This is a genomic window from Thioalkalivibrio versutus (assembly GCF_001999325.1).
Classification (GTDB): domain Bacteria; phylum Pseudomonadota; class Gammaproteobacteria; order Ectothiorhodospirales; family Ectothiorhodospiraceae; genus Thioalkalivibrio; species Thioalkalivibrio versutus.
This window is the reverse complement of sequence record NZ_MVAR01000035.1, coordinates 1-43015: the sequence shown is the minus strand read 5'-3', so window position 1 is coordinate 43015 and position 43015 is coordinate 1. Positions and strand designations below refer to the sequence as shown.

General features: G+C 67.1%; 43 protein-coding genes and 1 tRNA gene. 36 read left to right on the top strand and 8 right to left on the bottom strand.

What is annotated here, in order from left to right:
- Window positions 1-297 precede the first annotated feature (297 nt).
- The 6 genes from lipA to B0684_RS12015 form a co-directional block, all read right to left on the bottom strand.
- Window positions 298-1254 carry a lipoyl synthase gene (gene lipA / locus B0684_RS12040; RefSeq protein ID WP_018168129.1) on the bottom strand — a complete coding sequence of 319 codons (957 nt, stop codon included), beginning with the start codon at window positions 1252-1254 and terminating at the stop codon, window positions 298-300.
- A gap of 62 nt (window positions 1255-1316) precedes the next feature.
- Window positions 1317-2522 (bottom strand): HDOD domain-containing protein, encoded by a 1206-nt coding sequence (locus B0684_RS12035; protein ID WP_018176123.1) that lies wholly within the window; start codon window positions 2520-2522, stop codon window positions 1317-1319.
- 6 nt (window positions 2523-2528) lie between these two features.
- Window positions 2529-3740, bottom strand: coding sequence for an HDOD domain-containing protein (locus tag B0684_RS12030; protein ID WP_018649726.1), 1212 nt, complete (start codon window positions 3738-3740; stop codon window positions 2529-2531).
- A gap of 86 nt (window positions 3741-3826) precedes the next feature.
- Window positions 3827-4381, bottom strand: coding sequence for a hypothetical protein (locus B0684_RS12025; RefSeq protein WP_018168132.1), 555 nt, complete (start codon window positions 4379-4381; stop codon window positions 3827-3829).
- Window positions 4378-4782, bottom strand: coding sequence for a hypothetical protein (locus tag B0684_RS12020; RefSeq protein ID WP_018168133.1), 405 nt, complete (start codon window positions 4780-4782; stop codon window positions 4378-4380). Before B0684_RS12020 ends, B0684_RS12025 begins: the two co-directional genes overlap by 4 nt.
- A gap of 20 nt (window positions 4783-4802) precedes the next feature.
- Window positions 4803-5042: a BolA family protein gene (locus B0684_RS12015; protein WP_018168134.1), complete on the bottom strand. Its 240-nt coding sequence runs from the start codon at window positions 5040-5042 to the stop codon at window positions 4803-4805.
- Between the two features lie 216 nt (window positions 5043-5258).
- Here B0684_RS12015 and B0684_RS12010 point away from each other — a divergent pair, with 216 nt between their 5' ends.
- The 3 genes from B0684_RS12010 to B0684_RS12000 are packed head-to-tail and all read left to right on the top strand — an operon-like array spanning window position 5259 to window position 7694.
- Window positions 5259-6011 (top strand): MBL fold metallo-hydrolase, encoded by a 753-nt coding sequence (locus B0684_RS12010; protein WP_018649727.1) that lies wholly within the window; start codon window positions 5259-5261, stop codon window positions 6009-6011.
- Window positions 6012-6054: 43 nt separating this feature from the next.
- A complete protein-coding gene (mazG, locus tag B0684_RS12005) occupies window positions 6055-6969 on the top strand; it encodes a nucleoside triphosphate pyrophosphohydrolase (RefSeq protein WP_018168136.1) in 915 nt (304 codons plus the stop codon).
- Window positions 6966-7694 (top strand): ferredoxin--NADP reductase, encoded by a 729-nt coding sequence (locus B0684_RS12000; protein WP_018144072.1) that lies wholly within the window; start codon window positions 6966-6968, stop codon window positions 7692-7694. The genes mazG and B0684_RS12000 overlap by 4 nt, the downstream gene beginning before the upstream one ends.
- A gap of 235 nt (window positions 7695-7929) precedes the next feature.
- Here B0684_RS12000 and nadB read toward each other — a convergent pair whose 3' ends face one another.
- Window positions 7930-9570: an L-aspartate oxidase gene (gene nadB / locus B0684_RS11995; RefSeq protein WP_018168137.1), complete on the bottom strand. Its 1641-nt coding sequence runs from the start codon at window positions 9568-9570 to the stop codon at window positions 7930-7932.
- Window positions 9571-9714: 144 nt separating this feature from the next.
- On the opposite strand from nadB, the gene rpoE reads away from it, so the two are divergent.
- The 18 genes from rpoE to B0684_RS11905 all read left to right on the top strand — a co-directional run bounded on the left by rpoE (window position 9715) and on the right by B0684_RS11905 (window position 25639).
- Window positions 9715-10296, top strand: a complete 582-nt coding sequence (rpoE, locus tag B0684_RS11990; protein ID WP_018168138.1) for an RNA polymerase sigma factor RpoE — start codon at window positions 9715-9717, stop codon at window positions 10294-10296.
- A 12-nt stretch (window positions 10297-10308) separates the two neighbouring features.
- Complete coding sequence (locus B0684_RS11985) at window positions 10309-10875, top strand: sigma-E factor negative regulatory protein (RefSeq protein ID WP_018144069.1); 567 nt, start codon at window positions 10309-10311, stop codon at window positions 10873-10875.
- A 6-nt stretch (window positions 10876-10881) separates the two neighbouring features.
- Window positions 10882-11868 (top strand): MucB/RseB C-terminal domain-containing protein, encoded by a 987-nt coding sequence (locus tag B0684_RS11980; RefSeq protein WP_026305876.1) that lies wholly within the window; start codon window positions 10882-10884, stop codon window positions 11866-11868.
- 22 nt (window positions 11869-11890) lie between these two features.
- The gene (locus B0684_RS11975) at window positions 11891-12379 is read left to right on the top strand and encodes a SoxR reducing system RseC family protein (protein ID WP_018144067.1); all 489 of its coding nucleotides are present in this window, start codon (window positions 11891-11893) and stop codon (window positions 12377-12379) included.
- Window positions 12380-12460: 81 nt separating this feature from the next.
- Complete coding sequence (locus tag B0684_RS11970) at window positions 12461-13885, top strand: DegQ family serine endoprotease (RefSeq protein ID WP_018144066.1); 1425 nt, start codon at window positions 12461-12463, stop codon at window positions 13883-13885.
- A gap of 110 nt (window positions 13886-13995) precedes the next feature.
- A complete protein-coding gene (locus B0684_RS11965; RefSeq protein WP_018168141.1) occupies window positions 13996-14235 on the top strand; it encodes a glutaredoxin family protein in 240 nt (79 codons plus the stop codon).
- Window positions 14232-16040, top strand: coding sequence for a translation elongation factor 4 (lepA, locus tag B0684_RS11960; protein ID WP_018144064.1), 1809 nt, complete (start codon window positions 14232-14234; stop codon window positions 16038-16040). Before B0684_RS11965 ends, lepA begins: the two co-directional genes overlap by 4 nt.
- Before the next feature lie 67 nt (window positions 16041-16107).
- Window positions 16108-16878, top strand: coding sequence for a signal peptidase I (gene lepB, locus B0684_RS11955; protein ID WP_018168142.1), 771 nt, complete (start codon window positions 16108-16110; stop codon window positions 16876-16878).
- A 59-nt stretch (window positions 16879-16937) separates the two neighbouring features.
- Window positions 16938-17294 carry a DUF4845 domain-containing protein gene (locus B0684_RS11950; RefSeq protein ID WP_018144062.1) on the top strand — a complete coding sequence of 119 codons (357 nt, stop codon included), beginning with the start codon at window positions 16938-16940 and terminating at the stop codon, window positions 17292-17294.
- A 43-nt stretch (window positions 17295-17337) separates the two neighbouring features.
- Window positions 17338-18015, top strand: coding sequence for a ribonuclease III (rnc, locus tag B0684_RS11945; RefSeq protein ID WP_026289529.1), 678 nt, complete (start codon window positions 17338-17340; stop codon window positions 18013-18015).
- A complete protein-coding gene (gene era / locus B0684_RS11940) occupies window positions 18012-18932 on the top strand; it encodes a GTPase Era (RefSeq protein WP_018144060.1) in 921 nt (306 codons plus the stop codon). Before rnc ends, era begins: the two co-directional genes overlap by 4 nt.
- On the top strand, window positions 18929-19585 hold the full coding sequence (gene recO, locus B0684_RS11935) for a DNA repair protein RecO (RefSeq protein ID WP_018649729.1): 657 nt from the start codon (window positions 18929-18931) through the stop codon (window positions 19583-19585). Before era ends, recO begins: the two co-directional genes overlap by 4 nt.
- A 35-nt stretch (window positions 19586-19620) precedes the next feature.
- Window positions 19621-20388: a pyridoxine 5'-phosphate synthase gene (locus B0684_RS11930; protein ID WP_018168145.1), complete on the top strand. Its 768-nt coding sequence runs from the start codon at window positions 19621-19623 to the stop codon at window positions 20386-20388.
- A gap of 7 nt (window positions 20389-20395) precedes the next feature.
- Window positions 20396-20794: a holo-ACP synthase gene (gene acpS / locus B0684_RS11925; protein ID WP_018168146.1), complete on the top strand. Its 399-nt coding sequence runs from the start codon at window positions 20396-20398 to the stop codon at window positions 20792-20794.
- Between the two features lie 127 nt (window positions 20795-20921).
- Entirely contained in the window at window positions 20922-22136 is a 1215-nt protein-coding gene (gene hflK, locus B0684_RS11920) for an FtsH protease activity modulator HflK (RefSeq protein WP_018649730.1), read from the top strand.
- Window positions 22136-23020 (top strand): protease modulator HflC, encoded by an 885-nt coding sequence (gene hflC / locus B0684_RS11915; protein WP_018649731.1) that lies wholly within the window; start codon window positions 22136-22138, stop codon window positions 23018-23020. The genes hflK and hflC overlap by 1 nt, the downstream gene beginning before the upstream one ends.
- Window positions 23021-23153: 133 nt before the next feature.
- A complete protein-coding gene (locus tag B0684_RS11910) occupies window positions 23154-24338 on the top strand; it encodes an ATP phosphoribosyltransferase regulatory subunit (RefSeq protein WP_018649732.1) in 1185 nt (394 codons plus the stop codon).
- Window positions 24338-25639: an adenylosuccinate synthase gene (locus B0684_RS11905; RefSeq protein WP_018168149.1), complete on the top strand. Its 1302-nt coding sequence runs from the start codon at window positions 24338-24340 to the stop codon at window positions 25637-25639. Before B0684_RS11910 ends, B0684_RS11905 begins: the two co-directional genes overlap by 1 nt.
- Window positions 25640-25791: 152 nt before the next feature.
- Here the strand turns inward: B0684_RS11905 and B0684_RS11900 are convergent.
- A tRNA-Leu gene (locus B0684_RS11900) sits at window positions 25792-25878 on the bottom strand.
- Window positions 25879-26123: 245 nt separating this feature from the next.
- Between B0684_RS11900 and rnr the strand changes: the two genes are divergently transcribed.
- The 15 genes from rnr to B0684_RS11835 all read left to right on the top strand — a co-directional run.
- The gene (rnr, locus tag B0684_RS11895; protein ID WP_018649733.1) at window positions 26124-28958 is read left to right on the top strand and encodes a ribonuclease R; all 2835 of its coding nucleotides are present in this window, start codon (window positions 26124-26126) and stop codon (window positions 28956-28958) included.
- Between the two features lie 106 nt (window positions 28959-29064).
- Complete coding sequence (gene rlmB / locus B0684_RS11890; RefSeq protein WP_018649734.1) at window positions 29065-29841, top strand: 23S rRNA (guanosine(2251)-2'-O)-methyltransferase RlmB; 777 nt, start codon at window positions 29065-29067, stop codon at window positions 29839-29841.
- A 171-nt stretch (window positions 29842-30012) separates the two neighbouring features.
- Window positions 30013-30417 (top strand): 30S ribosomal protein S6, encoded by a 405-nt coding sequence (rpsF, locus tag B0684_RS11885; RefSeq protein WP_018168152.1) that lies wholly within the window; start codon window positions 30013-30015, stop codon window positions 30415-30417.
- Window positions 30418-30459: 42 nt separating this feature from the next.
- Complete coding sequence (gene rpsR / locus B0684_RS11880; RefSeq protein WP_018144049.1) at window positions 30460-30684, top strand: 30S ribosomal protein S18; 225 nt, start codon at window positions 30460-30462, stop codon at window positions 30682-30684.
- A gap of 30 nt (window positions 30685-30714) precedes the next feature.
- Window positions 30715-31650, top strand: coding sequence for a YybS family protein (locus B0684_RS11875; protein ID WP_018649735.1), 936 nt, complete (start codon window positions 30715-30717; stop codon window positions 31648-31650).
- Window positions 31651-31718: 68 nt separating this feature from the next.
- A complete protein-coding gene (gene rplI / locus B0684_RS11870) occupies window positions 31719-32168 on the top strand; it encodes a 50S ribosomal protein L9 (RefSeq protein ID WP_018144047.1) in 450 nt (149 codons plus the stop codon).
- Between the two features lie 79 nt (window positions 32169-32247).
- The gene (dnaB, locus tag B0684_RS11865) at window positions 32248-33606 is read left to right on the top strand and encodes a replicative DNA helicase (protein WP_018144046.1); all 1359 of its coding nucleotides are present in this window, start codon (window positions 32248-32250) and stop codon (window positions 33604-33606) included.
- A 7-nt stretch (window positions 33607-33613) separates the two neighbouring features.
- Window positions 33614-34723 carry an alanine racemase gene (gene alr, locus B0684_RS11860; protein ID WP_026313014.1) on the top strand — a complete coding sequence of 370 codons (1110 nt, stop codon included), beginning with the start codon at window positions 33614-33616 and terminating at the stop codon, window positions 34721-34723.
- 53 nt (window positions 34724-34776) lie between these two features.
- Window positions 34777-35970 (top strand): O-succinylhomoserine sulfhydrylase, encoded by a 1194-nt coding sequence (locus tag B0684_RS11855; protein WP_018168155.1) that lies wholly within the window; start codon window positions 34777-34779, stop codon window positions 35968-35970.
- A gap of 7 nt (window positions 35971-35977) precedes the next feature.
- The gene (gene cls, locus B0684_RS11850) at window positions 35978-37450 is read left to right on the top strand and encodes a cardiolipin synthase (RefSeq protein ID WP_018168156.1); all 1473 of its coding nucleotides are present in this window, start codon (window positions 35978-35980) and stop codon (window positions 37448-37450) included.
- 91 nt (window positions 37451-37541) lie between these two features.
- Window positions 37542-37898 (top strand): hypothetical protein, encoded by a 357-nt coding sequence (locus tag B0684_RS13955; RefSeq protein ID WP_196793817.1) that lies wholly within the window; start codon window positions 37542-37544, stop codon window positions 37896-37898.
- A 108-nt stretch (window positions 37899-38006) separates the two neighbouring features.
- Entirely contained in the window at window positions 38007-38138 is a 132-nt protein-coding gene (locus B0684_RS14010; RefSeq protein WP_017925682.1) for a hypothetical protein, read from the top strand.
- Between the two features lie 11 nt (window positions 38139-38149).
- On the top strand, window positions 38150-40669 hold the full coding sequence (locus B0684_RS11845; RefSeq protein ID WP_018649737.1) for a heavy metal translocating P-type ATPase: 2520 nt from the start codon (window positions 38150-38152) through the stop codon (window positions 40667-40669).
- Entirely contained in the window at window positions 40666-42249 is a 1584-nt protein-coding gene (locus B0684_RS11840) for a multicopper oxidase family protein (protein ID WP_018649738.1), read from the top strand. Before B0684_RS11845 ends, B0684_RS11840 begins: the two co-directional genes overlap by 4 nt.
- A gap of 25 nt (window positions 42250-42274) precedes the next feature.
- On the top strand, window positions 42275-43015 hold a 741-nt coding region (locus B0684_RS11835), incomplete at its 3' end, for a ferritin-like domain-containing protein (RefSeq protein ID WP_077277037.1).

The following is a 43015-nucleotide window of genomic DNA, read 5'->3' as shown; positions in this document are numbered from 1 at the left end:
CCGAGGGCCCTGGAGCAAGGTTCCTGGGCGGAATCCGGGTGCCCTGCTTTGGGCAAGCAAGAAAGTGCCTCGGGGCGCGCTGGCGGGTCAGCGCCGGGCAGTATGCGGACCGGAGCCACCGTAAACACCAGAGGATGAACCGGGGCCAGCCACGACCAGGCAGGCGGTGGCGCGAGGCCCTGTAAACAATCGGTTTTCAAGCCGCTCTAGCTACGGGCTGCGCTGGTACGACACGTGAACGTTCGGAGCAGCCAGGCCGCACCGGACGCGTTGCCGCGGCAAGGCACTCGGGACGGGTCAGGCGGTTTCGAGGCCCTGGGCCTGGAGGTCGGCGTGGTAGGACGAGCGGACCATCGGGCCGCTGGCCACCTGCTTGAAGCCCATCTCGCGGGCGCGGTCGCCGAGCTCGTCGAACTCCTCGGGGGAGAGGAAGCGCGTCACCGGCAGGTGATGGCGCGACGGCTGCAGGTACTGGCCCAGGGTCAGCATGTCGCAGCCGTGGTCGCGCAGATCCTGCAGGACCTCCAGCAGTTCTTCACGGGTCTCGCCGAGCCCCAGCATCAGGCCCGACTTTGTCGGCACGCCAGGGTGCTGTTCCCGGAACTGCCGGAGCAGCTCCAGCGACCAGGCGTAGTCGGCGCCCGGGCGGGCTTCGCGGTACAGGCGCGGGACCGTCTCCAGGTTGTGGTTGAACACGTCCGGCGGGGCCTGCTGCATGATTTCGAGCGCGCGATCCATGCGACCGCGAAAATCCGGTACGAGGATTTCGATTTTCATGCCCGGATTCAGGGAGCGCACCTCGCGGATGCAGTCGACAAAGTGCCCGGCACCCCCGTCGCGCAGGTCGTCGCGGTCCACCGAGGTGATCACGACGTACTTGAGGCCAAGCGCCTGGATGGTCTCGGCCAGGTGACGGGGCTCGTCCGCGTCCAGGGCCTCGGGGCGGCCGTGGGCGACGTCGCAGAACGGGCAGCGGCGGGTGCAGATGTCGCCCATGATCATGAAGGTGGCGGTGCCGTGGGCGAAGCATTCGCCGAGGTTCGGGCAGCTGGCCTCCTCGCAGACGGTGTGCAGTTTCTGCTCGCGCAGGATGCCCTTGATGCGCTGTACCTCGGGCCGTGCCTGGCTTTGCGCGCGGATCCACTTGGGCTTGCGCTGGGGCTTCTCGGTGGGATGGATCTTGACCGGGATGCGCGCGACCTTGTCGGCGGCGCGCTGTTTTTCACCGGGCTGGGGGCGGATTCGAGTGTCCATGGACCTTCCCTGAATTTCGTGGCGGCCGGGTTGTGCGGCCGGCGTGGGGCGATCGGGCGTGCTCAGGCAACCTCGCGGATCAGCGCCTCGACTTCCTGCCTAGCCGTCTCGATGGCGGGCAGGTTGCCGTCCTCGTCCAGGATAAAGCCGAGGCGTTCCACTGCCCGCAGGTCGGTGAGCGGGATGCGGTCGGCGAGCAGGTCGTCTTCGGCATCCCGCGGGCATGCGGCGCGGGCGATTCGCACGATGTCGGTCAGGGCGTGAGCCTCCGGGTTTTCCGGGCCGCCGGAATCGCGAATGGCCTCTATGATATCGGATGCCAGGTCCCATTGCTGGGCAACCAGTTCGCCGATCAGGCCTTCCAGTCGGAACAGTACGCGTTCCACTTCCCCGGGTGTTCGATCCGGATGGGTGCGGGCGACCTCGGCGATGACCGGCAAGGCCCCGACGCGGTGCAGGAGTCCGGCGAGCAACGCACTCTGTGGATCGGCGGCCTCGCACTGGTCGGCCAGCACGCAACTGACCGCGGCAATGCGTGCGGAGCGCCGCCACAGGCGTTCCAGCAGTTCGTGGTAGGGGTTGTCGCGATGGATGAAGACCTGGTGCATCGCCAGGGCCATCACCAACTGGCGGGTGCGTTCCAGTCCAAGCCGGGCGACGGCATCCTGAAGGCGCGAGACGACACGGCGGCTGCCCATGGCCGGGCTGTTGGCCACACTCAGCAGGCGGCCGGCTACACTCGGATCTTCCTCGATGATCCGGGTGGCCTCGGCGATGGAGACATCCGGATCCTTCAGGGCCCGCTGCAGGTGCAGGGCAACCTCGGGGAGCTGGGGCAGGGCCAGTTCCCCGGAGTAGGCATGGGTGTAGATGCTGCTGAACAGTTCGCCCTCGAGATCGGATAGCTCGATCTCGCTGACCTCGACGCTGTCCTGGCCGCCGCCGTCGATCAGGGTTTCATAGACCTTGCGATCAAGCATGGCGAGGGTCGAGCGAGTCGCGGCGATGGCATGGCTGTGGTAGTCGTGCGCATCGAACAGGGGGTTCAGCGCTTCGCTGCTGTCGCCTTTCAACATGACCGAATTGCGCCCGCTGGCCAGGATCATGCGGCCTTCCAGCAGGAAGATCATGCTGCGGAATTCGTCGCGTGCATGCAGCTTGAAGCCCGGATCCACCGTCATGGTCCGGGCGTGTTGCAGTAGCTTGTCGCGGGCCCGGTCGCTCAGCTCGGAAAACGGGCGCAGCTGGGGGAGGCGTTGCTCGATCACCGCGGTTCAGACGTTGAACATGGCGCGGAGTTCTGCCAGATCCTCGGCGCGCTCTTCCAGGAACGCGATCGGCTCGCCGGGTGGGGGCGGGGTGATCCCGAGGACCTCGAAGGCCGCGACATCGGTGGCATCGGGCACGGCCTCGCCTTCGGCGCGGCGGGTGGCCCATTCCGCGACCAGGGCGATGCTGGCGTAGTCCGGTTCGCTGGCGCGATAGCCCCAGTCTCCGGCGTGTTCAGCGACCGTTACCAGGTCGCCGCCCAGATCCCAGTAGTTGATTACCAGGACGCCGGCGAGATTGCTCAGGCGCCGCACCAGCGATTGCACGCGCTCGCGGTCGGGATGGTCCTCGCGCAGTTCCACGAACTGGATGATCGGGACCGCGCCGATCCCGGCGACCAGCCCGGCCAGCAGTGCCCGCTCGCGGTCCAGCTGCTTCAGCGAGTCCGCGATCAGGTAGCTGTAGGCCGATTGCAGGGCGCCGTGTTTCCAGCTGGACTCCATCGCGTCGCGGGTCGAGGCGTGCTTGGCCTTGAAGGCCTGACGCAGGGCCATGTTCATCGCCAGCATGCGGGTGTTGCGAAAGCCCAGGCGGTTGACTGCGTCGCGCACGGACTGGATCTGCTTGGCGGCGCGAAACAGCGGGCTGTTGGTGGCGTGCAGCAGCGCACCGGCGATCGTCCCGTCGCGCTGGATGACCTCGGTGAGCTTGTCCAGGTCGGCATCCGGATCGTTAGTCAGTTCCTGAATGCGCAGCGCGATCTCCGGCATGGTCGGCAATTCCAGCCGATTGCTGGTGATCAGGTCGTAGAGCTCGCCGAAGAAGGCACCCTCGGTGTCGTCCAGGTCGGTGTCGTGCACTACGAGCGAGGCACTGTGGGCCTTCTTCAGCGCCGCTGTGGGGATCTCCAGCAACTGACAGGTCTTCTCGGTAATGAGGAAGTCCTGCTGCCCGATGTTCTGGTCGAACATCTGCAGGGGGCTGTCCGGATCGGTCGACTCCAGGGTGATGCGGGCCGGACTGCCGCCGCTGACGCGGACCAGCTGGCCGCGTACCAGGAACAGGTAGCGATCCTCGACCTCCTGCGGGCGCAGGCGCCGCCCGGCGTCCAGCTCCCGGGCCAGGCAGGCCGCGGCCAGTTCGCCGCGGGCTTGCTCCGACAGGCTGGAGGTCAGGTCCAAGTCCTGAAGCAGGGCATCAATGCTGGTGCTATCCATGGGGCGGTTCCCGATCCGTGCTGTGCCAATCCGTTCCCGCGCTGCAGCGCCGCGTGGCGGGCCGCGGGGCGTACCCGCCACGCGGGTTACTCGACTGGCGCCAGTGTAGCATCCGATCTGGTGGCGGGAAGCGCTGACGCCGCCCCACGGCAGGCGAAGCGCGGTCGGTCGGCGGCGTCGATCAGGTCATGGGCTTGCAGAAAGCCCCGCGCGTCGGCGGCATCCTCGCGGAACCAGGCGGCGGTATTTCCCAGGCGGAAGCTGTAGCCCCAGGCGTCCATGTCCCGCATCAGCCGGTCGCGGCCGACGCCGGGGATCTCGTCGGCCAGCAGGATCTGCAGATAACATACGCCGCACTCCTCCAGGTCGTCGCCGCCCGCATTGGTATGCAGGGCGGCGCGCCGTCCTGCGTCCATGCAGATGACATGTCCGGCCTCATGCAGGGCCGAGTGGATGGGGGTGTCGGGACGCACATGCACGTCATGGCCGACGATCCCGGCCTCGGGTTCGCCCCACCAGCTGCCGGGCAGCGGCGCCTGGGCCGGGTGCGCGACCAGGCGCAGGCCGTAGCGGGCGAACAGGGTCACGAGCGCGTCCTGCAGGGCCGGGTCGCCACAGGTCTGGATCGCGGGGTTGTTCATGTGTCGGAGTCGTCGGGCAGGGCCGTGGTGCGCTTGCGGCTGCGCCGTGGGCATTCCTCGGGGTGCTCGCGGCACCAGGTGTCGACCCGCTCGGTGAGGTCGTCCTGAAAGCACAGCAAATAGAACCGCGCCTGCTCGCGGTTGGCGATGGCGGGCCGCCCCAGGGTGTCCACCACGCCGGTGCGCAACGCCGCGATGATCGCGTTGGCGGCCTTCTTCTGCGGCCAGGCGGTAATCTGCTCCCAGGCCTCGGGAGTGAAATACAGGCGCAGGAGGTCGGGGCGGGTGGTCAGCAGCATGCGCGTGACGTTGCGCAGGGTGGTCTCGGCCTCGCCCCAGTCGTGTACCAGGCCGCCCTCCAGCAGGCGTTCGATCTCCTCGCGACCCTTGGGCGACAGCATCGGCACGCGCGCTGAACGCCTCAGGCGCTCGGGGCATCCTCGGGGGTGAAGGCGCGGATGGACAGGGCGTGGAGTTCGCCGGAGTCGATCTGCTCGCGTACGGTGGCGTAGACGGTCTGATGTTTCTTGACCGCGTTCATGCCAGCAAACTGTGGGCTGACGACCAGGGCCTCGAACTTGCCCTCGCCTCCGGTAACCTCGACCTTCTCGGCCGACGGCAGGCCGGCGCGAATGAGTTCGGCCACTTGATTGGCATCCATGATGAGTCCCTTGATTGGTGCGTATTGGTCAGCCGCGGATGATAGCCGGGCGATGGGCCCGACAGAAGTTCCCCCACGCGGGGAACTCGTTCCCGCGGCACGGGTTCGTAGGAAAACACCTGCATGGATTGTCGGGCTGGTTTGGGTTGTTCCGGGTTGGCTGCGCTAGCATCAGGTCACTAACGTTCGGCCCGCCGGGCCATGGAGGCAATCGCAATGATCTTCAAGCAACTGTTCGAGGACGAGTCGTCCACCTATACCTATCTTCTGAGCTGCCCGGATACCGGTAAGACCGCATTGATCGACCCGGTCATCGAAACCGTCGACCGCGACATGCGCGTGTTGCAGGAGATGGGCCTGAGCCTCGATTACGTCATCGAGACCCATATCCACGCCGACCACATCACCGGCGCCCGGATGCTGCGCGAAAAAACCGGCTGCAAGCTGGGCGGGCCGGCGATGGACGAACTGCCGTGTCGCGATTTCGGCCTGCGCGAGGGCGAGCCCTTCCAGGTGGGCAACCTGGTGGTCAACCCGCTCTATACCCCGGGACACACGGATGCGCACCACGCCTACCTGATGGATCACGTGGGCCTGAAAATGCTGTTCTCCGGCGACGCCCTGCTGATCGAGGCCTGTGGCCGCACCGACTTCCAGTCGGGGGATGCCAAGACGCTCTATCACTCGATTCACGAAAAGTTCTTCACCCTGCCGGACGAGACCCTGGTGTATCCCGCGCACGATTACGAAGAGCGCCAGATCACCACCATCGGCCAGGAGAAGATGCGCAACCCGCGCCTGGGCAAAGGCAAGCCGGAGGCGGAGTTCGTGAAAATCATGGACGAGATGGACCTGCCGTACCCGAAGAAGATCGACTGGGCCCTGCCGGGCAACGAGGGTTGCGGGATCTGCCCCGACAACCTGCCGGACGAGAAGAGGCGCCTCTGCGAGACCGATCAGCAGGGTTAGTTCGACCCCTTCCGGTGGCCCCGCCAGGAGCTACCGGTTCCGAATGTTCATCCGGTGGGCGGTTTTTACCGCCTGCCGGACCCCGTACACTCCCGCGATGACCGAACACACACCCGTTGACGTGCCGGGTCCGCTGGACCGCCTGCGGGCGATCATGGCGCGGCTGCGTGATCCCGAATCCGGCTGTGCCTGGGACCGGGCGCAGACGGCCGGGACTATCGTCCCGTTCACCCTGGAAGAGGCCTATGAACTGGCCGACGTGATCGCGCGCGATCAGGGCGAGGCCGCGGATACCCGCGAGTTGCGCGATGAGCTGGGCGACCTGCTGTTCCAGGTCGTGTTCCAGGCGCGCATCGCCGAGGAGGCCGGGCGCTTCGATCTGGATGATGTAGCGCGCGCGATCGGCGACAAGCTGGTGCGCCGGCATCCGCACGTGTTTGCCGATGTCGAGCATGCCTCGGATGCGGAGCGCGAGGCGGCCTGGGAGGAGGACAAGGCCCGGGAGCGTGCCGATCGTGCCCAGACCAGCGCCATGGACGACATCCCGCTGGCTCTGCCGGCCCTGTCGCGGGCGGTGAAGAGCCAGCGCCGCGCCGCCCGGCTCGGTTTTGACTGGGACGATCCGGCGCCGGTGGTCGCCAAGATCCACGAGGAGCTGGCCGAGGTGCAGGAGGCCGTGGATCAGGGCGAGGCCGAGGCGCGCATCGCCGAGGAGGTCGGCGACGTGCTGTTTGCCGTCAGTAACTGGGCGCGCCACCTGGGTGTGGATCCGGAGGGGGCGCTACGCGGAAGTACGCGCAAGTTCGAGGCCCGCTTCCGGCATATGGAGGCCCTGGCCGCCGCGTGCGGCGAGACCCTGGGGGCGCTGGATTTCGCGGCCCAGGAGACCCTTTATCAGGAGGCGCGGCGCCGCGAGCGCCAGCCTTACGACGAATCCGAGACCAAGGACCCGAGATGAGCGACGCCGTCGAACTGCCCGACCATTTCCTGCCGGCCCGGATCGAGTCGATCGAGCAGGTTACCCCGTTGATCAAGGTGTTCACCCTGGCCGCGGACCCGCAGCGCTTTACCAGCAAGGCCGGCCAGTGGCTGGATCTGGTGATCCCGCAACCCGAGGGCAAGCCCTTCGTCGGTGGTTATTCGGTCGTGTCCGCGCCGCGCGCGGATGGCCGCTTGCAACTGGCCATCAAGTACGCTGACCACCACCACGCGACGCATCACCTGCACGCGGTCGCGCAGGAAGGCGACACCGTGTACATCACGCCGGGACAGGGCAGTTTCTTCTTCGAGCCCGGCATGGCAAGGAATGTCGTGCTGCTGGGGGCCGGCATCGGCGTGACGCCGCTGTTCGGCATCCTGCGCGCGATTCATGCCGACATGCCCGAGGTCTATGCGCATCTGGTGTACAGCGTGGCGCACCAGGACGAGGTGCTGTTCCCGCAGGAGCTGGAGGCGATGGCCAAGGCGCCGAATATCGACGTCAGCCTGACCGTGACCCGCGAGGCCGAGGACTGGCTGGGCCACACCGGACGTATCAGCCATCGGCTGCTGGAGTCGCTCGATCTGCCGCGCGATGCGCTGTTTTACTTCTGTGGCTCGCGCGAGTTCATCGAGGACATGGCCACCCTGCTGGCGGAATGGGGCATCCCCGAGGCGCAGCTGAAATACGAGAAGTGGTGGTAACGCGCCGCGTGTCTAGCTGAACCCGTCATTGCGAGTCGCCGCAGGCGACGTGGCAATCGATGTGCTCGGCCACCTGATCCCAGCGCTTTGCCAGCGTGGGGTGGGTTACTCGCTCCGCTCGCCCTTCGGGCCGGCCTGCGGCCGTTCAACGCAGCTTCGCTGCTTTTGTGCTTCGTCGCTGCGCTCCTCGCAATGACGGGAGGGAAGGCAGGCGCGGTGCTCGAACCCAGAAGGATTACGGCCGGCGGGTGTCGCCCGGGCGCAGGGCGTTTTCGGGGGCGAGGATGGTCGGCTGGCCGTCCAGGGCCGGGTCGGTGTCCGGGTAGTCGCGGATGAAGTGCAGCCCGCGGCTTTCCTTGCGCGACAGGGCACTCTTCACGATGATCTCGGCGACCATGGCCAAGTTGCGCAGTTCCAGCAGGTCCGGGGAGATGCGGAAGTGGCTGTAATACTCGTGAATCTCTTCCTGCAGGATGCGGATGCGCCGCTCGGCGCGGTGCAGGCGTTCGCGTGCGCGCACGATCCCGACGTAGTCCCACATCAGCCGGCGCAGCTCGTCCCAGTCGTGGGCGACCACCACCTCCTCCTGTGACTCGGTCACTCGGGACTCGTCCCAGGCCGGCGGCACGGGGAGATTCTCGGGGGCGGGCAAATCGGTCTGCGACAGGATGTGGTCGGCCGCGGCACGGGCATACACCAGGCACTCCAGGAGCGAGTTGCTGGCCATACGGTTCGCGCCGTGAAGACCTGTGTAGGAGGCCTCGCCGGCGGCGTACAGCCCCGGCAGGTCGGTCTGGCCGAAGTGGTTCACCATCACGCCGCCGCAGGTGTAGTGCGCGGCCGGCACCACCGGCAGCGGCTCGCGGGTCATGTCGAAGCCGAATTCCAGGCAGCGCTCGTGAATGGTGGGGAAGTGTTCGCGGATGAACTCGGCCGGTTTGTGGCTGATGTCGAGGTTCACGTGGTCGATGCCGAGGCGCTTCATCTCGTGGTCGACGGCGCGGGCGACGATGTCGCGCGGGGCCAGTTCGGCGCGCTCGTCGAAGCGCGGCATGAAGCGTTCGCCGTTTGGCAGGAGCAGGACACCACCCTCGCCGCGGACCGCCTCGGAGATCAGGAACGACTTGGCCCGCGGATGGAACAGGCAGGTCGGGTGGAACTGCATGAACTCCATGTTGGCGATGCGGCACCCGGCGCGCCAGGCCATCGCGATGCCGTCGCCGGTGGAGCCGTCCGGATTGGAGCTATAGAGGTAGACCTTGCTGGCGCCGCCGGTTGCAAGGATCACGGTCGGGGCGAGGATGGTCTCCACCTCACGGGTCTTGGCGTCCTGCACGTAGGCGCCAACCACGCGGCGGGTGCCGTCCACTGGTTGGGTGATCAGGTCCACGGCCACGTGGCGTTCGAACACCTCGATGCTGCCCTGGCCCGAGGCGCTGCGCACCAGGGCCTCTTCGATGGCTCGCCCGGTGGCATCGGCGGCGTGCGCGACGCGCCGGGCGCTGTGCCCGCCCTCGCGGGTCAGGTGCAGCCGGCTGCGGCCCTCGAGCGGCTCGCGGGTGAACGGCACGCCGAGGTTGAGTAGCCAGTGGATCGCCTCGGGGCCCGCCGCCACGGTGCGGCGCACGGCGTCCGGGTCACACAGGCCCGCGCCCGCGTCCAGGGTGTCCTGAATGTGGGCATCGAAGGAGTCGGTGCGGTCGAGGACTGCCGAGATTCCGCCTTGGGCATAGCGGGTAGAACCCTCGTCCACCGGGCCCTTGCTGATCACGGTGACGCGACGGTGCGGGGCCAGATGCAGGGCTGCGGAGAGCCCCGCCGCGCCGCTTCCAATCACGAGGACGTCCGCCAGGCGCGGTTGTTGTACTGTCCCCATGGGTCAGGTAACGTGCTGCGCTTGTTGCCAGAGCGAATTGTGGCCCTTGCGCAACAGTGTTGTGCGCAAAGCGAACTTAATGCGAGTCAGGCGGTCCATGCAACATAGAATACCGGAGACTGGCGTGTTGGCGGGAGTCCCCGCATGAGCGAGAAGGCTTCCGACGAGGCCCTGGTCAAGCGAGTTCAGAAGGGCGACAAGGCGGCCTTCGACGTCTTGGTGCTGAAGTACCAGCACAAGATCGTCAACCTGGTTGGGCGTTATGTCCATGACCATGCAGCGGCCCTGGACGTGTCTCAGGAGGCCTTTATTAAGGCCTACAAGGGGCTGGCGAACTTTCGCGGCGAGAGTGCGTTCTATACGTGGCTCTACCGCATCGCCATCAATACGGCCAAGAATCACCTTGTCTCCCAGGGACGGCGGCGGCCCGAGGCCGAAATCGATGCGCAGGACGCGGAACAGATGGGCGGTGACTCCGCCCTGAAGGACAGTGCAACCCCGGAGGGGGAGCTGTTGTCCGAAGAGATTGAAGGGGCGGTGCGTCGCACCATCGAGGAACTGCCCGACGACCTTCGGATGGCCATCACACTGCGCGAGATCGAGGGACTGAGTTACGAGGAAATCGCGCAGACGATGGGATGCCCGATCGGCACGGTCCGGTCGCGTATCTTTCGGGCCCGCGAGGCCATCGACCGGACCTTGCGTCCTTTGTTAGACAACAACTGAACGAGTAGCGACATGACAGAGCAAGTCTCAAAGAATGAACGTCTTTCGGCCCTGGTGGACGGAGAAACGGATGACTTCGAGACGCGTCGCCTGATGGATGAACTGGTCAAGTCCGAAGAGGACCGCGGTCAGTGGGAACGCTATCACCTGATCGGCGATAGTCTGCGCGGCGGGATGCGCCGCACGGCCCCCGCGAACTTCATGGACGGTGTCCATGCGGCCCTGGCCGACGAGGCGCCGCTGTCGGCTGCCCACAAGCCGGCGCAGCCGCGCTGGCTGAAGCCGGTTGCGGGCACTGGTGTGGCCGCCGCGGTCGCGATGGTGACCCTTGTCGGGATGCAGATGCTGGGGCCCGACACGGGCACGCAGGAGGCCGCTCCGGTCGCCAGCGAGACCCGTACCCCGGCACAGGTCGCCGATGGCGTGCAGCGGGCCAGTACCTCCGACGTCGAGGCCCCGGCCGCCGGACGCGAGTCGCTGGACCCACGCTTTGCCCGCTACCTCGAAAATCACGCGGAACTGACCGGGCCGGGTTCTACCGCCCTGGGCCGGGTTCGTTACTCGGTGAGTGACGAGTAACGCGTGATGCGCCGCGGCCTACCGTTCGTCCTGGTTGCCGCCACTGCACTTTGCTGTGTTCCGTTGCCGGTTCTGGCCGGGGATCAATCCCCGGCAGACTGGCTGCAGCGGATGACCAGTAGCCTGCATTCGGAGAGTTACCAGGGAACTTTCGTGCTCCAGCGGGATGACCGACTGGACGCCATTCGTGTGGTGCACGCCGCCGAGAACGGTGGCTACCGCGAGCGCCTGGAAACCCTGACCGGAAGCCACCGCGAGATCCTGCGGTCGGTCGACCGTCTGAGCGCGTTGAAGGGAGCCCGGGCCGCAGCCGGCGAAGGTGGTGGAGGGGCCCCGCACTGGCCGGCCGGAGCGCCAGTCTTCCTGCTCGAACATCACGATCACTACGCCCTGGAAGACATGGGCGTGGACCGTGTCGCCGGACTCGAGTGCCGCATGATCCTAGCGCGTGCCCGCGATATGCTGCGTTACAGCCATCGCTACTGCCTGCACACCGCGACCGCGCTCCCCTTGCTCAGCGAACTGTACGACGGTCACGGGGCGCTGCTTGAGCGCCTGGCCTTTACCGATCTTGAGCATCTTGACGAGGTCGCGGAAACCGCCCTCGAGGCGACCCGCGAGGACGCCGAGCATGTCGAGGTGCGAGCCGACCATGGGCACAAGAAGCCCGACTGGGACGAGCAGACCGGCATGGACGGCTGGAGCTTTGCCAAACTGCCGGATGGCTTTTCCGCGATTGCCGCGTCCGAACGCCGTGTCGGAGACGACCAGGCTAGCCTGCGTCATTTCGTGTTGAGCGACGGTCTGGCCTCGGTCTCGGTCTATATCGAGAAGGCCAGCGGCGAGCAGATGTTCGAGGGCACGACACGTGCCGGGGCCACGCACGGGGCCGCGCGTTCGATCGCGGGGCACCAGGTCACTGCGGTGGGCGATGTCCCGCAGGCGACGGTGCGGGGCGTGCTGGACGCCGTGGTGCATCACCCCGGCAATTGAATCGCCACATGGGCTCGCAAGCATGAGTGAATGGATCCGCGAACAGGGAACCGTGCTCTCGGTGGAGGGCTACGCGGCGCGTGTGCGTATCGAGCGCCGTTCGACCTGCGGCAGTTGTTCGGCCCGGACGGGCTGCGGCAGCGGCGTCCTGTCCGAGGTGCTGGGCCGCAAGGCAGTGGAGGTGTCCATCGGCCATCCCGGCTCGCTGCAGCCGGGAGATACCGTGACCCTGGGTATTCGCGATCAGGCGCTGGTTTCGGGGGCCCTGGCGATGTACCTGTTGCCGCTCGCCGGCCTGGTGGCGGCGCCGGCACTGCTGATGCTGGTCGTGCCCGGACTCGGAGAGGGCTTTCACTTGCTGGCCGGGGCCCTGGGGTTCGCGGGCGGGCTGCTCGGCGTGCGCGCCTGGCTGCGCCGGCGCGCCCCGGATCTGGCGCCGGTGCTGCTGGAGCGCCATCCGGCCACGGGAACCCACCGCGCTGCGGCACCCATGGCTGCGCCCCGGCCCTGAATCTTCGCGCCGGTCGCCGGGAACTTGTGGCCGGGCCGGCTTTCTAGAGCCATGAACCTACGACTTCCCAATGCGGGCTGGATGATGATGAAACCGATGCAATGGGCACTGGTGGCCCTGACCTTTCTCGCCCTGTCGCTGCCGGCCTCGGCGCGCATGCTGCCGGACTTCGTGCCGCTGGCGGAGGAGCACAGCCCGGCGGTGGTGAATATCGCGACCACCCGCGAGCGCGAGAACCCGCATCGCAGTCAGATGCCGGACTTCGAGGGCTCGCCCTTCGAGGACCTGTTCGAACGTTTCTTTGGGGGCCCCGGGGGCGAAGGCCCGCGCGGGCCTGAGCGCTTCGAGCGCAACTCGCTGGGTTCCGGGTTCATCTATACCGAAGATGGCTACATCATCACCGCGAACCATGTGGTGGAGGGCGCCTCGGAGGTTGTCGTGCACCTGTCCGACCGGCGCGTGTTCGACGCCGAGATCGTTGGCAAGGACCCGCAGAGTGATGTGGCCCTGCTCAAGATTGACGCCGAGAACCTGCCCACTCTGAAACTCGGCTCCTCGTCCGATCTGAAGGTTGGCGAATGGGTGCTGGCGATCGGTTCGCCGTTCGGCTTCGATCACTCGGTGACCGCCGGCATCGTCAGTGCCAAGGGGCGCAGCCTCCCGAGCGAGAATTACGTGCCGTTCATTCAGACCGATGTGGCCATCAACCCGGGCAACTCCGGCGGGCCGCTGCTGAACCTGGATGGCGAGGTGATTGGCGTCAACGCGCAGATCTACAGCCGGACCGGCGGTTTCATGGGGCTGTCCTTTGCCGTACCGATCGAGATGGTGGGCGACGTGGTACAGCAGTTGCGCGAGCACGGCGAGGTGACGCGTGGCTGGCTGGGTGTGCTGATCCAGGAAGTGACCCGCGAGCTGGCCGACTCCTTCGGCATGGACAAGCCGGCCGGGGCGCTGGTCTCGCGCGTGCAGCCGGACAGTCCGGCGCAGAAGGCCGGCTTTGAAACCGGGGACGTGATCCTGTCGTTCAACGGCATCGAGGTGCCGAACTCGTCCGCGCTGCCGCCGATTGTCGGGCGCACGCCGGTGGGCGCCGAGGCCGAGGTCGAGGTGCGCCGTGGTGACGAGACTCGCACCATCATCGTCGAGATCGAGCGTCTGCCGGAGGATATCTCCGCCCAGCGCGGGGGGCCGCAGCGTGAGGCCCCGGAGCGGACCGAGCCGCAAAGCCTGTTGGGGATGGTCCTGGAGCCGCTGGATGCCGAGCGTGCCGCAGAGCTGGACGTCGATGGCGGCCTGGTGGTCCGGGACGTCACCGACAATCCGGCGCGCTCGGCCGGGGTGCGCTCCGGCGACGTGATCGTCCAGTTTGGCGGCCATGCGGTCGACTCGGTGGAGACCCTGGAGAAGCGGATCGAAGAGGTGGGTGAGCGGCGCACGGTGCCGGTACTGGTGTACCGTGGTGGCAATCCGACCTATATCGCCCTGCGCGTTCCGCGGGACTGAAACCGCCTCGTGCTGCGCTCGCGCGGGTCCAACGGCGCGGGTGCTGCGGGGCAGCAATGGAGAACGGGAGGGCTGCCGGCGGGTTCGGCAGCCCTCCCAATCGTTTCTGGATGACCGAACTGACCCTTTATCATCGCGAGAGCTGCGGTCTCTGCCATGACATGCTGGCCGAGATCATGGCCCTCAAAAGCCGTTATACTTTCGCGCTTACGGTCGTCGACATCGACGAGCACCCGGACCTGCAGGCGCGTTTCAACGTCAAGGTCCCGGTGCTCGCGGTCGACGACGACATTCTCTGCTGCCATTTCCTTGACCGAAAGGCACTGCTGGACCTACTGGCCCCTGCATGACCGAAACCCGCCTTACCCGCAATTTCTCCATCATCGCGCACATCGACCATGGCAAGTCCACGCTGGCGGACCGCCTGATCCAGGGTTGCAACGGCCTGACCGAGCGCGAGATGTCGGAGCAGGTGCTGGACTCGATGGATCTGGAGCGCGAGCGCGGAATCACCATCAAGGCGCAGAGCGTGTCGCTGTTCTATGACGCCCAGGATGGTCAGCGCTACCAGCTGAACCTCATCGACACCCCGGGGCACGTGGATTTCTCCTACGAGGTGTCGCGCTCGCTGTTCGCCTGCGAAGGCGCACTGCTGGTGGTCGATGCGTCGCAGGGGGTGGAGGCGCAAAGCGTCGCGAACTGCTACACCGCGCTCGACCAGGGCCTGGAGGTCGTTCCGGTCCTGAACAAGATCGACTTGCCGGCCGCCGAGCCGGATCGGGTGGCGGCCGAGATCGAGGATGTGATCGGTATCGAGGCCACCGACGCCCTGCGAGTCTCCGCGAAGACCGGCGAGGGGATGGCCGAACTGCTGGAAGAGATCGTGCGTCGTATCCCGCCGCCGGAGGGCGATTCCGAGGCTGCACCCAAGGCGCTGGTGATCGACTCCTGGTACGACAACTACCTGGGCGTGGTCGCGCTGGTGCGGGTGAAGGCCGGACGCTTCCGCGCCGGGCAGAAGATCAAGGCGATGTCGGTCGGGCGTGCCCACGAGGTCAGCCGGGTGGGGGTGTTCACGCCCAAGCCGGTGGATCGCGCGACCCTGGAGGTTGGCGATGTCGGCTATCTGATCGCGACCATCAAGGACATCTCCGGGGCCAAGGTCGGGGATACCTTTACGGACTTCAACAACCCGGCCTCCGAACCCGTTCCGGGCTTCCAGGAGGTTCAGCCGCGGGTGTTTGCCGGGCTGTTCCCGGTCAGTGCAGAGGACTTCAACGACCTGCGCGATGCCCTGGACAAGTTGCGCCTGAACGATGCCGCGTTGTCCTTCGAGCCGGAGACCTCGCAGGCGCTGGGCTTCGGCTTTCGCTGCGGTTTCCTCGGCATGCTGCACATGGAGATCGTGCAGGAGCGTCTGGAGCGTGAATACGACCTCGACCTGATCACCACCGCGCCCACCGTGGTCTACGAGGTGGAAAGAAGCGACGGCGAGGTGGTCATGGTGCACAACCCCTCGGAGCTGCCCCCGAACAACGAGATCGGCGAGATCCGCGAGCCGATCATCGAGGCCAATATCCTGGTCCCGCAGGAGTATGTCGGCGCGGTGATCACGCTGTGCGTGGAAAAGCGCGGGTCGCAGACCAAGATGCAGTACCTGGGGCGCCAGGTGCAGCTGGCCTACGAGTTGCCGATGTCCGAGGTGATGCTGGACTTCTTCGATCGGTTGAAGTCCGCGACCCGTGGCTATGCGTCGTTCGACTATCAGCCGCTGCGGTTCGAGGCGGCGCCGCTGGTACGTGTGGATATCCTGATCAACGGCGACCGGGTGGATGCGCTGTCGGCAATCGTGCATCGCGACCACGCCGAGTCGCGCGGGCGCCAGATCATTGAGCGCATGGCGAAGATCATCCCGCGTCAGATGTACGAGGTGGCGATCCAGGCAGCGATCGGGTCGAAGATCATCGCGCGCTCCACGGTCAAGGCGATGCGCAAGAACGTGCTGGCCAAGTGCTACGGCGGGGATGTCTCGCGCAAGCGCAAGCTGCTGGAAAAGCAGAAGGCGGGCAAGAAACGCATGAAGTCGATCGGCCGGGTGGATGTCCCGCAGGAAGCCTTCCTCGCGGTGCTGTCGGTAGACGACGACAAGAAGTAACAACCAGGCCTGCGGCCCGGACGGGTCGCAGGGCGATCCCCGGCGGGCCGGGAACAGAGGACACGGCATGGCAAATCTCGAACTGATCCTGGTGCTGGCAACCGCCGTGACCGGCCTGATCTGGCTGGGCTGGGTGATCCTGCGGCGGCGTCGGAGCCCCGAGCGCCAGCGCGAAATGCCCTGGTTCGTCGACTACTCGCGCTCGTTCTTCCCGGTCCTGCTGATCGTGCTGATCCTGCGCTCGTTCGTGGCCGAGCCCTTTCGCATTCCCTCGGGTTCGATGATGCCCACCCTGCTGGTGGGCGACTTCATCATGGTCAGCAAGTTTTCCTACGGCATTCGTCTGCCGGTGACGCGCACCAAGATTCTCGACACCGGGGAACCGGAGCGGGGCGAGGTGGTGGTGTTCAAGTATCCGCGCAAGCCGACCGAGGACTACATCAAGCGTGTGATCGGCCTGCCGGGCGACACCATCGCGTTCCGCGACCGCGTCCTGTACGTGAATGGGGAGCCGCAGTCGGCCGAGCGCGTCGGGACCTTCGAGGGCGAGGGCTCGGGGCAGGTGATGTCGGGTGCCTCGATCTTCGAGGAGACCCTGGACGGGCGCACCTATAACACCCTGATGCGCGAGCAGCAGGCCAGCCTGGATGGATCGGTCACCGTGCCCGACGGGCACTACTTCATGGTCGGTGACAACCGCGATAATTCCAACGACAGCCGATCCTGGGGTTTTGTCGCCGAGGAGCATCTGGTTGGGCGTGCCCTCTTCATCTGGCTGCATTGGGATTACAATGAAGGCCATCGGGACTTTTCCCGGATCGGCCAGGCGATTCGCTAGTAGCCCCGCGGGGGCGGGCAAACAGGGACGGGGTATTCATGCAACATTCCAGACACTCGATGCAGGGCGCGGGCGCGATCACCATTCTCGCGCTGATCTTCCTGGCGCTGCTGGTCGGTACCTTCGTGATCAAGATGGGCACGCAGTACACCCAGTTCCTCACCGTGCGCTCGATCATGCAGGACGTCGCCACCCAGGCCGGCGCGGCAGAGAAGAGCGAACGCGAACTGTGGCGCGAGATCAACCGCCGCTTCCAGATCAATTCCGTATACGACGGGATCGGCGAGGAGGACTTCAGCGTGACCGAGAATGGCGCCAGCCGCCAGCTGCACCTGCAGTACGAGGTGCGCCGCGAATTCCTCGGCAATGTGGACGTGGTGGCGCGCTTCTCGAACAGCGAGACGCTGGCCCCCTGATGGGGTCGGCGTCGGTTCCTTGCATGCTTTGTCGGGTGGGTTCGTGAGCCGGGATTTTCGCAGTCTGCTGCCCGCGGCCGTGCGCGACGGCGACGGGATTGACCAGGCGTTGACCCACCGCAGCGCCGGCGGGCGCAATAATGAGCGCCTGGAGTTCCTGGGTGACGCCGTCCTTGGGCTGGTGATCGCCGACGCCCTGTACGAGAAGCTCCCGGATGCCCCGGAAGGGGATCTCACCCGCCTGCGTGCGGCGCTGGTCAATCGCGAGTCGCTGGCGGATCTGGCTCGGGAGACCGGCCTCGAGGGCACGCTGAACCTGGGGCAGGGCGAGCGCAAGAGTGGCGGCCAACGCCGCGACTCCATCCTGGCCGATGCGGTGGAGGCCCTGATCGGGGTGACCTACCGCGAGGCCGGGATGGAGGCCGCGCGCGACTTTACCCTGGCGCTGTATGTCGAGCGCCTGAACGATCTCCCGTCGGCTGAATCGCTGAAGGACCCCAAGACCCGGCTGCAGGAACAACTGCAGGGCCGCAATGCGGATCTGCCGGTCTACGAGGTGCTGGAGGTGGTCGGCCCCGATCACAAGCGCCAGTTCACCGTGGCGGTCCACCTGCCCACCCAGGGCTGGGGCCAACGTGGCCAGGGCTCCTCGCGCCGTCGCGCCGAACAGGCCGCGGCCGAGGCGGCCCTGAAACGCCTGCAACAGGTACAGGAACAATGAGTGAAACCGTAGTCCCCGAACCCGCCACCACGCACTGCGGGCTGGTCGCACTGATTGGCCGGCCCAACGTGGGCAAGACCACGCTGATGAACCGCCTGGTTGGGGAGAAGCTGGCGGCGACGACCCGCCGGCCGCATACCACGCGCAATCGCATCCTCGGCATCGTGACCGAGGGGCAGGACCAGGTCGTACTGATGGATACCCCGGGGATCGATACCGAGCGTACCCAGCTGGTGAACCGGGTCCTCAATCGCACGGCCAGCCAGGCGCTGGCGGATGCCGATCTGGTCTGCTTCATCGTCGAGGCTGGAGAGTTCGGCCCCGGCGACGAGCGCATCGAGGAGACCATCCGTCATTCCGGGCGTCCGGCACTCCTGGTGATCAACAAGGTGGACCAGTGTCGGGAGAAGGAAGAGCTGCTGCCGTTCATCGAGGCCCGCGCCGCGGCCTTCGGCTATGTCGGCGTGGTACCGCTTTCGGCAAAGACCGGATCCAACCTGGACGGTCTGATCGCGGAGATTCGGGCGCATATCCCGGAGGGGCCGTTCCTGTACGACCCGGATCAGCTCTCGGATCGCCCGCAGCGCTTCCGTGCCGAAGAGATGATCCGCGAGTCCATGCTGGAGCATCTGGGGCAGGAAGTCCCGTACTCGGTGGCGGTGCGCGTGGAGGAGTGGTCGGACGAGCCGCGCACCACCCACATTGATGCCGTGATCCTGGTCGAGCGCGACAGCCAGAAGGGCATCGTGATCGGCAAGGGCGGGCAGCGACTCAAGCGCATCGGCCAGGCCGCACGCGTCCAGTTGGAGGCGCTGCTGGAGCGCAAGGTGATGCTGCGCCTGACCGTGCGTGTCGAGGCCGACTGGACCCGCAACCCGCGCGCCCTGCGTGACCTCGGGATCGAAGAATCGCGGTGAGCGCGACCGCCGGGCTCACCCAGGGGGTGGTCCTGCACGCCCGCCCGCTACGCGAGAACAGCCGGGTCCTCGACCTGCTCACCGCCGAGGCCGGGCGCCTGTCGGCAGTGGTGCGCGGCAAGGCCGGATCGGTGCAGCCCTTCGTGCTGCTGGATCTCGCCTGGCGGGGGCGCGGCGAGCTCCCGACGCTGAATGTGGCCGAGCAGCAGCGGGTCTTCCCGCTGACCGGGCGGGCCCTGGTCTGCGGGCTGTACCTGAACGAGCTGATCCTGCGCCTGTACCCACGCGACGCACCGATCCCGGAGGCGCTCCCGGCGCTGTTATCCGCTTATGCCCGGCTGGCCGCCCGCGAGCGCGCCGATACGGTCCTGCGCCGCGCGGAATGGGCCCTGCTCGCACCACTCGATTCCGGGCTCGAACACGTGGACCCGGCCGAGCTGGACCCCGATGCCTGGTATCGCTACGACCCGGAAGCGGGGATGGAACGTGTGGCCGCCGGTCGCAGCGAGGCGATCCCCGGTGTCGCGCTGCAGGCGCTGGCCAGCGCCTGCGACGTGCCGGATAATCAGGCCCGCGTCAGCCGCGACTTCATGCGTCGGCTGATCGACATCCATCTGGCCGGGCGGCCGCTGCGGACCCGGGGTCTGCTGTAGTGGCCCGGACCGCAGCCATACAAGGGCACCGCATCATGTCGCATCCTGCTCCGCTGAAGCTCGGGGTCAATCTCGACCATATCGCCACCATCCGCCAGGCGCGGCATACGCCGTACCCGGACCTGATGCAGGCCGTGCGCCTGGCCGAGGCCAGCGGGGCGGATTCGATCACCCTGCATCTGCGCGAGGACCGGCGCCACATTCAGGATGACGACGTGTTCGGGATCAAGCCGCGGCTGAAGGTCCCGATGAACCTGGAGATGGCCGCCACCGAGGGGATGCAGGCGATCGCCCTGAAGCTGCGCCCGGAGGCCTGTTGTATCGTGCCGGAGAAGCGCGAGGAGCTGACCACCGAGGGCGGCCTGGATGCCTTGGGCCAGCTGGAGCGTTTGCGCGCGTTTGTTGCGCCGCTGACCGCCGCCGGGATCGAGGTCTCGCTGTTCGTGGAGCCGGATGTGCGCCAGCTGGAGGCCGCCGTGGCCATCGGCGCCCCGGTGGTGGAGTTGCATACCGGTGCTTATGCGAATGCCCGCGATGTCGCCGAGCGCGAGCGGCTCCTGGGCGGGATCAACGAGGCCGCTGCGGCCGGCCGGGCCATGGGGCTGGTCATCAACGCGGGGCACGGGCTGGACTATGACAACGTGCGGCCGATTGCTGCCAACCCGGTGTTTCACGAGCTGAACATTGGGCATTCGATCGTGGCCCGGGCCCTGTTCACCGGCCTGCCCGAGGCGGTCAGCCATATGCGCGGCCTGATGGATGCCGCGCGCCAGGGTCTGCCGCCCGGTCAGTACCCGGTTTGAGCGCCGGATGATCCTGGGCATCGGAACCGATCTGGTGCAGGTCGCGCGCATGCAGGGCATGTGGGAGCGCCACGGTGCGCGCCTGGCGGAACGTATCCTGCACCCGCTGGAGCGCGCGGACCTGCCGCCCGAACACCCGGCCGGTTTTCTCGCCCGGCGCTTCGCCGCCAAGGAGGCCCTGTCCAAGGCGCTCGGCTGCGGCATCGGGGCGGATATGGCACTGGCCGAGGCCGGCGTGACCCATGATGCCCGTGGTCGGCCGGAGTTCGTGCTGGAGGGGCGTGCCCGCGCCACGGCCGAGCGTCTGGGCGCCGGGACCATCCATCTCAGCATCAGCGACGAGCGCGATTACGCCCAGGCGTTTGTCGTGATTGAGGCCGAGCCGGCCGGTATGGGCCCCGAGTAACCCCCATTTCCCTCCGGACGTGGTTGCCCGCCCGGAGGCGCCTCCCTAGAATGTGACCCCTTATGCCCGCCGGTCTCCATGGATTCCGCGTCGGGCGCAGCCCTGAGCGAGCGACGGAGTCCACTCCATGCCCTGGAACGAACCGGGAAACAACAACCGCGACCCCTGGAGTGGGGGTGGTGGCGGCCAGCGCGGTAGCGGTGGCGGCGGAAGCGGTAACCAGCCGCCCGATCTCGAAGAAATGATGCGCAAGCTGTCGCGTCAGCTGAACGGCATCTTCGGCGGGGGCGGCAGTGGCGGCTCCGGCGGTTCCGGAAGCGGCGGCATGGGGCGCGGCACGCAGGCCCTGGTCAGCCTCGGTCTGATCATTGCCGTGGTTGTCTGGCTGGCCTCCGGATTCCATATCATCTCGGAAGGCGAGCGCGGTGTCGTGCTGCGTTTCGGCGAATTCCAGCAAGTGAAAAACCCGGGGCCGGGCTGGCACCTGCCGTACCCGATCGAGCGCGTCGAGATCGAGAATGTCGACAACGTGCGTACGCTCTCCCACCGTGCGCTGATCGTGACCGGTGACGAGAACATCATTGATGTCGACATCGCGGTGCAGTACCGCGTCCTCGATCTGGTCGACTACCTGTTCAACGTGCGCGACCCCGACACCACCGTGAACCAGGTGATGGAGTCGGCGATCCGCGAGCGTATCGGCAAGAACAACCTGGACTTCATCCTCGGCGAGGGGCGTGGCGAGATCGCATCCTCCTCGCGAGTGGTGATGCAGGAAAACCTCGATTCCTATGGCGCGGGCATTATCGTGACGGCCGTGTCCATGCAGCAGGCGCAGCCGCCGGAGCCGGTGCAGGAGGCCTTTGCCGACGCGATTCGTGCCCGCGAGGACGAGGTGCGTTTCCGCAACGAGGCCGAGGCCTACGCCAACGGTGTGATTCCGCGGGCACGCGGTCAGGCCGCCCGTATCATCGAGGAGGCCGAGGGTTACCGGGACCAGGTGATCGCGCGCGCCGAGGGTGACGCCTCGCGCTTCGATCAGTTGCTGGCCGAATACCAGCAGGCGCCGGACGTAACCCGCGACCGCCTGTACCTCGAGGCCGTCGAGGCCGTGCTGCAGGATTCCCGCAAGGTCATGCTGGATGTGGGCAGCAGTAACAACCTGATGATGCTGCCGCTGGATCAACTGTTCCAGGGGCAGCGCTCCACCACTAATTCCGGTGACACGCCAACACCGCGGCCGCTGGATACCAGCCGCAGCACGTTCGGCAACAGTGGCACGGGCACGAACCGACTGGGCGATCGCAGCCCGGCCGCCCAGCGTTCGCGGGAGGTTCGCTAATGTTACGCATCGTCGGTATTGCCGTAGTCGTGCTCGGGATCGTGGTCGCGCTGTCGACCTACACCGTCGACGAGCGTGACCGCGTGATCAAGTTCGCCCTCGGGGAGATCCGGGAGGTCGACCCGGCCCCTGGGCTGCACTTCAAGTTCCCGCTGATCCAGAACGTCGAGAAGTTCGACGCCCGGATCATGACGCTGAATATCCCGCCGGACCGGTTCCTGACCTCCGAGGCGAAGAACATCATTGTCGACTTCTACGCCAAGTGGCGGATCGACGATGTCGGTCAGTTCTACCGTGCCACCCGTGGTGACGAGCGTCTGGCCGAAGAGCGCCTGGCCCAGATCCTGCGCGACGGGATGCGTAACGAGTTTGCTCGCTTCGAGTTGCAGGACGTGGTCGCTGGCGAACGCCTGACGATCATGGGTGCGGTGCGCCAGACTGCGTTGGAGACCGCGCAGGAGCTGGGGATCGACCTGGTTGATGTCCGCATCCGCCGCATGGACCTGCCGGAAGAGGTGTCCGAGTCGGTATACGAGCGCATGCGCGCCGAGCGTCAGCGGGTCGCCCAGGACTTCCGCGCCCGCGGTCAGGAAGAGGCCGAGCGCATCCGCTCGCGCGCCGACCGTGAACGCACGGTCATCCTGGCGAACGCCTATCGGGACTCGGAAGAGATCCGCGGTGGCGGTGATGCGATCGCCACCGAGACCCTCGGGCGCTCGTTTGGCGAGGATCAGGAATTCTTCCGCTTCTATCGAAGCCTGATCGCCTACCGCAATAGCATGAGTGGCGAGAACAGCACCTTCATCCTGGAACCGAACTCCGAGTTCTTCCAGTTCTTCAACGCCCCCGGTGGCGAACGCCCGGCGCCGTTGCCGACCCGGTAAAGGAGGGGCGGAGGCGGTCCGCCGTGGCCGCCTCGAAGGTGGCCGTTTGCAACGGGCCCGGAAGATTCCGGGCCCGATTTTTGCCGGGCCGCCACTCGGGCGTGGCGGATCACAGCACAAGAGCAGGGACGAGATGACCGATATCAACCGCTGGTTGCTGCCGGACGGGCTGGAGGAGGCCCTTCCGGATGCTGCGCGCCGTCTGGAGGACCTCCGCCGGCGCGTGCTGGACCAGTTCGACACCTGGGGCTATGACCTGGTGATGCCGCCGCTGGCGGAGTATCTGGAGTCCCTGTTGACTGGTGCCGGGCACGCGCTGGATTTGCAGACCTTCAAGCTGACGGATCAGCTCACTGGCCGCATGATGGGCGTGCGCGCAGACCTGACCCCGCAAGTGGCGCGGATCGATGCTCACCGTCTGCGTGTCCAGGGCCCGAATCGGCTTTGTTACGTGGGCAGTGCGCTGCGTACCCGTGCAGATGAATGGTCGGGTTCACGCAGTCCGCTTCAGGCTGGGGCCGAGCTGTTTGGCCATGACGGGATCGATAGTGATCTCGAGATTATCCGGTTGATGCTGGCGACCCTGGCCGCCTGCGGAGTGGAACGTCCTAGCATGGATCTCGGCCACGTCGGGATCTATCGTGCCCTGGCGCAGGATGCGGGTCTGGATGCGAGCCAGGAGCAGGAATTTTTCGATCAACTCCAGCGCAAGAGCGTGCCCGAGATCGAACAGACCCTCGCGGCCTGGCAGGCCGGCGGCATGGATCCGGCGGCCTGTGCGCGGCTGCGCTCCCTGGTGGATCTGAATGGCGACGCCACGGTACTCGACGCTGCCCGTCGCGCCCTGGCCGGTGCACCCGTCGAGGTGGCGGTGGCGCTGGATCACCTGCAGGCTGTGGTCGCACGGCTTGAGGCGAGCGAGCCGGGCCTGGACCTGCACCTGGACCTGGCCGAGTTGCGCGGCTATGCCTATCACACCGGTCTGGTGTTCGCGGCCTTCGTGCCCGGGTCCGGCCAGGCGATCGCGCGCGGTGGCCGTTATAACGAGATCGGTCGCGTCTTCGGCCGCGCACGGGCGGCCACCGGTTTCAGCACCGATTTGCGCGCCTTCGTGCGCCGCGAGGCCGGGGCGCCGATGACGCCTCGTCAGACGGTGCTGGCACCGGCCACCGGCGATGTGGCGCTGGAGGCGGCCATTGCGGATCTCCGTGCCCGCGGCGTGCGCGTAGTGCGCGAGCTGGAAGGCCAGGACAACGAAGTACCCGGGGGCGCGCGGCTCGAGCCGCGCGCCGGGGAATGGACAGTAGTGGAGCATTGATGGCGATGGGACGTTTTGTAGTCGTACTGGGCAGCCAGTGGGGTGACGAGGGCAAGGGCAAGATTGTCGATCGTCTGACCGAGGATGCCGCGGCCGTCGTGCGCTTCCAGGGCGGGCACAATGCCGGGCATACCCTGGTGATCGATGGCGAGAAGACCGTGCTCCACCTGATCCCGTCGGGCATCCTGCGGGAGGGCGTGGAATGCATGATCGGCAATGGCGTGGTGCTCTCGCCCGAGGCTCTGATCACCGAGATGGAAGAGCTGGAGGCCAAGGGTGTGCCGGTGGCGGACCGTCTGCGCCTGTCGGATGCCTGCCAGCTGATCCTGCCCTACCATGTAGCCCTCGACCTGGCGCGCGAAAAGGCCCGTGGCAAGGCCGCGATCGGGACCACCGGGCGCGGCATTGGCCCCGCCTACGAGGACAAGGTTGCGCGCCGGGGCCTGCGCCTGGACGACCTGTTCCACCGCGAACGCCTGGCGGCCAAGCTGGGCGAGGTGATGGACTATCACAACTTCGCGCTGAAGCATTACTTCAAGGCCGCGACCATCGACCAGCAAGAGGTCTTGGAGCAGTGCCTGGCGCACGCCGAGCGCCTGCAGCCGATGGTCACCGACGTGGCGGGCCGCCTGCACAAGCTGCGCGAGCAGGGCAAGGACGTCATGTTCGAGGGGGCCCAGGGCACGCTGCTGGACATCGACCACGGCACCTATCCGTTCGTGACTTCGTCGAATACCACCGCGGGTGGTGCGTCCACCGGGTCGGGTGTGGGGCCGCGCGACCTCGACTACGTGCTGGGGATCACCAAGGCCTACACGACCCGGGTGGGCGCCGGACCGTTCCCGACCGAGCTGTTCGACAACATGGGTGAACACCTGGCGCGGCAGGGCAATGAGTTCGGTTCCACCACGGGGCGCGCACGGCGCTGCGGCTGGTTCGATGCCGTCGCGCTGAAGCGAGCAGTCAAGGTGAACAGCATCAGCGGATTGTGCATGACCAAGCTGGATGTGCTGGATGGCCTGGAGAACGTGCAGATCTGCGTGGGCTACAACTGCGATGGCGAGACCCGCGAGGCGCCGCCGTCCGGCGCCGAGGCCTATGCGGCCTGCACGCCGATCTACGAGGAGATGCCGGGGTGGACGGAATCCACGGTCGGGATCCGCGAGTATGACCAGTTGCCGGCTAATGCCCGCGCCTATCTGGAGCGTCTGAGCGAGGTGGTCGGGGTGCCGGTCGACATGGTCTCCACGGGGCCCGATCGTGACGAGACCCTGGTGTTGCGCGACCCGTTCGACAGCTGATTGCGTGTCTCCCTGGGCACGTCGGGGCGCGCACCACCGTGCGGGCTCCGGCGAGCCGAGTGGCGGAGCAGGTGGGATTCGCCACGCAGAAAATCCGCCACCCTCACGGGTGTCGCTTCGCGTATAACAGGGATTCGAATACAGCTGAAAAATGGTGCCGAGGAGAGGACTTGAACCTCCACGGGGTTACCCCCACTAGCACCTGAAGCTAGCGCGTCTACCAATTCCGCCACCTCGGCACGAGGGACGACACACAATGAGGAAACCGTGTGTCCTGCGCTTCAGGAGCGCGCAATATAGTGCGCGGCTGGGGGGCTGTCAACGCCCCGGAGCGGGAATGTTTCCCTCCGGTGTGGTCGGCAGGGGGCGCGCAAACGCGTCCCCTGCGCAACAAAATTCCGCATGCCTCATAATGGGCGCTTTGCGCGCCCAGCCGGATTCCCGGCGAGGGGCTGCCCATTGCAACATCCACAGAGTTCACTGAATGCCAAGACAACGTCGCAAGACCCCCGCCGATCCCAATTTCGAGCGCGAGGCGCAGAAATACGACAACCCCATCCCCAGTCGCGAGTTCATCCTCGGGCTTCTGCAGGAAGCCGACAATCCGTTGTCCTACGACGAGATCGCGGAACGTCTGAAGATCGACGACGAGGATCGCCTCGAGGCCCTGCGCCGCCGCCTGAAGGCGATGGAGCGCGATGGGCAGGCCCTTTGCAACCGTCGCGGTGCCTATCTGCCGGTCAACCAGGAAGACCTGATCCGCGGGCGCGTGATCGGTCACCCGGATGGTTTTGGTTTTCTGGTGCCGGACGAGCAGGATGACGACCTGTTCCTGTCGCCGAAGCAGATGCGCGGGGTATTTCATGGCGACCGGGTTCTGGCCCGGGTCATGGGCGTTGATCGTCGCGGCCGCCGCGAGGGCGGGATTGTCGAGGTCCTGGAGCACAACACCACCCAGGTGGTCGGGCGCCTGAAGATCGAGGACGGTGTCGGCATCCTGACCCCGGACAACAAGCGCATCACCCACGACATCCTGGTGCCGCCGGACGGCCTGGGCGAGGCGGAGGACGACCAGATCGTGGTCGTGCGCATCCGTGAATCCGCTTCACGCACGGCGCGCCTGCGTGGGGACGTGCAGGAAGTCCTGGGCGAGCACATGGCGCCGGGTATGGAGATCGACATCGCGATCCGCGCCCACGCCCTGCCGCACGAGTGGCCGGACGAGGTCACCGCGGCGGCTGACGAGCTGGGCGCCGAGGTGGCCGAGGCAGACAAGAAGGATCGCCTGGACCTGCGCGAGAAGCCGTTCGTCACGATCGATGGCGACGACGCCCGCGACTTCGACGACGCCCTGTACTGCGAGCCGGAAGGCAAGGGCTGGCGGCTGTGGGTTGCGATCGCCGACGTGTCGCACTACGTCCAGCGCGACGCCGCGCTGGATCGCGAGGCGCGCACGCGCGGCACCTCGGTGTACTTCCCGAACAACGTGATCCCGATGTTGCCGGAGGCCCTGTCCAACGGTCTGTGCTCGCTGAATCCGAACGTGGACCGGTTGAGCATGATCTGCGAGATGGAGATCGGTGCGCGCGGGGCGCTGAAGAGCTATCGCTTCCACGAGGGACTGATCCGTTCGCACGCCCGCCTGATCTACGAGGACGTGGCCGCGATGCTCGACGGCGACGCGGCGCAGCGCGAGCAGAACGCGCATGTGATGCCGAACCTGGAGACCCTGCACCAGGCCTTCAAGGCCCTGCACGCGGCGCGCAATCGCCGGGGCGCGATCGACTTCGACACCACCGAGACCAAGATCGTCTTTGGCGAGGACCGCAAGATCGAGAAGATCGTGCCGACGGTGCGCAACGATGCGCATCGCCTGGTCGAGGAATGCATGATCATGGCCAACGTGGCCGCCGCGCGCTTCCTCAAGAAGCACAAGGTGCCGGCGCTGTACCGCATCCATGATCAGCCGCCGTCGGACAAGATCGACGACCTGCGCGAGTTCCTCAATGGCGCGGGCCTGAGCCTGGGTGGTGGTGACGAGCCGAGCCCCGCCGACTACACCGAGGTCCTGAAGGCGGCGCGCCAGCGCACCGACCAGCAGCTGATCCAGACCGTGCTGCTGCGCTCGCTGAGCCAGGCGGTGTATGCCCCGGAACTCGACGGCCACTTTGGCCTGGCGCTGGACGACTACGCGCACTTCACCTCGCCGATCCGCCGCTATCCGGACCTGCTGGTGCATCGCGGCATTCGCCATGTGCTGCGCAAGGGCACCGCCAAGGCCTTCCCGTACTCGCATGGCGACATGGAGCAGTTGGGTGAGCATTGCTCGATGGCCGAGCGACGCGCCGACGACGCGACCCGCGACGCGGTGGCCTGGCTGAAGGCCGAGTACATGCAGGACAAGGTCGGCGAGACCTTCCCCGGCGTGGTCTCCGGAGTCACGGGGTTCGGTCTGTTCGTGGAGATCAAGGACGTCTACATCGAGGGCCTGGTGCACGTGACCAGCCTCGACAACGACTTCTACCACTTTGACCCGGCGCGCCACAGCCTGACCGGCGAACGCGGTGGCCGGGTGTTCCGTATCGGCGACGAGCTCCAGGTGCAGGTGGCCCGGGTGAGTCTGGATGATCGCAAGATCGATCTGGCCCTGGCCCAGGAAGCGGGTCAGCCGAGTCCCGCCGCTCCGCCGCCGAAAAAGCGCAGCCGTCGTAGCAAGCGCCGCAAGGATGCCGATGCGGCGCCGGTCGAGGCCGCCGCCGAGCCAACCGCAGCAGCGCCCGAGCCTGAGGCAAAGCCCACAGCAGCCGGGCCGGGAGCGCCCGCGGCCGACGATGATGCCCCGGCGCCGAAGAAGAAGCGCCGCCGTCGTGGTGGCCGCCGCCGTGGGGCCGCCGGTGGCGAGACGAGCCCTGCTGCCGAGCCGAGCCCGGCGAAAGAACCGAGCTCGGAGAAAGAGCCGAGCCCAGGGAATGAAGCGAGCCCAGGGAATGAGGCGAGCCCGGGGAATGAGGCGAGCCCGGGGAATGAAGCGAGCCCGGGGAATGAAGCAAGCCCGGGCAATGAAGCAAGCCCAGGCAATGAACGTAGTCGGGGCAGCGGACGTGGCCGGGGCAACGTACGCCGCCCGCGGAGCGCGCCGGATGAAGGCAACAGCGATGCCCCGGAACCGGGCAACGAGGCGGTTCCGCCGCCGCGACCCGAGGCCGACAAGGACGGAAATACCATTGTCGAGCCGAGTGCGGATCGCCCGGCCAAGGCCAAGGAATCCTCTGGGTCCGGACGAGGCCGCAGCCGTCGTCGACGTCCGTCCTCGTCCTGAGGCACCGGGTGAACCCGCGTCTGTTCCCCCGCTTGCTCGGGGGCCGCTCAGGCGGTGTCCGCCGGGGCGTTGACCCGTGGCGGGATCGCCGTGCCGGAGGTTCGCGATGAGCAAGGGGGGCAAGGGTAGCCGCGCCGAGACTTTTGGTGGCATCCACGCAGTGGCCGCCGTGTTGCAGCGGGCCCCGGAGCGGGTCAAGCGGCTGCAGCTGGCGACCGACCCCATCGAACCCGCCCTGGAGCGCCTGCGAGCGCTGGCGCAGTCGCGGGGCATCTCGATCGAGCGGGTAGGCCGCGAGCGGCTCGATCAGCAGCTTCCGGGGTTCCAGAACCAGGGTGTGGTCGTGCACTGCACGCCGCGTCCGCTGCTGGACGAAAAGGCCCTGATCACCCGGGTGCGCGATGGCCTGGATCTGCTGCTGGTGCTCGACGGGGTGACCGACCCGCACAATCTCGGGGCCTGCCTGCGGACCGCGGATGCGGCCGGGGCCGGGGCGGTGGTCATGCCGCGCCATCACAGCGCCGCATTGACCCCCGCCGCCATCAAGGTGGCGTCCGGGGCCGCCGAGACCGTGCCGGTGGTGACGGTCGGCAATCTCGCGCGGACGCTGGCAGTCCTGAAGGATGCCGGGATGTGGACCGTAGGCCTGGCCGGGGAGGGGGGAGAGAGCCTCTATGATCTGGACCTGCGCCCGCCGACCGCGATCGTCATGGGGGCCGAGGGCGAGGGCCTGCGGCGTCTGACCCGGGAGGCCTGTGACCACCTCGCGGCCCTGCCGATGCAGGGCGCGGTGGAGAGCCTCAACGTCTCCGTCGCCACCGGCGTCACCCTGTTCGAGGCGGTCCGTCAGCGCCGCGAAGGTCCGCCGGCTGGTTCTGCGTAGCTGGTAGCCTTCCCATGGGCGGTGCAAACCCCTGTTTCGCCGGCCCCTGCTTGTTGTTGGCGCCCGCTTCGGTTATCGTGTCGCGCCTTTCTGCCCTGCGGCTGCGTCCGCTGGGCCGAACCCTTGCCTCACCGCATTTGACGGGAGGCTGATACCCGCAAGGAGTTCCCGATGCGTCATTACGAAGTTGTATTCCTGGTCCACCCGGACCAGAGCGAGCAGGTCCCGGCGATGATCGAGCGCTACAAGGGCCTGGTCGAAGGTCATGAAGGCAAGATCCACCGCCTGGAAGACTGGGGCCGCCGTCAGCTGGCCTACCCGATCCAGAAGCTGGTGAAGGCCCACTACGTGCTCATGAACATCGAGGCCTCGGAAGAGGCGATGGAAGAGCTCGCCAGTGCCTTCCGGTTCAACGATGCCGTGCTGCGCCACCTGGCAATGCGCATGGAAGAGGCCGTGACCGAGATCTCCCCGCTGGCCAAGGGCCAGGAAGAGGAGAGTGGCAAGGGCCGTCGCCGCGAGCGTGACGACGAGGGTGGCGAAGGCGCCTCCGACGACTCGGCTTCCGCCGAGTAAATCCCGCCCGTTCGTTGACCGAATCATTGAAGGAGATCTGACATGGCCCGTTTTCCGCGTCGCCGCAAGTATTGCAAGTTCACCGCCGAAGGCATCGAGTACATCGATTACAAGGACCTGAATTTGTTGAAGGGGTTTGTGACCGAGACCGGCAAGATCGTACCCAGCCGTGTCACCGGCACCAGCGCGAAGTATCAGCGCCAGCTGGCCACGGCGGTGAAGCGTGCGCGCTTCCTGGCCCTGCTGCCGTACAGCGATAACCACTAAGTCCCGCACCGGTTCGCCGGGGCCGTCGCCATGCGCGTACTGGCCGAATTTGCGATGAAAAGCCGGAGCCGCGCCGTAGGCGCGGTTTCCGGCTTTGGCGTGGCGGGCCTGTTCCTGCCTCCGGTGGCGCTGCTCAGCAGTGCGCTGATCGCCCTCGTGGGGCTGCGCATCGGCCTGCGCCAGGCACTCCTGGTGATGGTGCTGTCCGCAGTGGTACTCGGGGTGGCGATGTTTGTCCTGATCCCGGAGGCCCCGCTGTTCGCGGGGGTGGTTGCCGGGGTGGTGCAGTGGGCGCCAGTGGCGCTGCTCGCCGAGCTGCTGCGGCGCACGATCTCGTGGCGCATGACGCTGCAGGTCGCCGCCGCGGTCGCCGGGATCGGCGTGCTGGCCGTGCACCTGCTGGTGCCGGATCTGGAGTCCACCTGGGCCGAGGCGGGCATGGCCCTGCTGGGGCCTCTGGTCGAGGGCAGCGAGACCGGGCCACAGGAGTTGGAGGCGGGGCTGCGCCGCGCGGCGCCGTACCTGACCGGGCTCTTGGCCGGGATCCTGCTGCTGAGCCTGACGCTGGCCGTGCTGCTGGGTCGCTACTGGCAGGCACTGCTGTACAACCCGGGGGCGTTCGGCGAGGAGTTCCGGGGGCTGCAGTTCGGGCGGATGCTGAGTGCCGTCACGCTGTTGCTGGCCGGTATCGGGCATCTGGGCCCGGTCCCGGTGGCCACGGAGTTGGCGTTCATCCTGGCGGTGCTGTTCTTCCTGCAGGGGATCGCGCTGATGCACGCGCTGACCTTCCGGCAGGGGATGAGCAGCTTCTGGCTGGTGGGGATGTACGTGCTTCTGGCCCTGGCCATGCCGCAGATGTTTCTGCTGCTGGCCACCATCGGGGTGATCGACGCCTGGGCGGATATCCGCTCGCGACTGGGCCCCGGTTCCGCGCAGGGCGGGCAGGACAGTGACAACAATCCGTGAGACCGGTCCGAGACCGGTGTAGAATGCGCCCCTTCGGGGGCTGATCAAACGTTACAGGAATACCAAAGATGGAAGTCATTCTGCTGGAAAAGATCGATAACCTGGGCACCCTGGGCGACCGCGTCAACGTGCGTCCGGGATTTGCGCGCAACTTCCTGCTGCCGCAGGGCAAGGCCAAGTTTGCCACCGCCGAGAACATCGCCGAATTCGAGGCGCGTCGCGCCGAACTGGAAAAGGCGGCGGCCGAGGCCCTGGCTGCGGCCGAGGCCCGCAAGGAAAAGCTGGACGCAACCGTGCTCGAGATCACCGCGAAGTCCGGTGGCGAAGGCAAGCTGTTCGGCTCCATCGGCCCGGCGGACATCGCCGACGCGCTGACCGCCAAGGGTACCGAAGTCGAAAAGCGCGAAGTGCGCATGCCGGAAGGTCCGCTGCGCACCACCGGTGAATTCGAGATCGGCCTGCACCTGCACTCGGACGTGGACGTCGACATCCGCGTCGTCGTGATCGGCGAAGAGTGATCCGCCGGATGTCGGGAGGGTGGCCCCACCGGGTCGCTGATACCCGGCACATGGGCGGGTTCGTCGCATGAACTCGCCCATGATCCCGAATCCGCGGGTCCCCCCGCATTCCGAGGAGGCCGAGCAGGCGGTCCTCGGAGGGCTGATGCTGGATAACGCTGCCTGGGACCGGGTGGCGGACCGCATCACTGCAGACGACTTCTACCGCCATGATCACCGCCTGATCTTCCGGGCGGTATCCGCGTTGGCGGATCGTAATGCCCCGTTCGACATGGTCACCGTGTCGGAGCAGCTGGATCGCACGACCGAGCTGGAATCGGCCGGGGGCATGGCCTATCTCGGACGGCTGGCCGCCGAGACGCCGAGTGCGGCCAACATCGTGGCCTATGCGGATATCGTCCGCGAGCGCTCTATCCTGCGTTCGCTGATCTCGGTAGGTACCGAGATTGCCGATTCCGCCTATACCCCGGACGGCCGCGGTTCCAAGGAACTGCTGGACGTGGCGGAGCAGAAGGTCTTCCGCATCGCCGAGCAGGGTGCGCGCGGGGCTCAGGGCTTTCGCGGGATGAAGCCACTGCTGACGGCGGCGGTGGACCAGATCGAGTATCTCTACGAAAGCCAGAATCCAATCACCGGGATTGCCACCGGTTACCAGGATCTGGATGCCCTGACCTCGGGGCTGAATCCGGGCGATCTGGTGATCGTGGCCGGGCGGCCTTCGATGGGGAAGACCTCGTTCGCGATGAACATTGCCGAGTATGTGGCGATGAAGAACTCCGAGCCGGTCGCGATTTTCTCCATGGAGATGCCGGGTGAGCAGCTGGCCATTCGCCTGCTGTCCTCGATGGGGCGGATCAACCAGCAGAAGCTGCGCTCCGGACGCTTGGAGGATGGCGACTGGCCGCGCCTCACCAGCGCGGTGCAGATGCTGTCCGAGGCCCCGCTGTACATCGACGATACGCCGGCGCTCTCGCCCACCGAGCTGCGAGCACGGACCCGGCGGTTGATGCGCGAACACAAGGGCCTGGGCCTGATCGTGGTCGACTACCTGCAGCTGATGCAGTCCCCCGGCAGCAGCGAGAATCGCGCCAACGAGATCTCGGATATCTCGCGTGGCTTGAAGGCCCTGGCGAAGGAGCTGAGTGTGCCGATGATCGCGTTGTCGCAGCTCAACCGTTCGCTGGAACAGCGTCCGAACAAGCGCCCGGTGATGTCCGACCTGCGCGAGTCCGGGGCCATTGAACAGGATGCGGATATCATCGCCTTCGTTTATCGCGACGAGGTCTACAACGACGAGTCGCCCGACAAGGGCACGGCGGAGATCATTATCGCCAAGCAGCGTAATGGCCCCATCGGGACCGTGCGCCTGACCTTCCACGGGCAGTTCACGCGCTTCGAGAACTACGCCCCCGACGTTTACGGCGAGATCGGCCACTAGGCACGACGTGAGACGCGCGGCCTGCATCCACCTTCATCCCGAGGCGCTCCGACACAACCTGGGTGTGGCGCGCCGCTTGGCGCCGGGCGTTCCGATGTGGTCGGTCATCAAGGCCGAGGGCTACGGCCATGGTCTGCTGTGGGCGGCCGAGGCCCTTGCGCAGACGAGCGATGGTTTGGCGGTCTCTCAGATCGGCGAGGCCCGCGCCTTGCGCGCTGCCGGCTTCGGCGGCCCACTCCTCGTGTTGCAGGGCCCGCGCGACGTCTCCGAGGCGCGTGCCTGTACCGAGTTCGACCTGCAGCCCGTGCTGCACGACGCGACGCAGCTTGACCATCTCGACGCCGCTGGCGTGGTGCTTCCCGTGGTCTGGGTCAAACTCAACACCGGCATGAATCGCCTGGGTTTCGCGCCGCAGGTGGCAAAGCGCGTCGCCACGCGTTTGCAGGCCGCCGGACACGGGTGCGGTGGCCTGCACTGGATGACGCACCTGGCGTGCGCCGACGAGCCCGGGCATCGGCAGAATGCTTGCCAGCTGGAACAATTCGGCGCGACGGTTTCCGCTTTTCCGGGGCTCCGTAGCGTGGCCAATTCGGCGGCCCTGTTCGCCGGCTGGGGCAAGGGCGGGGCGTCGGCGGCGCCCGGCGACTACTGGGCACGCCCCGGCATCATGCTCTACGGCGCGCATCCGGCCTCGGTCCCCGTCGAGCACCTCCCGGAGGGCCCGGACGGTGATCTGCGCCCGGCGATGACCGTGCGCGCCCCGATCATCGCCACCCAGCCTCTCGAGCCTGGCAGTACGGTGGGCTATGGCGCGACCTGGACCGCCGCCGCTCCGGGCCGTGCCGGGATCGTGGCAATGGGATATGCCGATGGCTACCCGCGGCATGCCCCGTCGGGCACGCCGATCCTTGTGCAGGACCGGCTCTGCCCGTTGATCGGGCGTGTCTCCATGGACATGCTGGCGGTGGACCTGTCCGGGTTGCCGGAGGTGCAGGTCGGTGCCATGGCGACGTTGTGGGGCGAGGGCCTGCCGGTGGAGCGGGTCGCCCGCGCGGCGGGCACCATCAGCTACGACGTGCTCACGCGCGTGGCGGACCGGCTGCAGCCCGGAAACTGACGAAAACGCCGGGTACACTGTCCGGTCAGCAATCCGTGGCCCGAGAGACCCCAATGACCGATTTCGATCCCAGCGAATACGACCCGCAGACCGTCGCCATCCGCTATGGCTACCAGCGCACGCCCGAGGGCGAGCACTCCGAGGCGATCTTCCCGACCTCGAGCTTCGTGTTCGGCTCGGCCGCGGAGGCCGCCGCGCGCTTCGGTGGCGAGGTCCCGGGCAATATCTATTCGCGCTTCACCAACCCCACCGTGCGCACCTTCCAGGACCGCCTGGCCGCGCTGGAGGGCGGCGAGTCCTGCGTGGCGACCGCCTCCGGGATGTCCGCGATCCTGGCGACCATGATGGGCCTGCTGAAGGCGGGCGATCACGTGGTTTGTTCGCGCTCGGTGTTCGGGACCACCACCGTGCTGTTCAACAACTACCTGGCGCGTTTCGGCGTCGAGGTGACCTACGTCGAGCTGTCGAACCTCGAGGCCTGGGAACAGGCGACGCAGTCGAACACGCGGCTGTACTTCTGCGAGACGCCATCGAACCCGCTGGGCGAGGTGGTGGACATCCGTGCGCTGGCCGACATCGCCCATCGCCGCGACGTGCTGCTCGCGGTGGACAACTGTTTCTGCACGCCGATCCTGCAGCGCCCGCTGGATCTGGGCGCCGATATCATTATCCACTCGGCGACCAAATTCCTTGACGGCCAGGGCCGCTGCCTCGGCGGTGCCGTGGTGGGCGACGCCGAGCGGGTGGGCAAGGAGGTCTACGGCTTCCTGCGCACCGCGGGTCCGACGTTGTCGCCGTTCAACGCCTGGGTGTTCCTGAAGGGGCTGGAGACGCTGCCCCTGCGCATGCGCGCGCACAGCGATAACGCGCTCAATCTGGCGCAGTGGCTCCAATCCCACCCCGCGGTCACGGCCGTGCATTACCCCGGCCTCGAAGATCACCCGCAGCACGGGATCGCGAAGCAGCAACAAAGCGGCTTCGGCGGGGTGCTGAGCTTCGAGGTCGCCGGCGGGCGCGACGCCGCCTGGTCGGTGATCGACGCCACGCAGTTCCTGTCGATCACCGCGAACCTGGGGGATGCCAAGACCACCATTACCCATCCGGCCACCACCACCCACGGTCGCGTGGACCCGGAGAAGCGCGAGGCCCAGGGTATTACCGAGGCCCTGGTGCGGGTCGCGGTCGGGCTCGAGGCCGTCGCCGACATCCAGCGCGATCTGGCGCGCGGCCTCGACGCCCTGGGCTGAGACGGGTATGTCGGCTTCCAGCGGGGAGGCCCGTTCGCAGCCGCGCCGGCGGCGCCCGCGCTGGCGCGTCCTGCTGACTGTGGTCATTGCGTTCCACCTGCTGGGCTTCCTGTCCTCGCTGGATGCGCTGATGTCCACCCGCACATCGCAGGGCGCGGTGGCCTGGATCGTTTCACTCAACACCGTGCCGTATGTGGCTGTCCCGGCCTACTGGGTGTTCGGCGCCAGTGAGTTTCGCGGCTATGTCGTGGCGCGCCGCGACGAGGACTCCAGCCTGGCCCGGGCCCTGCAGCCGAAGACCGAGGAGCTGTGGTCGCACCAGTACCTCGCAGAGGAACCCAGCAAGCACCTGGACGGCGTCCAGCAGCTCGCCCGCTGGCCGTTTCTCCACGGCAACGAGGTCGAGCTGCTGGTGGACGGCGAGGCGACCTTCGACAGCATCTTCCGGGGGATCGAGCAGGCCGAACGCTACCTGCTGGTGCAGTTCTATATCGTGCGTGACGACGCGATCGGGCGCGAACTCCAGCGCCGGCTGGTGGAGCGTGCCGAGGCCGGTATCGAGGTCTATTTCCTGTATGACGAGATCGGGAGCTACCGCCTGCCCGGATCCTATCTGGATACCCTGCGCGAGGCCGGTGTGCACGTGCAGCACTTTCACTCCACCCGCGGACGCGGCAATCGCTTCCAGCTGAACTTCCGCAATCATCGCAAGATCGTGGTCGCCGATGGCGAACAGGCCTGGGTCGGCGGGCTGAACGTGGGCGACGAGTACCTGGGCCGCGATCCGGCAATCGGTGCCTGGCGCGACACCCACCTGCGTATTGCGGGGCCGTCCGCCCTCGCGTTGCAGTCGGTGTTCCTGGAGGACTGGCACTGGGCCACCGAGGCGGTCCCGGAGCTGGAATGGAAGCCGGCGACCATGGCGGAGGACGGGGTCCCGGTACTGATCCTTCCCTCCGGTCCGGCCGATGAATTCGAGACCGCCAGCCTGATGATGCAGCAGGCGATCCACGCGGCGGACCGGCGCATCTGGATCGCCAGCCCGTACTTCGTGCCCGACGAGGGCGTGCAGGGCATGCTCAAGCTGGCCGCCTTGAGCGGCGTCGACGTGCGCGTGCTGATTCCCGAGGTCACCGACAACCCGCTGACCACGCATGCGGCCTACGCCTTCCTGGGGCCGCTGCTGGACGCCGGCGTGCGCATCTATCGTTACGAGGACGGCTTCCTGCACGGCAAGGCGTTCGTGGTGGACGACATGGGCGCGGCCGTGGGTACGGTGAACCTGGACAACCGTTCCTTCCGGCTGAACTTCGAGGTCACGGCACTGGTGCTGGACCCGGCCTTCGCGCGCGAGACGGCGCGCATGTTCGAGGCCGACTTCGCCCGTTCCCGCGAGATGACTCCGCAGGACGTGAACGATCTCCCGCTCTGGCGCCGCGTGGCCGCGCGTGCCGCCTACCTGCTGGCGCCGGTGCTGTAATGTTGTTGTGCTTCCCTGCTTGATCTATCTCATGTGACCGGTCCGCGACGCTGCTAGACTTGTAAAAAGAATGCTCTTTCGAGGCCTGCCCGTGTCGCGAGCCCTGTCCCATCTGCTGACTCTGCTGATTGCCGCCGCGCTGTTGCTGGCGCCGATCGCCGGTGCGGGCATGATGCATGGGGATCACGGGGCGGCAATCGCCACGCCGGGCCACTGTCCGGATCAAGGCGCCACCTCGCCCTCGGAACCCCTGCCCTTGGACCCCGCGGTTCAGGCGGACTTCTCGGGCTGCGAGATGCCGTGCGCGGTTTGCGGTATCTGCGGGGCCTCCGCCTTGCCTTCCTCCGTGACCAAGCCGGTCACTGCATCGCTGTCCCGCCCCGTTCCGGGGGCCGTGGCCATGGGTCCCGGCGCCCGTTCGGGCCCGGATCTGCGTCCCCCTCTCTGAGTCCTCCCTGGCCGGGCGTCCGCCCGGCCCCGGGCGATTGCGGATCGCCCCCTCGATACGCGAAACCGCGTATCGCCGTTGAATTTAAGTCCTTGGGAGGACTCCATCATGATGAATGAACAAGGTTTTGGCTGGCTGGGCGGTATGGGTCTGGGCGGAGGCCTGATCGGGCTTCTGGTCCTGGTACTGCTGATCCTCGCGATCGCCGCGTTGATCAAGTATTTGTTCGGTGGTCGGTAAGGAGTCACGCGATGACGACGTCAGAAACGAAGCCGGCGACCGCCCGCGAGGCGGTGGTCATCGTCCCCGGCATGGGGTCGGACCACTGCGGGGGCATCGTGCGCTCGGCGCTGGAAAAGACCCCGGGGGTGACCTCGGTGGGGACCAATATCGCCCGGCACCGGGTGACGGTGGGGTATGACCCCGACCAGGTCGACCCGCAGGGGCTGCGCGCCGCGGTGGAGGGCGCCGGCTACGACGTCGCACAGGTCGAGAGCGAGGCCGGGGGTTCCGGTTCGGTGCGGCTGGTGGTGCCGGGCATGGGTTCGGATCACTGCGCCGGCATCGTGCGCGCGGCGATCGAGAAGCTCGCCGGGATCGAGACGGTGCGCACCAACATCTCCGACCACCGCGTGACGGTGGAGGTGACGCCGGACGGGCCCGATGGCGAGGCCCTGCGCGCGGCTGTGGAGGGGGCCGGCTACGACGTGGCGGCGGTGGAGACCGACGACGCCGCCAGCGAGGCGGACGACGCGGCGATCGACGCCGCCTACGTGAAGCAGGCCTGGAACCGTCTGTGGTTCGCGATGGTGCCGACCATCGCGATCATGGTCCTGATGATGCCGCACATGTTCTGGCAGCCGATCCCCGGCTATCTGTTGATCATCGCGTTGCTGGCCTTCCCGGTGGTGTTCCTGGCGGGGGGCGCGGCCACGCATCGGTCCGCCTGGCGTTCGCTGAAAAGCGGCAACCTGAACATGGACGTGCTGATCTCCATGGGCTCGCTGCCGCCCTACCTGATCGGGCTGGTTGGTTTCGTCTATCCGATGACCTCGTTCATCGAGATGGCCGCGACCATCATGGCCTTCCATATGCTCGGGCGCTATCTGGAGTATCGCGCGAAGGGCGAGGCCTCCTCGGCGATCCGCAAGTTGCTGGACCTGGGTGCGAAGACCGCCCGGGTCGAGCGTGATGGCGAGGAGGTCGAGGTGTCGGTCAAGTCGCTCCAGGTGGGCGACGTGATGATCGTGCGCCCGGGCGAGAAGGTGCCGACCGATGGCGAGGTGGTGGCCGGCGAAAGCACCGTGGACGAGTCCATTGCCACCGGCGAGTCGGTCCCGGTGGACAAGGGCGAGGGCGACACCGTGCTTGGCGCCACCCTGAACCAACAGGGGCGATTGAAGGTGCGCGCCACCCGCGTCGGCGCCGATACCTTCCTTTCGCAGGTAATCCGCCTGGTCAACGAGGCGCAGGGCTCGCGCGTGCCGGTGCAGGAACTGGCGGACCGCATCACCGCGCGCTTCGTGCCGGCGGTGCTGGTGATCGCGCTGGCCGCGTTCGCGGCCTGGCTGGCGTTCTCCGGGGCGTTGCAGCCGATCCTGGTCTGGGGCGAGGGCTTCCTGCCCTGGGTCGATTCCGAACGCCCGCCGCTGGTGCTGGCGATCCTGGCGGCGATCGCCGTGCTGGTCATTGCCTGCCCCTGTGCGCTGGGGCTGGCCACGCCCACCGCGCTGATGGTCGGGTCCGGCATGGGGGCCGAGCGCGGCGTGTTGATCCGCTCGGGCTCCGCGATCCAGACGCTCAAGGACATTGCGGTGATCGTGCTCGACAAGACCGGCACCATTACCCGGGGGAAGCCGGCATTGACCGACGTCCTCCCGGCCGAAGGCTTTGACGAGTCCCGGGTGCTGCGGGCGGCGGCGGCCGTCGAGGCCGGTTCCGCACACCCGCTGGCCGATGCCATCGTGCAAGGGGCGCGCGACAGGGAGCTGGAGGTCGCCGAGGTCGAGCAGTTCCAGTCGCATACCGCACGTGGAGTGGAGGCCCACCTGGACGGCGAGCGGGTGCTGGTGGGAAGCCAGCGCCTGCTGGAGGAGCAGGGCCTGGATCCGTCGGCCCTGCTTGGGCCGTTGCGGGAACTGGAGGATGCCGGCAAGACCGCGATGCTGGTGGCCATTGGCGACCAGGCGGCCGGCGTTGTCGCGGTCGCCGATACGCTCAAGGAAGAGTCGCAGGCCGCGATCGAACAACTGCATGACCTCGGTATCCGCTGCGTGATGGTCACCGGCGACAACGAGCGCACCGCGAATGCCGTGGCCGCCCAGGTGGGAATCGACGAGGTGCGCGCCGGCGTGCTGCCGGAGGGCAAGGTCGAGGCCATCCGCGAGTTGCAAAAGGAGTACGGCGAGCACGTGGCAATGGTCGGCGACGGCATCAACGACGCCCCGGCCCTGCAGCAGGCCAATGTCGGCATCGCGATCGGGGCCGGCGCCGACGTCGCGATCGAGGCCGCGGACGTGACCCTGGTGCGCGGGGAGCTGACCAAGGTCGTCGAGGCCGTCCAGCTGTCGCGGCTGACCTTCCGCAAGATCGTGCAGAACCTGTTCTGGGCCTGGGGCTACAACAGCGCCGCGATCCCGATCGCCGCGGCCGGGCTGCTGCACCCGATGATCGGTGTGGTCGCGATGACCGCCAGCTCGCTCTCGGTGATCGGCAATTCCATTCTGCTGCGCCGGAGCATGCCGGCATCCCGTACTGGAGAAAAGCAATGATGAAACGACGTCAGTTTCTGGGGCTGGCCGCGGCGCTTCCCGTCATCACCACATTCGGCGGTTGGAGCCTGTTCAACCATGCAGTGTCCGCCCCCCGTTTCGACAACGCCCTGTTTCTGCCCGGCGCGGACGGCCCGTTTGCGGTGCTCGCACCCAACAAGCCGTTCACCCTGGTCGCGGAGCAGGGGTGGCTGCCGGTGCCGGGGCGCGAGGAGACCCCGTTCCTCTGGTACCGGACGCAGATGAACGGCCATGAATACCAGAATCCGATCCTCTTGTTGCGCACCGGCGATGAACTGGACGTGACCCTGGACAACCAGCTCGACGAGGGCACGATCATCCACTGGCATGGCCTGCATGTTCCGGGCCGGGTGGACGGCCATCCGATCCATACGGTCGACCCCGGTGAGCAGTACGAATACCGCTTCAAAGTGACCAACCGTGGCGGTACCTACTGGTATCACACCCATGCCCATCACCGGACCGCGCGCCAGGCCCACCAGGGGCTGGCGAGCTTCCTGCTGGTGAGCGACGACGACAACGAGGCGCTGAACGAGGCGCTGGGGCTGGAGCTGGGCACGACCGACCTGCCGCTGGTACTGCAGGACAAGCGCTTCGACCGGCTCGGCCATCTGGTGTACCGGCCGAACCCGATGCAGGGGATGATGGGCTATCTCGGCGACGAGGTGCTGGTGAACATGACGCCGGCCGCGACGCACGAGGTGGAGCGGCGTATCCATCGCCTGCGCCTGCTGAACGGCTCCACCGCCCGGATCTACCGGCTGGCCCTGCGCGCCGAGGGTCAGGCCATTCCGTTCCGGGTCATCGGCACGGACGCGGGGCTGCTGGAGTCGCCCCGGGAGGCCCGGGAGGCCTTCCTGTCGCCGGGAGAACGCCTGGAGGTCCTGGTTGACTTCGCCGCGTTTGCCGGAGGCGACCGGGTCGAGCTGCACAGCCTGGAATTCGACCCGATGGCCGGTGGCGGCATGGGCGGCGGAATGATGGGGCGTGGCATGGGCGGCGGCATGGGTCGCATGATGGGTGGCGGCATGCACGACGGCGATCCGCTCGCATTGCTCGAGTTCGTGGTCCGCGAGGGCGAGGCGGTCACCGCCGAGGTGCCCGAGCGTTTGTCGCGGATCGAGCCCATCGACGTGACGGATGCCGGCGAACGGGATATCCGTCTGGACATGGCACCGATGCAGTGGCGCATCAACGGAGAGACGTACGCTCCTGACCGGGTGCCGATCGAGGTGGATGCCAATACGCGGGAGGTGTGGACGATCCGCAATGCGGACCGCAGCATGCCGCATCCGATGCATATCCATGGCTTCTCGTTCCAGGTGCTGTCACGTTCAGGCGGTCCGGACTTTGTGCGCCAGCAGGCCGTGAACGATGAAGGCCTGACCGTCACGGACCTGGGCTGGAAGGACACGGTCCTGCTGTGGCCGGGCGAGACGGTGCGCATCGCGATCGACTTCACCCATCACTACGATGGCGATCAGCTCTACGTGTTCCACTGTCATAATCTGGAGCACGAGGACAACGACATGATGGTGAACGTGCGCGTCCGGGCCTGACCGTGCGTAGCGACAGAGAGATGCCATGAGCGAAAGACCGCGGCCGCACCCGGCCGTCTACCGCGCGGCCGAGGCCGCCCTGCGCGAGCGCGACCCGGAGGCCAAGTGCGAGCGTGTGCTGGAGCTGGCGCGCGCCTGGTGGGCGGATGAGCTGGAGGGCGCGAATGCCCCCGCGCCGCAACGCATGGAGGTGCCGGGGCGGCCTGAGCGGCCGGTGCTGGTGCATCCGAAGGAGCTGCCGCGGCGTGGACTGAATACCACTGCCGGTCGGGTCGCGCTGGTGCATGCGGTGGCGCACATCGAGTTCAATGCGATCAACCTGGCGCTCGATGCCGTGTACCGATTCCGCGCCATGCCGGCGCCGTTCGTCAGCGACTGGCTGCAGGTCGCGGCGGAGGAGGCGCGGCACTTCCGGCTGCTGCGGGCGCGCCTGCACGAGCTGGGTGCGGACTACGGCGACCTGCCCGCCCACAACGGCTTGTGGGAGGCGGCGCTGGCGACCGACCACGACGTGATGGTGCGCATGGCACTGGTGCCGCGGGTGCTGGAGGCGCGGGGCTTGGACGTGACTCCGGGCATGATCCAGCGGCTGGAAGCGGCGGGCGATACCGACACCGTGGCGCTGCTGGAGATCATCCAGCGCGAAGAGGTCGCGCACGTAGCGATCGGTACGCACTGGTTCCGCGAACTGGCCTGGGCACGGGGTCTCGATCCCGAACCGCTGTTCCTCGACCTGTTGGCCGAATACATGCCCGGCCGCGTGCGC

Excerpts from the sequence above, each read along its gene's own strand:
- B0684_RS12025 (WP_018168132.1), bottom strand. The coding sequence starts at position 4,381 with ATGAACAACCCCGCGATCCAGACCTGTGGCGACCCGGCCCTGCAGGAC.
- hflK (WP_018649730.1), top strand. The coding sequence starts at position 20,922 with ATGCCCTGGAACGAACCGGGAAACAACAACCGCGACCCCTGGAGTGGG.
- B0684_RS11845 (WP_018649737.1), top strand. The coding sequence starts at position 38,150 with ATGACGACGTCAGAAACGAAGCCGGCGACCGCCCGCGAGGCGGTGGTC.
- B0684_RS12015 (WP_018168134.1), bottom strand. The coding sequence starts at position 5,042 with ATGGATGCCAATCAAGTGGCCGAACTCATTCGCGCCGGCCTGCCGTCG.
- B0684_RS11975 (WP_018144067.1), top strand. The coding sequence starts at position 11,891 with ATGAGTGAATGGATCCGCGAACAGGGAACCGTGCTCTCGGTGGAGGGC.
- dnaB (WP_018144046.1), top strand. The coding sequence starts at position 32,248 with ATGATCCCGAATCCGCGGGTCCCCCCGCATTCCGAGGAGGCCGAGCAG.
- B0684_RS11965 (WP_018168141.1), top strand. The coding sequence starts at position 13,996 with ATGACCGAACTGACCCTTTATCATCGCGAGAGCTGCGGTCTCTGCCAT.
- B0684_RS11855 (WP_018168155.1), top strand. The coding sequence starts at position 34,777 with ATGACCGATTTCGATCCCAGCGAATACGACCCGCAGACCGTCGCCATC.
- B0684_RS12020 (WP_018168133.1), bottom strand. The coding sequence starts at position 4,782 with ATGCTGTCGCCCAAGGGTCGCGAGGAGATCGAACGCCTGCTGGAGGGC.
- B0684_RS11980 (WP_026305876.1), top strand. The coding sequence starts at position 10,882 with ATGCGCCGCGGCCTACCGTTCGTCCTGGTTGCCGCCACTGCACTTTGC.
- lepA (WP_018144064.1), top strand. The coding sequence starts at position 14,232 with ATGACCGAAACCCGCCTTACCCGCAATTTCTCCATCATCGCGCACATC.
- B0684_RS11905 (WP_018168149.1), top strand. The coding sequence starts at position 24,338 with ATGGCGATGGGACGTTTTGTAGTCGTACTGGGCAGCCAGTGGGGTGAC.
- lepB (WP_018168142.1), top strand. The coding sequence starts at position 16,108 with ATGGCAAATCTCGAACTGATCCTGGTGCTGGCAACCGCCGTGACCGGC.
- era (WP_018144060.1), top strand. The coding sequence starts at position 18,012 with ATGAGTGAAACCGTAGTCCCCGAACCCGCCACCACGCACTGCGGGCTG.
- B0684_RS11875 (WP_018649735.1), top strand. The coding sequence starts at position 30,715 with ATGCGCGTACTGGCCGAATTTGCGATGAAAAGCCGGAGCCGCGCCGTA.
- mazG (WP_018168136.1), top strand. The coding sequence starts at position 6,055 with ATGTTCATCCGGTGGGCGGTTTTTACCGCCTGCCGGACCCCGTACACT.
- B0684_RS11985 (WP_018144069.1), top strand. The coding sequence starts at position 10,309 with ATGACAGAGCAAGTCTCAAAGAATGAACGTCTTTCGGCCCTGGTGGAC.
- hflC (WP_018649731.1), top strand. The coding sequence starts at position 22,136 with ATGTTACGCATCGTCGGTATTGCCGTAGTCGTGCTCGGGATCGTGGTC.
- cls (WP_018168156.1), top strand. The coding sequence starts at position 35,978 with ATGTCGGCTTCCAGCGGGGAGGCCCGTTCGCAGCCGCGCCGGCGGCGC.
- B0684_RS12030 (WP_018649726.1), bottom strand. The coding sequence starts at position 3,740 with ATGGATAGCACCAGCATTGATGCCCTGCTTCAGGACTTGGACCTGACC.
- acpS (WP_018168146.1), top strand. The coding sequence starts at position 20,396 with ATGATCCTGGGCATCGGAACCGATCTGGTGCAGGTCGCGCGCATGCAG.
- rlmB (WP_018649734.1), top strand. The coding sequence starts at position 29,065 with ATGAGCAAGGGGGGCAAGGGTAGCCGCGCCGAGACTTTTGGTGGCATC.
- B0684_RS12010 (WP_018649727.1), top strand. The coding sequence starts at position 5,259 with ATGATCTTCAAGCAACTGTTCGAGGACGAGTCGTCCACCTATACCTAT.
- B0684_RS11950 (WP_018144062.1), top strand. The coding sequence starts at position 16,938 with ATGCAGGGCGCGGGCGCGATCACCATTCTCGCGCTGATCTTCCTGGCG.
- B0684_RS14010 (WP_017925682.1), top strand. The coding sequence starts at position 38,007 with ATGATGAATGAACAAGGTTTTGGCTGGCTGGGCGGTATGGGTCTGGGC.
- lipA (WP_018168129.1), bottom strand. The coding sequence starts at position 1,254 with ATGGACACTCGAATCCGCCCCCAGCCCGGTGAAAAACAGCGCGCCGCC.
- nadB (WP_018168137.1), bottom strand. The coding sequence starts at position 9,570 with ATGGGGACAGTACAACAACCGCGCCTGGCGGACGTCCTCGTGATTGGA.
- B0684_RS11930 (WP_018168145.1), top strand. The coding sequence starts at position 19,621 with ATGTCGCATCCTGCTCCGCTGAAGCTCGGGGTCAATCTCGACCATATC.
- B0684_RS11910 (WP_018649732.1), top strand. The coding sequence starts at position 23,154 with ATGACCGATATCAACCGCTGGTTGCTGCCGGACGGGCTGGAGGAGGCC.
- rpsF (WP_018168152.1), top strand. The coding sequence starts at position 30,013 with ATGCGTCATTACGAAGTTGTATTCCTGGTCCACCCGGACCAGAGCGAG.
- B0684_RS11970 (WP_018144066.1), top strand. The coding sequence starts at position 12,461 with ATGATGATGAAACCGATGCAATGGGCACTGGTGGCCCTGACCTTTCTC.
- B0684_RS12000 (WP_018144072.1), top strand. The coding sequence starts at position 6,966 with ATGAGCGACGCCGTCGAACTGCCCGACCATTTCCTGCCGGCCCGGATC.
- rpsR (WP_018144049.1), top strand. The coding sequence starts at position 30,460 with ATGGCCCGTTTTCCGCGTCGCCGCAAGTATTGCAAGTTCACCGCCGAA.
- B0684_RS11840 (WP_018649738.1), top strand. The coding sequence starts at position 40,666 with ATGATGAAACGACGTCAGTTTCTGGGGCTGGCCGCGGCGCTTCCCGTC.
- rplI (WP_018144047.1), top strand. The coding sequence starts at position 31,719 with ATGGAAGTCATTCTGCTGGAAAAGATCGATAACCTGGGCACCCTGGGC.
- rpoE (WP_018168138.1), top strand. The coding sequence starts at position 9,715 with ATGAGCGAGAAGGCTTCCGACGAGGCCCTGGTCAAGCGAGTTCAGAAG.
- rnr (WP_018649733.1), top strand. The coding sequence starts at position 26,124 with ATGCCAAGACAACGTCGCAAGACCCCCGCCGATCCCAATTTCGAGCGC.